Genomic DNA, 57,006 nt, shown 5'->3' on the forward strand with positions numbered 1-57,006 from the left:
CAGCCGGTCGCAATACATCTGTCACGCGGCTGTCCGGCTTTGCATATAGGTCATAAAAAAACACCGGCTGCTTTCGCGCCGGTGTTTTTTATGATCCTGCCGCCCTTATCGCAACATGGTGCAGCATGGTGCTGCCGGTGCGGAATCAGGACTTATTTTTCTCGTCCGTAATCAGTCCCAGCTCAGGGCCGGACATCAGTTTTTCGATATCCAGCAAAATGATCATGCGCTGGTCAATATCGCCCAGGCCAATCAGATAATCGCTGGAGAAAACCGTGCCCAGCTCTGGCGGCGGCTTGATGGCAGAAGCCGGCAATGTCACCACGTCAGAAACGCTGTCAACAATCATGCCGATCACATGCCCCTTGATATTGAGTACGATAACGACTGTCGATTCGTCAAAATTAGCACTTCCTGTTGCAAAACGCAGGCGCATATCAATCACCGGCACGATCACACCGCGCAGGTTCATCACGCCTTTCAGATATTCCGGTGCATTCGCAATCCGGGTCAGCGTCTCAAAATTCCGGATTTCCTGTGTCTGTAAAATATGGATGCCATATTCTTCCTTTCCCAGACGAAATGCCAGAAACTCCTGCTCAATCTGGCTGACTACATTCTGTTCATGATCAGCGACTGGGCTGGCAAAGTCTGATGTGCTCATTGAATATCCTCTCATATACCGGTGACGACGGTGAAAAAGCATGTGCAATACATGCCTTTTCACTGTACTTCCCGCTTGCCTGAAACTCAAGCCCGCGATGACAGCAAACAGACGGAATGTGTGAATTATTGTTTCAAGGAAACTTTTCTTAAAGGAATTTTTAGCGCTTTGCTATTACTGGCCGACACTCTTCATGCCAGCCAGCTGGCGCAATACCTGTGCCACGGCCATCAGACCAAATGATGCCGTCACCACGACGGATGAACCAAACCCGGCGCAATTGAGCCCGGTCACACCACCATTGCGCGATACATCGACCTGGCTGGCGCCGTCATCCGGCGTGAGTTCTGCTGTATTTACGGCACAGCTCTCAGCTGTTTCCGGCATGGTCAGTACTTCCATTGAAAATACCGCGTCAATCCCGAATTTGGTCTTGGTGCCGCGCGGGAATCCGTGATTCTGGCGCAAGCGTTTGCGCACCAGCGCCAGCAGAGGTTCCTGCTCGGTACGCGACAAATCGCGGATCATGATTTTAGATGGATCGGTCTGCCCTCCCGCAGCACCGATGGTGATCAGGCGAATACCTTTTTCGCGGCAATAAGCAATCAGTGCCGTTTTTGCCTTGACGTGATCGATCGCATCAATTACGTAGTCGAACCGGTCTTCACCCAGCATCTGGGCGACGTTTTCCGGCCCGATAAAATCTTCCACCTGATGCACCCGGCAACCGGGATTAATCAGCGCGATCCGTTCCGCCAGCGCGGTGATCTTGGCTTTACCCAGCGTGTCGCTGGTTGCCTGAATCTGGCGGTTAATATTCGACTCGGCCACATTATCCAGATCAATCATGGTGAGCTGCCCGATGGCGCTGCGTGCCAGCGCCTCGACCACCCAGGAGCCGACGCCGCCGACACCAATGACGCAGACATGCGCATCCTGAAAACGTTGCAGCGCCTGCGCGCCATACAACCGTGCGATGCCGCCAAAACGGCGGTCAAAATCAATATCCGTATCTTGTTGCATAATGAGAGAAAATGGAAAAGCAGGCGCCATTTTACAAGACCCTGATTGATGTGTCGCAAGCATCGCCGTCCTGCGTCATGCATAATATGGAACACTCACTCCAGAAGGAGCCAGTATGAACAGTTTATTTGACAGCGCCCCTGGTTTTGACCAGCCGCTCGCGGTACTGAAGCACTGCCATGACCGTATTCGTAAGCAATTAGCCACGCTGGATAAATTGGTCAGCCACCTCAGTGACGTCGGCATTGATGAAAGCGCTCAGCAGGCCGCCAAAGCCGTACTGCGTTACTTTAACAAGGCCGCTCCCTTGCACCATGAAGATGAGGAAATTGATCTGCTGCCCGAATTGCAGGCAACGGCGCAGGATGAAGATGCCAGTCTGCTGGCGACATTGATGGATAAAATTCTGGCGCAGCACCAGCAGATGGCAACACAGTGGAAAACACTGGAAAAACAGTTGCTCGCGATCGAAGACGGCAGCGGCACCGATCTCTCTGCTTCCGATGTGGAAGATTTTTCTGCGCTTTACGCAGAGCACATGCAGATTGAGGAAGGTCAGATCGCCCCGATGGCGCAACGCCTGTTTAATGCCACACAGATGCAGAAACTCGGCGCTGCCATGCAGGCGCGCCGGGGAATCAACTCCTAGCTATTATTAAAAAGGATATTCATGTCTATCGCCGATCTCCGCAAAGATTATCAGCAAGCCAGTCTGGATGAAACCGACGTCGCCGCCGACCCGGTCGAGCAGTTTGGCAAATGGTTTCAACAGGCATTGCAGGCCGATGTCGCCGAAGCCAATGCCATGAGCCTGTCTACCGTCAATGCTGCCGGGCGGCCGTCTTCCCGAATTGTACTGATCAAGGATTTTGACCAGCGCGGCTTTTGCTGGTTCACCAATTACGACAGCGCCAAAGGTCATGATCTGGCGCAGAACCCGTTTGGTGCCTTACTGTTTTTCTGGACAGCGCTGGAGCGCCAGGTAAGGATTGAAGGACGCATCGAAAAAATCAGCGCCGAAGAAAGCGATCAGTATTTCCACAGCCGTCCGCTGGGCAGTCGTCAGGGCGCACATGCCTCGCATCAGAGCCAGCCAATCGCCAGCCGCGCCATCCTGGAGCAGCAACTGGCGCAGGCGGTGGCACAATTCGGCGATCAGCCGCCACGTCCGGCGCACTGGGGCGGCTACCGGCTGGTTCCTGAACGGCTAGAATTCTGGCAAGGCCGCAGCTCCCGCCTGCATGACCGCATCGTGTATCTGAAGACAGCCGCAGGCTGGCAGATTCAGCGTCTGCAACCCTGATTTTCCTGCTGGCTGCACCCCGGTCAGCACTTCCCATCTCCTGCAGGTGCAGTCACTGCGCCTGATCACTGCTGTACCACCTGTGGTGCGGCGCTCACGCCGGAATACGGCGTCATCAAAGCATCATACTTGCGTGTTAGTCTGGGAAATTCATCTTATTTCCCAGACTCCCTCCGCCATGGTCAGAAAAAAAATCCTGTTGCTGAGCGTCTCAGCCGGTGCCGGACATAAGCGTGCAGCAGAAGCACTGCACGCGGCCGCCCTGCTGCATGATGCCGCACTCGATGTCTGCCATCTGGATGTAATGCAATTCGTGACGGCAGGTTTTCGTAAAATCTATACTGACTGGTATATCCGGCTGGTGAACAAAGCACCGTCTTTGTGGGCTTATCTGTATCAGATCAGCAATGAAGCGCAGGCTGATGGAAAAATGGAACGGCTGCGCCGCAGCATTGAGCATCTGAATGCGCGTCCTTTGCTGAAGGAAATCGCGGCCTTTGCCCCTGATGTGATTATCTGCACACATTTTTTACCGGCAGAAATTCTGTCCAGATTACTGCTGAAGAAAAAACTGCATTGCCCGGTCTGGGTGCAGGTAACCGATTTTGACCTGCACCGCATGTGGGTGCATGAGCGTATGGCCGGTTATTTTGCACCAAACGAAGAAATTGCCGATCGCATGCGGCAGCAAGGTATTCTCCCTTCGAATATCCACCTCACCGGTATTCCGGTCATGCCGGCCTTTGGCGAACCTGCCAATCGCTTTGCCTGCGCCAGAGGATACGGGCTGCGCCCGGAGCAGGCGACAGTACTGCTGATGGGTGGCGGCTCCGGCATTGGCGGGCTGGAACAACTGGCAGAACGCCTGCTGCAGCTTGACGAAGCGTTTCAGCTGATCGTCCTGACCGGCAGCAATACCCGTGCTCTGGATGCCTTGCGCGAACTGGCAGAGCGTATCCCCGGGCGGCTGCTGCCGCTGGGCTATACCGATCAGGTGCAACGTCTGATGGCCTGCGCCGATCTGGTCATTACCAAGCCCGGCGGACTGACCACCGCAGAATGCCTCGCGATGGGGCTGCCGATGATCGTGAATTCCCCCATCCGCGGTCAGGAAGAACGAAATGCCGAATTCCTCATGGAGCAAGGAGTCGCGCTGAAGGCTTATGATGATATGAGTCTGCTGTACCGGGTGCGTTACCTGTTGCAGCATCCGCAGCAACTGCAGCAGATGCGCGCCCGCGCCCGCGCGCTGGGCAAGCCGCATGCAGCGGCGCAAGCAATCCAGCGTGTGCTGCAAACACCGCCGCCTGCACCTGTCCGGGCTTTTCACTGACCGCCATGTCTAATACTGTCAAATCCGTTTATATGACGCTGGCCTGGGTCTGCCTGCTGGCAATTCTGTTTGCACAGGTCGAAATCCAGATTGAAGGCCCTGCGGGCTGGGGCAGTAATCTGCCGACCTGGCGCATTGAAAAACACTGGCTGCTCGATATCTTCTGGGGTGGCCGAGCGATGACCGGTTACCATGCCTGGGTGTTTCCGTTCATTGCCCTGTTTTTTCATTTTCCGCTGGTGCTGCTGCAAACCTGGAATCTGCGCCTGCAAGCCAGGATCATCGCCTGCCTGATCGTGTTCTGGATCGTGGAAGACAGCATGTGGTTTGTGATGAACCCGGCCTATGGCATCAGCCGGCTGCAACCGGCGCTGGTGCCCTGGCATCACCACTGGCTGGCGGGCGTGCCTGTCGATTACTGGCTGGGCAGCATCGCCGCCTTGTGGCTGCTGCGTTACTCCCTGCCACCGGCTGACAGCAGGATCAACGACTGATCCCGCAATCTCGGCCTGGGCAGCTTATTGGGTACTGAGCGGTGCCGCAGCGTATCCGGCTTTCGGATCATCGGCCGCCAGCGCGCCCGGCGTTGCCTGGGTCGTCGTCATGGTTTGTTTTTCCGGAATCTTGAATCCGGCATACGTCCCTGCGCTCATGCCGAGCAAGGTCAGAATATTGCTGTCGAGTTCCGGCATGCGGACATGCTGCACCACGTAAATCACAAACAGCAGTCCGAATAAGATGTTCAGGACCAGCATCTGAAAACGGTACAGCGCCAGTCCCTGCGTATCACTCAGAATATCGCGCCAAAAGCCTGCGCTTTCCGTTTCCAGCAGAGGTTTGCTGGCATCCACACCGGCTGCCGTCAGATAAGTCGCGCTGCCTATCCCCATCAAACCCAGCGCCTGGGCAGACAATGCCGGAATGCCTTCCCCGACAATCCACAGCCACAGATAAGCAGCAAACACGATGAAAAACCACCATGCCATCTGCACCCGGGACAGGCTGAAACTGCGCCGCTGTATGCTCAGGTGCGTGAGGTCACGCAACAGTCCGGAATCGCGCCCCAGCCGCAGCAGCGCAAAGCCGACCAGACAAATACAGCCGCAGCCCAACAGCATTTGCACCGGATGCAACACCTGCAGGCGGAACATGCCGCTCCCCAGCTCCTGCGGACTGCCATTCAGATTCAGGCTGAGGTGATAGCTGACGGTGCGCTGAAAACCGGCTTTCGCATCGCGCCACGGAGAACCAAGCCATACTTCGCGCAAATCCGCCTGGCTATCGCTGTCCAGTGCCGGCAGCCGGTATCCGAGCACATCCTGCGGCGTCCCCGGACGGCAATCAAACGGCTTATACGGGGTCAGCACACCCTGTATCCGCAGCTCCACCGCACCCGGCTGCGCTGCCGCAATCCGCTGGCACAATCCCGGTGCAGAAATAGTGAAAGGCTGATTGAATTGCAGCTCCGTCAGCGGCAGCTGCAAACGCTCTGGCTCCGCTGCGTGAACCGGCGACGCACCAGCCACCCCGCACAACAGCACGCCAAGGCCCAGGCCACGCAGACGGCTCCATACCCTGCTCAACATCATAGTGAACATCGACATCTCCTCAAACCGGTAATAAAAACAGGGCGCGTTCAGCGGCGCGGCGTTTGATCAGGCCGGGAAAAGGCTGGCCACCCGCCATAATCCAGCGGCCAAATTCATCGGCCGCTCCCTGACGGTCATTCATATTCAGTTTTTTGAGCAAAGTGGAATTGCGCAGATTGCCGATGCCGAGATTAAAGACAAAGCTGGTCAGTGCGCCAAATTCATTGTCATTCAGCGAGACCGCGACGACCGACAGCACATCGCGTCCTGCATTCATCAGGTCGGCGTGCAGCAGCGTCAATGCCTGATCCAGCGAAATCCCGCCCGGGTACAAGGCTCTAACCTGCTGCTGGCTGGCATCGCCACGCAGAAAGCGTCCCTGATACGTAATCGCATGTCCCCAGCCAATCGTCCAGATGCCAACCGGGTCCAGATACGGATCGATCGCACTGGTTGCCGGATCGCCGTCCGGGATACCCTCATATTGTCTGACCAGATCAATGGTCGCCGCATTCACATCGCGCAATGCCATCTGCCGTTCTCCCGTCGTGATAGTCCTGAACGCTCAGACCAACGGAGCCTCAGGCAAACCGGGAGATCATAACAAATAAATAATTGCAAAACAGATCAGGAAATCATTTTATTTGCAAATACCTGACGCGCCTTGGCGACTTTGGGCGCCACGACAAACGTGCAGTAACCCTGTTGCGGATGCTGCCGGTAGTAATTCTGATGATAAGCCTCTGCCCGGTAAAACACCGGCACCGGACTCAGTTCCGTGACCAGCGGCGCATCCCACACCGCCGCCATTGCAGCAATCACCTGCTGCGCCATCTGTCGCTGCGTCTCGTCGTGGAAGTAAATAACCGAACGATACTGCGTCCCGACATCATTACCCTGCCGGTTCAGCGTGGTCGGATCGTGAATTGTGAAGAAAATTTCCAGCAACTCGCGGTAACTGATGAGCGCCGGATCAAAGCTCAGACGCACCACTTCCGCATGCCCGGTCGTGCCGCTGCAAACCTGCTCGTAAGTCGGCTGTAATACCGACCCACCGGCATAACCCGACTCCACCGCCAGCACACCACGTATCTGCTGATAAACCGCTTCCAGGCACCAGAAACAACCGCCACCTAAAGTCGCGGTTTCGAGACTTTTCGAAGGTTCTTTATTTTGTATCATCTGTTGATTTTTCATATAAAAATACCTTTTGGCTGTTTCTACTTCTGGAAGTCTTCTGCTGAATTCTGATATAAATTTAGCAGGAAGGAAGCGTAAAAATGACTACGAAATTGCCTCGTGGTGTCCGTTTAGCTACCTGGAAGAACAGGACGGTAGCCGCATCACCGGATATCGGCTGACTATTCTTTGCCATCATGGGAAGGTCAAGTCCAAACCGAGCATCCTGGCAAAGACGAAGGTGACGAACACCAGGCTCAGGAGCGATAGCACGAAGACTGCGGCCACCTTACCGCCCGCTCGCAGCACCACGCGCTTCTCTATCTCCTTCTCTTTCTGCCCTTGATCGTAATGCCACTTGATGGCGAAGAACATGCCCGTGCCCAGCACGAGAACCTTGAACGTAACGAAAACTATAGGGAACCAATCCATGATTTTGAATATTTCCAGGCAATTACTTGACACTATCTATCGTGAGGAGCACTACCAAAACGCTGCATGACATCTCAATCGAAGTCAGTTTATTATAGGTTAAGCAAACAGCGATTTACATTGGACATAAAGCCCTACTCTCAGGTGGCAACTTTGCTTTGCGAACCGGTGACAACATTAGTCCGAATATTCATCTGCGCTGGTGAACGTAGATTTTCCATAGGGATAGCCACTCATTGCGTGACTTATTTTTTATTGTTTTACTTCAATGAACCACTGAGGTTTCATTTCATTGAAATCGGTTCTTATGTTTGAGGGCAGGTAGCTGGCAGAGTCTAAAACAAAATGTTTGTCGTGCTCTCGTTTGAATACAACCCAATGCCAAAAGTCTTTGCCTTTTTCTTGGTGATACTTGATAGCAAGTAATGCCAGGTCAGGTAATGCCTCCCAGGATACGAAGGGGACTTCTTCACTGGAAGTCTCCACCCCGGAAGCTGAGAGCATGCGACGAACATACTGCGTGTCAGACCATAGCGACTGATCTGTGGCATAAATTCCCATTTCATTGGCGATCGTTTTCATCTGGGAATAAGTTTTCCCGAGAATGTTAGCGACTGAGGCGATTCCGCAGCCTGTTGGTTCTTCTTGTATCACTGGAGTTGTCATGTCGAATGCTTTTCTTTCATGTGTCAGAGCGATATGCATCCCACCAAGTATAAGGTTGAATTCAATGTATGAACGAGAAAGGTAAAGCCCGTTTTTCAGGAATCCTAAAAATATCAACTTCCAGTCTTTATACGCTGTATAAGTAATAAGCGCCAACTAGATAAGTTATGCCGTAATGCGATAACTGTTAGTCACGGCGCCGGCTGGTCAGCGTAGCGGCGGGTGTTTACCATCCGGGGCTGATCGAAAGGATTTCTCATGCAAACACGTCGTATCGCGCAACAGCAAGTCTCTGCCCTGGGTCTCGGATGTATGAATCTGAGCCATGCCTATGGTGTGCCGCCGACCGCTGAGCAGGCTGAGCGGGTCTTGCTGGGCGCGCTCGATCTCGGCATCACGCTACTTGATACGGCTGCGCTGTACGGCTACGGCGCCAACGAAGAATTACTGGGACGGGTATTGAGCGGGCACCGCCATCGTTACATGCTGGCCAGTAAATGCGGGATTTTTCAGGAAGATGGTAAACGTGTCATCGATGGTCGTCCGGCCACGATCAGGCAAACCTGTGAAGCCAGCCTGCAACGTCTGCGTACCGATGTGATCGATTTATATTATCTGCACCGCTGGGATAAGCAGGTGCCAATCGAAGACAGCGTGGGCGCGCTGGCCGATCTGGTTGCAGCCGGAAAAATCCGGCACATCGGCTTGTCCGAAGTTTCCGCTGCGACCCTGCGCCGCGCCCATGCCATCCACCCGATCGCGGCCCTGCAAACAGAGTATTCGCTATGGACCCGCAATCCGGAAATCGCCGTGCTCGACGCCTGCCGCGAACTCGGTATTGCCTTTGTTGCGTTCAGCCCATTAGGACGCGGGTTTCTGAGCGATAGCCCGCCCGATGTGAACGCCTTCGAAGACAATGACATACGGCGCAGTATGCCGCGTTTCAGCGCCGGTAACATGGTCGCCAACCGTGGTTTACACCAGAAACTGACGCAGCTGGCGACGCAGGCCGGATGCAGCATCGCCCAGCTGGCGCTGGCCTGGTTGCTCGGAAAAGGCCCGCATGTGATCGCCCTGCCCGGCACCACCAGCCTCGCGCATCTCGCTGAAAATGCCGGTGCCGCTGAATGCATGCTGAGTGCAGAGTTACGGGCCGCTCTGGATGCGCTGATGCAGACCAGCCCCGTGTCCGGTGCGCGCTACAATCCGCTCACGCAACGCGAAATCGATACCGAAGAATTTGCCTGATTCAGTGTGCATAAACCTGACCGGCGATCTCTTTTATCAGGGATATCATGGCGTTTTGGGTCAGCGTGGTGATGCGTCCGGCGGCAGTCGCCATGGTCAGCCGCGTCAGCAATTGCGGCGCGACGATAGGACGCATCAGATAGGCATCCGGATGTGCACTGGTGGTCACAGCATACTTGGTCAGAATCGCAAAACCTGCGCCATCGGCAACCAGATCCAGAATCGCTGCCACACTATCGATTTCCAGATGTATCAGGGGCTTGCAGCCGAGACTGGCCATTTCTGTCTCTAACAGCATGCGGATCGCATTCGGGCGATTCGGTATGACCAGTGCATGCCCGGCGATTTCACTAAGCGTAATCGGCAACGCTACTGCATCGTCGCTGCGCGGCCCGACAAAATACAGCGCTTCTTCCGCCAGCGGCGTTATTTCCAGCTCCGTCGTGAGCGCCGGATTGTAGAGCAATGCAATATCCAGCTGGCCGGTCAGCAACCATTCATGCATCGAGGTGGACAAACCTTCGCTGATGGACAAAGTCGCATTCGGCAAACGCTGGCGAAAAGCGCGTGTCAGTGGCACGGTCAACATTTTCGAGGCGCTAGGCGGCAGTCCGACATTCACGCGTCCGGCCAGAGCACCGCGTATCCGGCCCAGGTCTTCTTTGGCGCGCGCCACCTGATGCAGGATGCCGCGCCCATGCTCCAGCAGCAGCAACCCGGCTTCTGTCGCAGTCACCCCGCGACCATTGCGGCACAACAGATTCTGACGCAACTCCACCTCCAGCTGACGCACCTGGCGGCTGAGTGCGGGCTGGGCGATATTGAGCACGTTTGACGCGCGCGTAAAACTGCCCAGTTCAACGACGTGCACAAAATACTCCAATTGCTTGAGATCCATCTCTTACCCCGGTTTCAGGTGATAAATGCATATGATGAACTTAATTATGCCAGTTTGTTATATCTGCTAGTGAATGTTTGCACTTATTTGCTGGCGGCGGGCGACGCATAATGTTTTCCATGCAAACCTCTATTCCATCCCTATTCATGCGCGGCGGCACTTCCCGCGGACCTTTTTTCCTCGCTTCCGATCTGCCTGCGGATACGGCCACACGCGACCGGGTTTTACTGGCCGTGATGGGCTCACCTGATCCGCGTCAGATCGACGGTATGGGCGGCGCTCATCCGCTGACCAGCAAAGTCGGTATCGTCAGCCCCAGCAACACTCCTGGCGTGGCGCTCGATTTCCTGTTCGTGCAATTGCAACCGGCGCTCAGTACCGTCGATACCACGCCGAATTGCGGCAATATGCTGGCTGCCGTGGTTCCGTTCGCCATCGAACGCGGCCTGATCACACCACAGAGCGACAGCACCACCGTACGGGTGCTGACCGTCAATACCCAGATGCAGTGTGATATCACGGTACAGACGCCGCTGGGGCCCAACGGCCGCAGCATCAGCTATGAGGGCACGGCGCGCATCGATGGCGTACCGGGCAGCGCCGCGCCGATCACGATTAATTTTCTGGATACCGCCGGCTCGGTATGCAGCGGCTTATTGCCGACCGGCCAGATACGCGACCGGGTCACCGTCAGCAGCCCGGATTTGGAAACTTTTTCGCTTGATGTCACCTGTATCGATAATGGCATGCCGCTTGTTCTGTTGCGCGCCGGCGATCTGGGATGCAGCGGTTATGAAAGCGTGGCTGAACTGAATGCGGACAGCGCGCTGAAGGCCAGACTGGAAGCATTGCGCATTCATTGCGGCCATCTGATGGGACTGGAGGACGTCAGCACCAAAAATTATCCCAAGATGACCCTGATCGCAGAACCGCGTGCAGGTGGCAGTATCTGTACGCGCAGCTTTATTCCCCATGTCTGCCACGACGCCATCGGCGTGCTGGCCGCCGTCACGGTCGCCACCGCCTGCGTGCTGCAAGGCTCGGTCTGTGAAGGACTGGTGCAACTGACCGGCAGCAATGTTTCGGTCGAACACCCCACCGGAGAATTCAGCGTCGAACTCGGACTGGACCCGGACAATCCGCAAAACGTATTGCGCGCTGCCCTGTTACGCACCGCGCGCCTGATCATGCGCGGCGAGGTCATGGTACCCGCTGCGCTGTGGTCGCCCTCACGCTAAACCTTTTTTTCTGCTTTCACGGAGACATGCATCGTGCAAAAAAAACCCATGATTATCGACTGCCACGGTCACTATACGACCGCCCCCAAATCTCTCGAACAATGGCGTACACGCCAGATTGCCGGGATTCAGGACAGTGCCCAGATGCCGCGTGTCTCGGAATTGAAAATAAGCGATGATGAATTGCGTGAGTCGATAGAAAGCAATCAGCTGCGCCTGATGCGTGAACGCGGCTCCGACCTGACCATCTTCTCGCCACGCGCCAGTTTCATGGCCCATCACATCGGCGATTTTCAGGTTTCGAGCACCTGGGCTGCGATCTGCAATGAACTTTGCTACCGCGTCTCGCAATTATTTCCCGATAACTTTGTCCCGGCTGCGATGCTGCCGCAATCACCGGGCGTCGATCCCGCTACCTGCATCCCTGAACTGGAAAAGTGCGTCAAAGAATATGGCAATGTCGGCATCAACCTGAATCCTGATCCGAGTGGCGGTCACTGGACCTCGCCGCCATTGAGCGATAAATCCTGGTATCCGATTTACGAAAAAATGGTCGAGCTGGATATCCCTGCCATGATCCACGTTTCGACCAGTTGCAATAACTGCTTCCACACCACCGGCGCACATTATCTGAATGCGGACACGACCGCATTCATGCAATGTCTGACCTCTGATCTGTTCACCGATTTCCCGACGCTGAAATTCCTGATACCGCACGGCGGCGGCGCGGTGCCTTATCACTGGGGACGTTTCCGCGGTCTGGCACAGGAACTGAAAAAACCGTTATTGCAGGATCATTTGCTGAACAATATTTTCTTCGATACCTGCGTCTATCATCAGCCCGGCATCGACTTGCTCAATACCGTCATTCCGGTCAAAAACGTCTTATTTGCGTCCGAGATGATCGGCGCAGTACGCGGCATCGATCCGGAAACCGGTCACTACTATGACGACACCAAACGCTACATCGAAGCGTCCAGCATACTCAGCGAACAGGATAAGTTCCAGATTTACGAAGGCAACGCGCGCCGCGTGTTCCCGCGTCTTGATGCAGCACTCAGTGCCAAAGGGCGTTAAGCCAGACATTCCGCCGGATTTTTAAAAAGGATATCCCATGACACAACGTCTCAATCAATTAGGCATCGTCAAACGCAACATCGTTCGCGCCGATCCTGCAGCCGTCGCACAATTATCCGCCTTCGGCGTGGCGACGATCCACGAAGCCATGGGCCGCACCGGGCTCATGAAACCTTATATGCGCCCGATCTACACCGGTGCACGCATGTGCGGCACCGCGGTCACGGTCTTATTACAACCTGGCGATAACTGGATGATGCATGTTGCCGCCGAGCAGATACAGCCGGGCGATGTCGTGGTCGCGGCCTGCACCACCGATAACGAAGACGGCTTTTTCGGTGACTTACTGGCGACCTCGTTCCAGGCACGTGGTGCGCGCGGCCTGATCATCGACGGTGGTGTGCGCGACGTGCAGGATCTGAGCGAAATGGGTTTTCCGGTATTCAGCCGCGCCATTCACGCCAAAGGCACGATCAAGGCCACGCTGGGCTCAGTCAATGTCCCGGTGGTCTGCGCCGGTGCCCAGGTGAATCCGGGTGATGTTGTGATTGCCGATGTGGATGGCGTGGTCGTGGTGCCAGCCGCACTGGCGAAAGAAGTAGCCGCAGCCGCAGCCGCACGCGAAGCCAACGAAGGCAATAAGCGCGCCATCTTTGCCTCCGGCGTGCTCGGGCTGGACTATTACAACATGCGTGAAGGTCTGGCCAAAGCCGGCCTGACTTACATCGATTAATTGAATCTTTTGAATCAGGAAACAAGACACCCCATGCTTACCAACCACGAACCCCCTGTTACCAAAACTCCGGGCTGGCTCGATTTTTATCCTGCGCCTTCACGGCCCCGTTTTGTTTTGCCGCCCGGCGCAGTCGATGCCCACTGCCATGTGTTTGGGCCGGCAGCGCAATTCCCCTACGCGCCGGAACGCAAATACACCCCCTGCGATGCGTCCAAAGAACAACTATTTGCGTTGCGCGATCATCTGGGCTTTGCCAAAAATGTCATCGTTCAGGCCACCTGTCATGGCAGCGACAACCGGGCGCTGGCCGATGCCTTGCAAGCTGCCGGTGAGCAGGCGCGCGGCGTGGCAACCGTGCGGCGCGACATCAGCGATGCCGAACTGCAGGCGCTGCATGCCGCCGGCGTACGCGGTACGCGTTTTAATTTCGTCAAACGTCTGGCCGACTTCACGCCGCGTGAAGTGCTGTCTGAAATCGCACATCGCATCGCGCCGCTGGGATGGCATGTCGTCGTGTATTTCGAGGCTCAGGATTTGCCCGAGCTGTACGATTTCTTCACCAGCTTACCCACTACCGTGGTGGTCGATCATATGGGGCGTCCTGACGTCAGCCAGCCGGTCGACGGCCCCGGTTTTGCGTTATTCCTCAAAATGATGCGTGAACATCCGCATATCTGGAGCAAAGTCAGTTGCCCTGAACGCCTGAGTCTGAGCGGCCCGCCGGCATTACATGGAGAAACGCACGCCTACCGCGACGTGATTCCGTTTGCACGCACACTGGTTGAACAATTTCCGGATCGTGTGCTGTGGGGGACAGACTGGCCGCACCCGAATCTGAAAGATCACATGCCGGATGACGGGCTGCTGGTAGACTATATTCCACACATTGCCCCAAGCGCAGAGCTGCAGCAGAAGCTGCTGGTGGACAATCCACTGCGCTTATACTGGAGTTGACTCATATGGCACTTGATAAACCGTATCGCGACATCCCCGGCACCACGATTTTTGACGCGGAGCAATCGCGCCTGGGCTACCATCTGAACCAGTTCTGCATGTCGCTGATGAAAGCCGAAAACCGCGCCCGTTTCAAAGCCGATGAACGCGCGTATCTCGACCAGTGGCCAATGACGGAAGAGCAGAAACAGGCTGTGCTGGCACGCGATCTGAACCGCTGCCTGGCCGCTGGCGGCAACATCTATTTTCTGGCCAAAATCGGGGCTACCGATGGCCGCTCATTTCAATACATGGCCGCCAGCATGACCGGCATGAGCCAGGAAGAATATGCCGCCATGATGCTGGCCGGTGGCCGCTCCATCGCCGGCAACCGCGTAACCGGAGAAAAAAATAAATGAGCACGCAACACGCTAAAATTTCGGCCAGTGTGTACACCTCACACGTCCCTGCCATTGGTGCTGCTCTCGATCTGGGCAAGAGCCAGGAACCATACTGGCAGCCTGTGTTTGCCGGCTATGAAGCATCTAAAACCTGGATGAAGGAAAACACGCCCGATGTGATTTTCCTGGTCTATAACGATCATGCCACCGCATTCAGCCTCGAGATGATACCGACGTTTGCGATCGGCTGCGCCGAACGGTTTCAGCCGGCGGATGAAGGCTGGGGGCCGCGTCCGGTACCGGTGGTGCAAGGTCATCCTGAGCTGGCGGCGCATATCGCGCAATCCGTGATACAACAGGATTTTGACCTGACCATCGTCAACAAAATGGACGTCGATCACGGCCTGACAGTGCCGCTGTCGCTGATGTGCGGACAGCCGCAAGCATGGCCTTGTCCGGTGATTCCGTTTGCTGTCAATGTCGTGCAATACCCTGCGCCATCCGGCCATCGCTGCTTTGAACTCGGCAAGGCCATACGGCGCGCCATCGAATCGTACGATACGCCGCTCAACGTACAGATCTGGGGCACCGGCGGCATGAGTCACCAGCTGCAGGGCGCCCGCGCTGGACTGATCAATCCGGAGTTCGATAACGCCTTCCTCGATCAGCTCATCAGCGACCCGCAAAACCTGGCCAAAATGCCGCATATCGACTATGTGCGCGAAGCCGGTTCCGAAGGGATAGAGCTGGTCATGTGGCTGATCGCCCGTGGCGCGATGGACGATGTCGCCGGCGGCAAAGCGCCCCGGGTGGCAGAACGTTTTTATCACGTACCGGCTTCCAATACGGCGGTCGGCCATCTGATACTGGAAAATCAACCATGACAAAAACCATCAAAGTCGCGCTGGCTGGCGCGGGCGCATTTGGCATCAAACATCTGGATGGCATACGCCAGATTCCCGGAGTCGAAGTCGTTTCGCTGATCAGCCGTGAAATCGAAAAAACCCGCGAAATCGCGGCACGCTACGGCATTCCGCACGTCACCACTGAGCTGGCCGACAGCCTCGCGTTGCCGGAAGTCGATGCCGTCATCTTATGCACCCCGACCCAATTGCATGCAGAACAGGCGCTGGCCTGCCTGCGTGCCGGCAAACACGTGCAGGTGGAAATTCCTCTGGCCGACAGCCTCGAAGGCGCCGAGGCTGTCGTCGATCTGGCACGCCAGAGGGGGCTGGTGGCAATGTGCGGACACACGCGCCGTTTCAATCCCAGCCACCAGTATGTGCAGCGGCAAGTGCAGGACGGCCGCTTCCGGCTGCAACAGATGGATGTGCAGACCTATTTTTTCCGCCGCAGCAATATCAACGCGCTTGGAGAAGCCCGCAGCTGGACCGATCATTTGCTGTGGCACCATGCTGCCCACACGGTGGATCTGTTCGCCTATCAAAGCGGCGCCGAGATCATCCAGGCACATGCCCTGCAAGGTCCGGCTCATCCTGAACTCGGCATTGCGATGGATATGTCGATTCAATTAAAAAGCAGCAGCGGTGCGATCTGCACGCTCTCGCTAAGTTTCAACAACGACGGCCCTTTAGGAACCTATTTCCGCTATATCGGCGACAGCGCAACGTATATCGCACGTTACGACGACCTGTATACCGGCAAGGAAGAAAAAATCGACGTCAGCCAGATTGACGTGTCCATGAATGGCATCGAATTACAGGACCGTGAATTTTTTGCTGCCATCAGAGAAGGCCGGGAACCGAATTCCAGCGTCGCCAAAGTTCTTCCCTGTTATCGCGTTCTGCACCAGCTGGAACAGCAATTAAACGCGTCATAAATCACGGAAAAATCCGTTCTGCCGCAATTGCCGCACCAACGGCAAAATCCGGCCCCGGCTCAGGCATGACGCCGGGGCCGGATTAAACCCACTGCATCATACTGTTGGCAGCCGCCTGCAAAGCCGGAAGGCATTTGCTGGTGGCTTCCGCTTTGGAGCAGCTGCTGATCATCATCGAAATACTCAGTGCGCCGACCAGGTTGCCGCGCCGGTTTTTGAGCGGAACGGAAATCCCGCGCAAGCCGATTTCAAACTGGTTTTCGGTCACGCCATAACCTTGTTCCCGGATCGCGCACAGCTCGGCAAACAAGGCATCTTTATCCGTAATCGTCAGATGGGTGTAGGCGATCAGCTCAACCCGTTCCAGATAGCGGTGCAACTCATCTTCCGGCAACGCCGCCAGCAATACCCGTCCCGCAGTTGAGGTATAAGCCGGCAGGCGCGTGCCCGGCTCAAAACCGGTCGTCAGGAGACGCGGCGCATTCACACGGCTCACATACACCACGTCATCCCCTTCCATCACCGAGTAATTGCTGGACTCATGCAGCTGCATGGTCAGGCGCTGCAGGAAAGGCACGATGGCGCGTGGCAGGCGGGCAGAATTGATATACGAACGCCCCAGATTCAGTACCTTCGGCGTCAGCCAGAAACACTTGCCATCCGTCGCCGCCAGCCCGATATGCACCAGCGTGAGCAGATAACGGCGTGCTGCACTGCGGCTGATATGAATTTTTTCGGACAGCTCGCTTGCGGTCAGACGCGCACTATCGTCATTGAACGCAGTGATGGCATCGATGCCGGTGATGAAGCCTTCAATCAAATCGCGTTTAGCGACTTCGACGTCGCTTAATTCCTGCCGTTTCATCGTCAAATTTTCTCCGATTTGCGCGCTAATCGCGCAATTTGAGCGATTGTCGCAGTAATCGCGATTTTTGCGTCTGTTTTTTGCAGATCGTCTTTTCTACACTACATGCATAGAAACACCATCGAAAGTGTGCAATGAGTATACAAGAAGATCTGCCGGAGCCAAGTAATCCGCTCGGTATCGACGGTATAGAATTTATCGAATATGCGACCGCCAGACCACTGGAACTCGGTGCGCTGCTGGAACAAATGGGGTTTGTCGCAACGGCCCGCCATCGCTCACGTGAAGTCACCTTATATCGCCAGGGCAGCATGAATATTATCGTCAATGCCGATCCGGTTGCATTGCCGCTGACCACCAGCGATACCCAGTCAACCAGTATCAGTGCCATTGCGCTGCGCGTGCGCGATGCCGACCTGGCCTACCGCCATGCCATCGACATGGGTGCCTGGGGCATACAAACCCGTGCCGGTGTCATGGAACTCAACATCCCGGGCGTGCACGGCGCCGGCGATTCGATTTTGTATTTCGTCGACCGGGTTGGCGACTTCTCGATTTACGACGTCGATTTCAAACCCATACCCGGCGTTGCGCAAAATCCTCCGGCCATCGCCGGCATGCATTTCTTTGGCGTGGTGCAGGCCATAGGGCGCGACCGCTCACCGGAGTGGATTGATTTTTATCAGCAACTGATGGATTTCCGGCCTTTACCGGACGGGCATTTTTTCGGCGTGCTGCCGAAAGGCTTGCTGCTCGAAAGCCCTTGCCACTCTTTCTATCTGCAACTGATTGAGCCGCCGGAAGGCGCTGCCGGTTTGCAATGGGAAGAACAATTAATCCGCATCGGCATCGGCGCCCCGGACGTGCTGCAAGCCGTCAGTGAATTGAAAAAAAGAGGCATCGTATTTATCGACAAGGCAAGCGCTCCGTCGAGTGAAAAAGGTGCATTGACTCAACTTTATAAAGGCGGCATCAGTTTCGAGCTGGTTGTCAGCCATTCGGAGCAAACAGCATGATCGAAATTTCCGGAACCACGCGCATCTTCTTTGTCATCGGCTGGCCGGTAGAACAAGTCAAAGCACCCGCCTTGTTCAATGCCTATTTCCAGCGTCACGATATGGATGCACGCGTGATCCCGCTCAAAGTCCCGCCTGAAGCCTATACCGCAACCGTGCGCACGCTGATGGCGATAGAAAACGTCGGCGGTATTTTCGTGTCGATTCCGCATAAGCCGATGACCGTGCACAGCGTTGATCAGGTCACGCCGCGTGCCGCGCTGGCAGCCGCCTGCAATGCCGTGTACAAGGGTGCGGACGGCCAGCTGATGGGAGATCTGATCGACGGCGAAGGCTTTGTGCGCGCCCTTGACCGCACCTGTGCCGACGCGCCATTCGACTGGGCGCATGCGCGCGCCCTGGTGGTCGGCAGCGGCGGAGTGGGATGCGCCATCGCGACCTCGCTGGCAACGCGCGGCATCCGCGAAGTCGCCTTGTACGACACCAGAACCGGGCAGGCTGAATCATTGCAGCAGCGTCTGCAACAGGCTTATCCGGACATCACCATCAGCATCGCTGCGCCGCGTGCGCAAGGCTATGACCTGATCGTCAATTCCACCCCGCTGGGCATGCATGCAGACGATCCTTTGCCGATTGATCTGGAAGGCTTGTCTGCCAGTTGCATCGTGGCAGATTGCGGTATGAAAATCGAAATGACCCGCTTGCTGACGCTGGCGCAGGAACGCGGCTGCCGCATTCAAAAAGGACGTGAAATGCTGATCGAGCAAGCGCCGCTGTATCTGGAATTATTTGGCTGGCCCGGCGTCTCCTCAGAACAATTCAGGGCCCTGGGGGCATTATGAATCTGAGTAATTTCGGCATGGACAGCATCACGCTGGCCGGTCCCCTCGAATCGAAATTAGCCGCCTCGAAAGCAGTCGGTTTTTCGCAGATTATGTTATGGGCGAAAGATCTCGCCGCGCATCCGGGCGGCATCAGTGAAGCGGTGCGCGTGGTGCGCGCCAGCGGTGTGCGGGTTACCGGCATCCAGGTCATGCGTGATTACGAAGGTCTGAGCGGCCCGTTGCACGAATATAAGCTCGATATCGCCAAGAATATGCTGCAGGTATGCCAGGCGGTCGGTGCGCCCTTGCTGATGGTGTGCTCCAGTACTTCCAGCCATGCCAGCGGCGATCTGCCCCTGATCGCGCGCCAGCTCGCCAAACTGGCAACGCTGGCCGTGCCGCTCGGCGTGAAGGTCGGATTTGAGGCGCTGTCCTGGGGCCGTCATATCAACCAGTATGAGCAATCCTGGGCAGCGGTGGAGATGGCGGATCACTCCAATCTGGGTGTGGTCATCGACAGTTTTCACATGCTCGCCAATCAGGCTGATCTGGAGTATCTGGAAGACATTCCGAGTGAAAAAATCGCGATGGTGCAGCTGTCCGATTTTATGTGGCGCGATATACGCAGCGCCGAAGAGCGGCTGGAAACGGCACGCCATCTGCGCGTGTTCCCCGGTGAGGGAATCCACTCACGCGAACTCAGCGAGCTGCTGCGCCGTCTGGATAAAAACGGTTATCGCGGCGATTACAGTTTCGAGGTTTTCAATGACGACTATTTGCAATTGTCGCCTGAAATCGTGGCCAAACGCGCGCATGGCGCAGCCAAGTGGGTCACGGATCAGGTATTACGCCGCAGCCTGAACATGCGTCAGCCCGTTCCCGGTCATCCGATGATGGCTTAATTTTTTCAGATACTCACAGACAGAAAATGAAAACAGTTTTGATCCTGAATGGCCCCAACCTGAATTTGCTCGGTCAGCGCGAACCGGCCACTTACGGCCATCAAACGCTGGACGATGTGCGCCAGTTATGCGAAGCCGCCTGCCAGCAGCATCAGTTGCGCGCTGATTTTCGTCAATCTAACCATGAAGGTGTACTGCTGGACTGGATTCATGAAGCCGGTGCTGCGCAAGCTGCCGGCCAGCTTGCCGGCGTCATCCTGAACGCCGGGGCATATACCCATACCTCGATCGCGCTGGCAGATGCGATCAAGGGCGTCGGTTTGCGAGTGATCGAGCTGCATATTTCGAATGTCCATGCACGCGAGAGTTTCCGCCATCATTCCTATTTGTCGGCGGTGGCGGCCGGCGTCATGTTTGGTTTTGGCACGCATGGCTATGCGCTGGCGATTGCCGCCATGGCGCAGCTGAGCCACAGTGGCGGCCATCCATGAAAAACACGATGCCACCGGCGAATCTGATCAGCATCTTGCTGATGTTGCTGCTGGCGGCACAAGTCGTGGCCACCGATATGTATTTGCCGGCGTTGCCGCAAATTGCCAGTGACTTGTCGAGCTCCACCGGGCAGGTGCAATGGACGCTGACCGCCTACATCTTATCGTTCGGTTTTATGCAGTTAGTCGCCGGTACGATTGCCGATCGCTATGGCCGGCGCCGCACCCTGTTATGGGGTCTGGCCTTTTATGTCGTCGCTGGCGTGATCGGCGCCTGTTCCGAAAATCTGCCGCTGCTGTTACTGAGCCGCATTGTGCAAGGTGCCGCGACCGCCGGTGCCGTCATCAGCGCACGCGCGATCATCCGCGATCAGTACAGTGCAGTGGCCGGGCTGGGCATCATGGCGCGCAGCATGACCGGCATGAGTCTGATCGGTGTGTTGTGCCCTGTGTTCGGCGGGCTGGTCACGGAATATTGGGGCTGGCATACCACGCTGGCCATGATCGCCGTATTCGGGACACTGATCTGGTGCATCGTGTTTTTTTACTTCACAGAAAACCATGCTGTCAGCGAACAGGATTTATCCGTCACAGCCATCGATTTCCTGCAACACAAAAAATTTCTGTTTTCCTCGTTACTGGCAGGTCTCAGCTTCAGCGGCGCCATTGCTTTTTTAATGCTGTCGCCGTTCGTATTTATCGGTGAATTCGGCATGTCGCGCATTGCCTATGGCGTATTGCCGGCACTCTGCTCACTGGCCTTTTTAAGCGGCACCATTGCCTGCCGCACTGCGTTGCGGCGCTGGCCGGTACCGCAGGTCGTGAAATTCGGGGCGGGTCTGTCTTTGCTGGGCGGCGTCGGTGAATTTCTGCTCTGGCATTTTGGATACCGCACGGTACTGACGCTGGCTGTTCCGCAATGCGTGTACATGCTGGGCCACGGTTTTCATCAGCCCTGCGGACAAGGCGGCGCGGTCGCTCCGTTTCCGCGTTGCGCAGGACGGGCGGCGGCCTTGTCCGGTTTCCTGATTACCGCCACCGCTTTCGTTGTTGGACAACTGATTTCTCATAGTGCAGTAAAAGCGTCCCAGACCTTGGTGTTGACCATGCTAAGTCTGGCCATCCTGCTCGCTACCTTATCCTGGTTTGCGATCCCGCGCGCGTATTCCGAGCACGCCGGTTAAGTTCGGTCTGAAGTACGAAGACCCCTCACTTCTGCAGCACGCTGAGGGGGAAATGACGGAGACAGATGTCATCCGTCAATCAATATAAGATAAATTTAATGGAGATTTTCATGAACAAAAAAATGCTCACTGCAGCCGTCATCGCTACCTGCTCCTCTTTGGCTCAGGCGCAAAGCAATGTCACTATCTATGGCGATATTGATCAGTACGTCGGTTACATCAGCAGCAGCAGCGGCAATCACGTGATTGGTCTGAATGACGGCAGCATCCTGCGCAGCCGTCTGGGTTTCCGCGAGACCGAAGAGCTGGGCAATGGCTATCAGGCCAAATTCAATCTGGAGCAAGGCCTGAATGCCAATACCGGCGCATCGGCCGATAGCAATCACTTGTTTGACCGCCAGGCATGGGTCGGCATCAACACACCGGCCGGTGAATTCCGTTTTGGCCGTCAGAACACCGAGATACTTTATGTCGGCGGAGCGATTGACTACACCGAGCGCACCACATTTGGCTCCGTCGTCAACACCTTTGGCGTACCGTCGCGCTATGACAATGACATCTCGTATAAGAGCCCGCGCATTGCCGGCTTTCAGGGTTCGGTACATTATGCGCTGGGAGAGCAGGCAGGTGGCGGTCTGAGCCAGAGCGCCGTGATGCAGCTGGCACTCGATTACACCAATGGCCCCTACCGCGCCGGTTATGCCGGGATCTCCGCCAAACCCGCGCCGACCGGCGCTGTACAGACCAATATTGTCTATCACAACCTGTATGCCGACTACGATTATGGTCCGGGTAAAATTTACCTTGCCTACGTACGTAGCAACAATATCACTGCCAATGCAAACGGTCTGACGGCTGGCACGATTCTCAGCAATATTGCCAATCCGAACAATCTGGTGGCCGGCACCGATAAAAATGCGAATCGCTATTTTAATATTTACCAGATCTCGGCTGACTATCGCCTTAATCCGCAAGTACGCATCGGCGCCTTATATGGTGTGATTAAAGATACCAGCGACAACAATGCCGGTGCCAAAGGCGGTAACGTCGGCGTGTTTTACGACCTGTCAAAACGGACTACCCTGTACACATTTGCCAGCGTGATGACGAATCAGGCCAATGCAGGTTTCCGCTTCAGCGGCTCGGCTGGACCCAGCGCCAATCTGGCCGGTGCTGATGTCAATGGTCAGCGCCTGAGCGGTCTGCAAGCGGGATTTTTACATAAATTCTAAGCATTTATCTGTCAGTTGAGTGGCGCAGACTGTTGTGCCGCTTACCGTCACCTCACCTATTTTATTGAGAATCCGACATGTCACTATCTACGACACATAGCCGTTCATCCACCAGTGCTTCGCGCAAAGCTGCGCTCGCCAGCTGGATAGGAAGCGCCGTTGAATATTATGATTTCTTTATTTACGGCACCGCTGCAGCCTTAGTCTTTGGCAAAATATTTTTTCCTTCTTTCGATCCCGTCACTGCCACCATCGCCGCCTTCGCGACCTTCGGCGTCGGTTATGTGACCCGCCCTATCGGAGCCATCGTGCTGGGTCACGTTGGCGACATTTACGGACGCAAACGGGTACTCACTTTCACCTTGCTGCTCATGGGAGCATCGACCTTCATGGTGGGATTATTACCGACTTACAATCAGATCGGCATTGCCGCCCCCGTCCTGTTAGTCATCCTGCGTATGCTGCAAGGTTTGTCGGCAGCGGGCGAGCAGGCCGGCGCCAATTCGATGACGCTGGAACACGCCCCGGCTCACCGCCGCGCATTTTTCACCAGCTTCACGCTGAGCGGCACCCAGGCCGGACTGATTCTGGCAACTCTGGTATTTTTACCGATCTCTGCCCTGCCCGAAGACCAGATGCTGTCCTGGGGCTGGCGCATTCCCTTCTTCCTGAGCGCGCTGGTGGTAGCGGTCGGCATGTGGGTACGCCGCACCTTGCCGGAAACGCCGGCGTTTCAGGAAAACGAGGGGAAATCGCAAAAAGCGCCGGTCACCATGTTGTTTACCAGTAATAAGGCCAATGTCCTGCGGGTGATCTTCGCTGCGCTGGTGTCGGTCGTCAGCACCATCTTCAGCGTGTTCACCTTGTCTTATGCTGTCAATACCATGCATATTCCACGCGCCACCATGCTGACTGTGCTGGTGCTCGCCAACGTGATCGCCCTGGGCGCCATTCCGGCTTTCGCCTCCTTGTCCGACCGCATCGGCCGCAAGCCGGTATTCATCTTTGGCGCACTCGGCTCGGCAGCGCTGATCTGGCCGTATATGTGGGCCATCAGCGTCGTGAATATTCCGCTGATCTTTTTCTTCGGCCTGGTGTTGTCAGGCGTGGTGTACAGCGCGGCGAACGGTGTCTGGCCTTCTTTATACGGTGAGATGTTCGGCACCCGCGTCCGCCTGTCCGGCATGGCAATCGGCACCCAGATCGGGTTTGCGCTGGGCGGTTTTGCGCCAACCATCAGCGCATCAATTCTGGAAACCGGCCCTACCGGCTGGATGCCGGTTGCCGCGTTTGTCACCCTGACCGCAGTGATTTCCGCCACTTCGGTTGCCACCTGCCGTGAAACCTACAAAATGGCGATGGAACAACTGGGCTGACTGAATCAAGCGCAATAGCATAATTCCCTTGCTATCCGCTCATCATTCCTGCCCTCGTCCGGCGCTGTCACCTGAATTCGGGTGACAGCGTACAGCGTACTTCAAACACGCGATTCCCCATCAGGATTCAGGTCGTTTTCATCTCCGGCAACTGCTACAGCTGCAGCTGCGCCAGCCATTGTTGCGGCCGGCCGTAAGCGGACTGATGATCCAGCGTCTGCCATCGTCCGTCCTGTTCCAGCACCAGCCCCGGAAATCCATGAATACCGGCTTCCCGCATCAGCCGGTGCGTGTCTGCCGCCGTGACGGGCAAAGCGGCATATTGCGCCTGATAGCGCTGCAAAAATGCCTGCTCCGCCATTCCCTGCGCCAACGCCAGCCGGGTCAGCACGGCCAGATCGCTGACATCCTGCGCATGCACATAATGGGCATCCTGCACCGCAGCCAGCATCGTCATTCCGGCATAGACATTGTCGGCTGCCATCGCCATCACCGCGGCAGACGGCGCTCTGGAATCAAACTGCAAGGTCGCGGCATGCCGGATTTTGTCCTGATACGCCGCACCGAAACGAACCCCGCTCAGTTCGGCAATACGCTGATCGGCCGCCAGAATATGCTGCCGGTAACCGTGTGCGATTGTCGTCGGCGCCTGAAACAGCAGACCCGGATGCAACACAATCTCCCGCGCGGCATCCGTCTCCAGCCCGGCCAGCAGGTGCAGCGCGGGGTGAAGGGCGTAACACCAGCCGCACAGCGGATCAAATATTACATGAATACGGCTTGTCATCATCTCTGTTTTCTTTCACATTGTCGGGACAAGGATTGTATAAGCACCCGCCGGAAGGAAAAACCCGCATTCCGGAAAATCATTGTTATGCCAATCAAAACAATCCCCCTGCCCTCTGCCCGTTGCCTGAAATTTCAGGAAAATAGGGGAGTATCCTTTCATTTAACCTCATTCTCCATATGAATAAAGGTCTTTTAAAAATACTCCCCCCAGTATATTTAACATACCAAGCGGCAGACAAACGCCCGTGCAGGCTTGAAAACCGGCAGGCAAGAGGATCGGCGCCCGCAGTCTGCCGGAGAAGTTACGACGATAAACCGCGAGCCACACATTAAATAAACGACAATATTCAAGCCCGGTACAAGCAGGTAAAATGCCGTATGCAAAATTTTAGTGACGACGTTCACGTCCAGAGCGGCGAAGACCTGGCTCTGCAGACGTATTTCAAAACTGGCATTTCCCCCGATGACGTTGCCGCCGTTTCCCCCTTAAAACGCGCCCAGCCTGTCCTGCAGGCATTCACTGCGCTGTTTCATGGCGGATTTAACGGCGTGTTGCTGCGTCTCCTGGTGCTGCGCGAACTGGCGTCCGATGTCGAATCGCCGGCGGTCAGCCGTGCTGATATCAATGCCAAGCTGGGTTATCTGGAGCCGGATGCGCTGGAAACCGTGCTGTCGCGCCTGCGTTCCACCGGCCTGCTGGTGTGGGATGCAAGCCAGTCGGTGTACCGCATCACGCCAACCGCCCGCAATGTGCTGGCGGCACTCGAATCGCTGATTCATACCGAACAGAATCAGGATCAGGCCGAAATGAGCTATATGCTGACGCAGGTCGCCGGTGCGCAGGCGGTCGGCGGTGTCTCGGTCGAACAGCTGCATCACCTGCTGGGCCGCCTGATTGAACTGACCGAAGAATTTTCCGATGCGATCGCCTCCGGCTCCGAATTCCAGCTGCGCACGGCCCAGAAAAAATGGCATACCGCCTGCGACTGGGTGGAAAAAGGTTCCGAGATTATCCACGCCATCACCCACGACGAACGCGCCGATGCCGCCACGCACCGCGCCGCGCAAGCGATTGGCCGCGCCCAGAGCGCCCTGCTGAATATGCAGGGCATGTTCTCGCGCGCGCTGAACCAGATCGAGCGGCAACGCGTGCATCTGGGGCAATCCGGTCTCTCCACCACCGACATCAAAACCTGGCTGCTGCAAAAAGATGATCTGGCGGCACTGGCCGACGGTGCGCTGGCGCAGCCGGTGACTCCGCTGTTCATCACCCCGTCCGAAATGATCGATGTCGCAGAAAGCGAATTACTGAGCCATCGCATCTCCGCCGTGGCAGGCGCGCTGCCGGCGGGTGAAAATGCGGTCGCCGTCGCCAATGACGACAGCGACGCCCTGCATGAACTCGATCACTGGCTGGGATTGCTGAGCCGCTCCGACGCCCGTACCAAACCGCTGGCCCTGCAGGATATCCTGCTGCCAGCCAGCTTTGCGATTGCCTCTTATCGTGCATCGATGCTGCCGCTGCTGGGAGACGCCAATGAATCTGCCTTGCAAGGCGCCACCGCAACGCTGGCGCGGCTGCCGCTGGAATTTCATTCCAAAGACAAAATGCAAAAACTCAATGATCCGCATGTCGCGGCAATTTCCGTTGCCAGCCTGATCGCGGCGGCCGTTGCCCCCGGCACCGAAAATCATCCTGCCACCGACGTAACGGCACACCAGGAATCCATCAGAGACACACCATGACTGAAGATGCACAAATCCTGATTGCGCGCCTGCTCGCGCATCAAACCCTGCGCCGTGACGACAAACTGGTCAAGCGTGCTTTGTCGGATGAATTGTTCCGCGCCGATCTCGATGGTCGCCTGAAAGCCTGCGGCATGAAATTCATCGACAATGTGTATGCGGATTATGTGACGCTGGCACTCACCCGCGACAGCGAAGCCAAAGTATTCGGCACCCGTGAAACCTGGCAGAACAACAATGTCGGTCTCGCGCGCGATGGCGTGGCGCTGCTGGTGGTGCTGTGGTCGCTGATCATCCTGCCCAAACGCGAACGCCAGGAAGCGCATCAGCTGGCTGAAGAAGACCAGAACGATATGTTCGGCAAGGAAAAACCCCTGCCGCGCGCGGAAGACACCTCGATCGGCATTTCCTACCGTGCGCTGCTGGCCGATTTCGGCGACAAGCTCGGCAAAAAAACCCGCATGGACATGAATCTCGGCCAGCTCGCCCGCATCGGCTTTATCGAACGCAAGGGCGACCTGATCTGTGAAGGTCCGCTGCTCGATCTGCTGATGGACACCGACACCCTGAAAGACCGCATCATCAACGGCGCACTGTCCGATATTTTCCAGATTCCGGCAACCCGCACGCCGGCGGTACTCGGCATGCCAGCCGCGGATGAACCGATAACGCCGGACACGACAGACTATACGGAAGACCAATAAGCCCCATGTTTCATATCAAATCTCTCGAACTCGTCCATTGGGATTACTGGCAGCGGATTAAAAATATTCCGCTTGACGCCAAGATCATCACCATCGCCGGACAAAACGGTTCCGGCAAAACCACGCTGCTCGATGCGCTGCGCACCCTGTTCGGACTGGAATGCTCGATGGGGCGTTCCTACAAACACTATGCCCGCCATTCCGGACAGCAAACCGCGTGGATCAGGGCAGTGGTCGATAACAGTGCGGTCGGCCCGCAGATTTCCAATCGTCCGTTCCGCATGTCCGGCCTGTACGAAGATGAAGTCACACTGTTCTGCAAAATTGAAAAAAACGGTGGTGACTGGAAACGTCAATACCTGATGCGCGGCGGTAAAACCGAGATTGAAGAAGTGCTGGAAGCCAGCGACTGGCTGGGTGTGGAAAGCTACCGGAAACGCCTGTCCCATGCGGGTCTGTCGAATGCCATGGGCAAAGTGCTGGCGCTGGAACAGGGTGAAACCGACAAGCTGTGCGAATACGCGCCGCGTCAGCTGCTCGATCTGGTGTTTCAGGTATTCGGCGACAAGGAAGTGCTGGACGCATATGACGATGCCAAACGCCACCAGCACGATACCGAAGTAGAACTGCAGCGTTTTGAAACCGAACTCGAGGCAGCCAAAACCAATCTCGAAGGCCTGCGCCTGAAGGTGGCGAACTACCACCAGTACGAAAGTCTGGGCAAGGAAAAACGCGACCTGCAGGAAGAAATCCTGCCCACGCTGCAATACCATGAAGCGCTGGAAAAAGCCGCAGCCACCAGTCAGGCGCTGCGCGCCTCGCGCCGCTTCCTGAAAACCCAGGACGAGGCCTTGTCGGAACGCAGGCAGCAACTTGCACAGCAGGCGCAACTGGTGACGGAAGCCCGGGAAGCCGAAGCTGCACTGGAAGCGGAAGAATCCGCCCTGCGCGAAAAACTGCAGCAGATCAATGCCAAATTAAAGCCGCAGGAAAGCCTGCTCGAACAAAAAGCGCGACTGCAAAAGCTGGCCGCGGAAGCCGATGCTGATGTCGCCAACATTGCCGACGATCTGGAGAAAAAAGAAGCCGAACTGTCACGGCTGAAACTTGACCGCGACAGCCTCAGCCAGCGTATTGCCGCAGAGATGGATACCATCGCCGCACTGCAGGGCAAATCCTCGCTGCCCGACCCGGAAAATGTGCGCCAGATGCGGCGTGCGCTGAACGATGCCGGCATTGCACACTGCATGCTGACCGATATCGTCGAAGTCACCGATCCGCAATGGCAGGGTGCAGTTGAAGGTGTCCTGCGCGGCTATACCTCGGTGATCCTGCTCGATAAAGCCAGCGACGCCAGCGCCGCCTACCGCATCGGCGAAAAGCAGAAATACAGTCACTTCATCGTACCGGACCGCATCAGCGCACCGTCCGTCCGGGACCAGAGCCTGTTGTCGGTGGTGAATTTCACGGCACAGGCACCGGGCTGGCTGATTGAACAGTTGCAGCGCATCGACACCGTATCCTCCGTCGAAGCCGGCATGAAACTGCCCAAATCGCAGGAATGGATCACCCCCGATGCCTATCATTTTGAACGTCGCGGCGGTCGCTCTTTATTCGTCGAAGTATCGCGCTACCGCTTTGGTAACGCCGGCCGCACCCAGCGTCTGGAAGCATTACTGAAATCGCTACCGCGCCTGCAATCGCAGGAAGACGTGCTGACCATGAACATCAGCAAGCTGGCTGGTGAAATCAGCAGCTACAAAGCGCGTCTGGCCGGTGTTGATGCGGCCAAGGAACTGAGTGCGCGTCATGCCGAATTTGAAGAAGCCAGCCGCAATACCCAGCCACTGAAACAGCAGCGCATCGAAACCGGCAGCCGACTCGGAGAACTGGCGCCATTGCTGAAAGCTGCGACCGAACAGCGCTCTGTCACGCACCTCAAATGGGAACAGGCAAAGGCCGCGATTGCCGATGCAGAATCACAATCGCGGAGTCTGGAAAAACGCCATGCAGAAGAACGCAAGGCGCAGTTTGAAACCCTGCGCACCATGCGCGATACCTGGCACAATCTGCCGTCGCAATGGAAACGGACTTCGCATCGTCAGGAACTGGTGGCTGAGCATGAAAACGTGCATCAGGTCGAATTACGCATCCGCAGCCTCGTCAACAATCTGGCGCGCGACGACTGGGAAACCGATTCCACCGTGGTCGATCAGTACACGCGGCTGAATGCATTGCTGCAGGGCCGGCAGGCAGAAACCGATGAGCGCCGCTACCAGAATAACCGTGCCATCGAAGCCACCATCAATGCCCGTGCCGCCTACATGGACAGGCTGCGCTACACCATCAAGGCTTACAGCAAAAATATTAAACAGCTCGGCGAACTGGCCGGCATCGAAGTGCACACCGATCCGGTCAAACTGGAAAACGATGACATCCAGCTGGCGCAGGCCGGACTGCATGTGCGTTTCAAATTCGACGGCAAAGGCCCGATCGGTATGAACGACGGCGAAGCCTCCGGCGGGCAGCAGGTGATGAAATCGCTGATCCTGCTGATCGGTTTATTGAAATCGGAAGATGGCTCCGGCGGCTTTGTGTTCATCGACGAACCGTTCGCCCATCTGGATATCCGCAATATCCAGCTGGTCGGCGAATTCCTGAAAAACACCGATGCCCAGTACCTAATGACCACGCCGCTGACGCACAATACCGATGTCTACGACCCATCGGAACTGACGCTGATCACCAGCAAAAAGAAAAAAGACACCGAATGGGCGCAACCGATTTTTGTATTGCAGAGGAAATCAACGAAAGAGGCCCGCTGATATTCCGCACCTCTCTGCTGCGCTTATCCTGTCGTGATTGAATCAGGGTCAGCGCAGCAAAATCTGACAAGCGCTGTCAGTCGCGCGACGGAATCAGTAAGCCGCGCTGTACTGCCGGCCTTTGCAGGAATTGCTCCAGTACGCGCTGCACTTCGGGAAAATCCGAAAACCCGACCAGATCACCGGCCTCGTAAAAACCCGTCAGGTTTCTGACCCACGGAAAAGTCGCGATATCGGCAATGCTGTATTCCCTGCCGCACAACCACTGACGATCGCGCAGATGCTGATTGAGCACATTCAGCAGACGCTTTGACTCGCTCGCATAACGCTCCAGCGGACGTTTGTCTTCATACATCCTGCCGGCGAATTTGTGAAAGAAACCAACCTGACCAAACATGGGGCCGATGCCGCCCATCTGGAACATCAGCCACTGCAAAGCCTGATAACGCAATGCCGGATCTGCCGGTAATAACTGACCGGATTTTTCCGCCAGATAAATCAGGATCGCCCCCGATTCAAACAAAGGCAGCGGCTGTCGCCCCGGCCCGTTCGGATCGATGATGGCAGGGATTTTATTATTCGGGTTCAGCGATAAAAACTCGGCAGACAACTGGTCATCCGTATTGAAATCAACCAGATGCGCTTCATAGGGCAGACCGGTTTCCTCCAGCATGACCGACACTTTCACGCCATTTGGCGTAGGCAGGGAATACAGCTGAATGCGGTCCGGATGGCTCGCTGGCCATTTGCCCGTAATGGGAAAAACAGACAAAGAATTCATACAATATCTCATCAAAAACAGTGCAGTAACGATAACATAATTCCTGATGCGCTGACGGCAGGGCATTTTCCGGCTCCGGCAACAGACAGAAGCCTTAACGTAGCATCGCAGCATTGCAGCAGCGCAGCGGACTCGGTGTTATGATTTTCGCTTTCGGCCGCAACGGTATTCCGCATGACTGCCAGCACATCCATTGAAGCATCCCGTGTGAAACAATATCTGCCATGGGTGGTCGCCACGGCGCTATTCATGGAGCAGCTCGACTCCACCATTATCAACACCGCGGTGCCCTCAATGGCAGCCAGTCTCGCTGTCAATCCGCTGAGTCTGAAAGCGGTGGTCACCAGTTACATCCTGAGCCTGGCGGTCGGTATACCAGTCAGCGGCTGGATTGCCGATCGCTTCGGCACCCGGCGCGTGTTCAGCATCGCGGTGGCCGTTTTTACCCTGTCATCCGTCATGTGCGGGTTGTCCGTCAACTTGTCGATGCTGGTGGTCGCGCGCATCCTGCAAGGACTGGGAGCTGCGATGATGATGCCGGTAGGACGCCTGACCATTGTCAGGACATTTCAGAAATCTGAATTGCTGGCTGCGATGAATTTCGTGATTATTCCTGCGCTGATCGGCCCCTTGCTGGGACCGACGGTGGGCGGGCTGATCGTCCATTGGGTGTCATGGCGAGCGATTTTTTTCATCAATGTGCCGGTTGGCCTGATTGCGCAATACCTGATTCACCGGCATATGCCGGACTACCATGGCGACCAGCCGCGGCCACTCGATCTGCGCGGTCTGGTGCTGTTCGGCAGCGGTGCCGCGCTGCTGTCCTGGCTGCTGGAAATTTTTGACGAACACACCATTTCGCCGGAACTGACCATAGCACTGCTCCTGCTGGCCTTCCTGCTGCTCGGCGGATACGCCCTGCATTCTCAGCGGGCTCGCTTTCCTCTGCTGAATCTGAATCTGTTTCGCGTGCGCACTTTCCGCGTCAGCGTGGTCGGCGGCTTCGTCACCCGGCTCGGCATGGGCGGCATGCCCTTCCTGCTGCCACTGCTGTATCAGCTGGGACTAGGTCTGCCCGCATGGCAGTCCGGCATGCTGATGATGCCCTCGGCAGCTGCAGCCATGGGTATGAAGCTGATTGCGGCCAGGGTGTTGAAGCGCTTCGGCTACAAGCAGGTGCTGATTATCAATACCATGATGATCGGCCTGACGATATTTACATTTTCCCTGATTACCCCTGCCACGCCGCTGTATCTGATCGTGGCGCTCGGACTGGCCCAGGGTTTATTCAATTCCCTGCAGTTCACCAGCATGAATTCAATGGCCTATGCAGATATCCCGCCAGCGGATTCCAGCATGGCCAGCACCATCGCCAGCACCCTGCAACAGATGTCGATGAGCTTTGGTCTGGCCTGCGGTTCACTGGTCACCGCCTGGTTTTTGAGCGGTCTGCCGCAATCTGATCAGCTGGCAGTGACCTCGGCACTGCATCATGCATTTCTGACGCTCGGCGTCATGACGCTGATGTCTTCGCTCAGTTTCTGGAGCCTGAAGCCGGAAGATGGAGAAAGTGTTTCCAAAGGTGCGTCCTAAACACGTCTAATAAACATGCCGTTGCATAATTACTACGCTATTGGCTCGTAAAGGATTTGAGTAGCGCTGCCGGATCAGGCACAATCCGCTGTCTGTGATGATGGGGGATGCTGATGAATATCGATACCGGAACAGGAGCCGAAGAGCTCGGCGAAGCGCTGATCGTCAGCGAGCTGGGATATGGCGCTGCGCATGAAAAGCAGGAAACCCATCAGACCACATGCAGCAATTGCGGAGCCGTGCTGTCGGGAGCATATTGCCATCAGTGCGGCCAGTCTGCCCATATCCACCGTTCGCTGCTGCATCTGATTGAAGAATTCCTGCACGGTCTGCTGCATTTCGATACCAAATCCTGGCGCACGCTGCCCGCCCTGATTTTCCGTCCCGGTCAGCTGACCCGCAACTATATTAACGGCCAGCGCACCCGTTATGTGTCACCGCTGGCTTTGTTTCTGTTTCTGATTTTTCTGATGTTCTTTGTCTTTTCACTGACAACTTCATCGCAGGGCGACAAGGCCAGTCTGATCAATCCTGATATGACTCGCCAGACATTACAGCAATCCGTGACTGAGCTCGACAAACAGATCAGTATCGTGCGCCAGAAACTGGCCGGACTAGAAAGCCAGAATAATGCTTCCCCGCAGACAACGGACGCGGCAAATGATTTAAAAGAAGAAAAAAGCACATTACAGAAAGAACTGGTGATCCTGGAAAAAATCCGGAACCAACAGCAAGCGGCGACTGATCCGGCCAAAAATCAGGACTCCGGAAAATCCGGACAGCTCAGCCTCATACTGCGCGACATCGCAGAAGAAACGCCAACGCCTGTCGGTCAGTCAGGGTGGCTGAATCATCGTCTGATCCATGCCGCGGAGAATCCTGATCTGACGCTCTACAAAATGAAAAGCGCGGTTTCTAAATTCGCCTTCCTTCTGTTGCCGATTTCGTTGCCATTCATGTGGCTGTTGTTTGCCTTCAGGCGGCAATTCAGGATGTTTGACCATGCCGTTTTTTCGCTGTACTCCTTATCTTTCATGGCTTTGCTGATGATGCTGATAACCACGCTCAGCTACGCCGGACTGAAGAGTCTTGCCGCCTTGCTGTTTGTGCTGCTTCCTCCTCGGCACATGTTTATTCAATTGCGTGATGCTTATGGACTGACAACAGGCGAAGCCCTGTGGCGTACCTGCGCACTGCTGTTGGTAGCTTTCAGTTCGCTGCTGATTTATATGCTGCTGATTGCCGGTATCAGCATGTAAAAAACTCGGACGGGTAATGACCGGAAACCGGGCAGTCAAACTAACATGGGGCCTTACGGCCCCTTGTATTGTGCTCCGGCTGCAATCCCGGCCCTACCTCACATACTGGTATGCGTATGGATATGCAGGCGCTGCTGCTCTGCCTCCACTTTTTCCTGACAAGCGATGCAGCGTTCAGCGGTCGGTTCAGCTTCCAGACGGGCAAAGGGAATCAGCACACCGCATTCCTGACAAATATCGGCAATGTTTTCCGCCAGACGCGCCTGCGCTCTCTGCAGCGCCTGCCACTCCTCATGCTGATGCAGATATTGCGCCATCGTGTCATGGCTGATGACATCATTGGTCACGGAGTCACCCTCGCCTGCACCGGCGTCCAGCTTGCCCGGATTATGGCGGCGCAGGTCTTCCTCAATCTGCTGCCTCATCTGTTCCAGCCGTTTTTTCAGATTTTCCTGTTGTGCATTGCTGAGACTCATAGTGGTTCCTTAAAATGAAGATCACAGATTCAGATTACTCCGCCAACCCGGATGAACTTTGATTCACCGCAATGTCGCTGCTCGGTGGATGATTCACGAAAAAGGCTGCGCCGGACTGTTGCATGCTGATTGCACATCAGTATATCCCGGTGCCATTTTTAAATTCAAATCCGTTTTTTTTTACGGATCAGTCATCGTGAAAAAAAACAGTAAACACGGATCACCATGACAGATTCTGGCAGCAACTTGGAATCAACCTGAATGAGAAAAAACCGCATGACAACAGCATGCGGTTTTTTGTTTTTACGGATCATGCCGGCGATACCGGCAAAACCGGTCAGGATGTGCGGTAGTTATTCTGCATCTTGTAACTTCTGGCATACAGCGCAAACAGCAAGGCTGCCAGCAACGCAAATCCGGCAAAAAAGAACATCTGGAATGCCGTCACACTGATGCCGGTGGTTTTAATCTGTGCCGTGACGGCTTCGCTCTTGACGCTGGAATTCGCCAGCAACACCCACAGATTGCCGATCGTCACCGACAGATTCCAGAAGCTCATGATCACGCCCTTCATCGCCAGCGGCGCCTGGCTGTACGCAAATTCCAGCCCGGTTGCCGAAACCAGCACCTCGCCAAAAGTGAGCAGGGCATAAGGCAGAATCTGCCAGGTAATCGCCAACGCATCACCATGATCAATCGCCAGTTGCATGAAGCCGACGACAATCCAGGCCAGTCCGGAAAAGGCAATCCCCAGTCCCATCCGGCGCAACGCGGTCAGCTCGATCCCGATTCGTTTCAGCAAAGGAAACAACACCAGATTATTGAACGGAATCAGCAACATCACCAGCATCGGATTCAGCGCCTGCATCTGGGCCGACTGAAACCAGGAAGGTTTCGTCATCAGATCCGCCTGCAATACCCAGGTCGATGCTTTCTGATCAAACAGCGACCAGAAAGGTGTCACCAGCGCAAACACCACCAGCACCCGCAACACGGCGCGTACGCCGTCCACTGCCTCATCCGGATGTGCGCCGCGGGCGCGCTCCAGCTGCATCCACGATCCCATGCCGCCGCACCCCAGCACCATCACCAGCGCCAGACACAGTGCCGCCACGATACCGATTTGCGGAATCAGGAACAGACTGCCGCCGGCCAGAACCAGACCCAGCACAGCCACATAAAAGCCGTTTCTGCCCTGCCCTGGCGCCGCGCTGCTGAGCGCCGTACGGACGACATTCAGGAAAGAATGCGGGTCTTTCGGTGCCAGCGGCACATAGACATATTTAGAGCGGCCAGACCAGAACACAATCGTTGCGATCAGCATCAGCAGGCCCGGAATACCGAAAGCGACACTGGCGCCAAACTGCTTCAGGAAAATCGGCATCAGCAAGGACGCGAAAAAGGAACCGAAATTGATGATCCAGTAAAAACCGTCAAACACTTTCTGCGCCAGACTGCGGTTGCTCTGGTCAAACTGGTCACCGACAAAAGATGCCACCAGCGGCTTGATACCGCCGGAACCCAGTGCAATCAAAAATAAACCGGTGAAAAAACCATTGCGGTTATTCTCAAAAATCGCAAGACAGGCATGACCCGCGCAGTACACCAGACTCAGCCAGAACACGGTGTTGTATTTACCGAAAAAACGGTCGGCAATCCAGCCGCCCAGCAAAGGAAAGAAATACACGCCAATCACAAAAGTATGGAAAATCTCTTTCGCCATCCCTGCCCGCAGCTGCTCAGGCATGGACAGCAACAGGCTGGTAATCAGGAACGGTGTCAGGATATTGCGCATCCCGTAAAAGCTGAAACGTTCGCAGCCTTCGTTGGCAATGATGTACGGAATCTGCCGCGGCATCTTCGCCTGCGCTGGCTGTCCGGCTTCTTGAGTCATGAGTCTCTCCAGTTCAATTGTTGTTGTGATTAAAATGAATAAACGGCCCGGATAAAGGCCGTTATGAATGGAAATCATCGTTTGTAACGGTTTGTCACAGAACGGTCACCGCAGTATCCTGATTTGAAACCGGCAAGTCAAGCATGCCCCGTCCACCGGTTGTTGCAGCGTTCTCAGACCGGTTTATAGCATCTGCCGGAGAACGCTGCCGCAGGCATCAGCGGCGTTTTGAGCGCAGCCAGCCTGCAAAACGGAAGGGAAGGCGGAACAGGAAACGGATTAACAAGAAAGTGAGTATGGCCTCTGCGAACGTCAGCACAAAAGCAATCACCGTATTCCAGCGGGCGTCACGCCGGAGGAATTTGGCCTTCATCCTGTCATAGTTGATTTCTATGCTGTCGTAGAAAGTCGGTACCACCAGCAGCGTCAGCAAAGTTGACGTCACCGTTCCGCCAATAATGGCAATGGCCAGCGGACGATAAAACTCACCACCCTCACCCAAACCGATCGCCACCGGCAACATACCGGCGATTAGCGCAAACGTGGTCATCAGGATAGGACGCAGGCGCTTGCGACCGGCATACATGAGTGCATCTTCCCGGTCAAAGCCTTCGCGTTCGCGCTCGCGGGCGCAGTCAAGCAGCAGGATTGCATTCTTGGCGACCAGCCCCATCAGCATAATGATGCCGATAAAACTCATCAGGTTCAGCGTGCCATGTGTCAGCAACAGCGCCAGCACCACACCGATCAGACTCAGCGGCAACGACAGCATGACGGCCACCGGTGCGGTGAATGAGCCAAACTGCATGACCAGAATCAGATACATCAGCCCGATTCCCATGACCAGCGCAATCGCCATTTCCGAAAACAGTTCTTTCTGCGAGCGCGCCGCACCACCAAGCTCGAGTGCATAACCGGTCGGGAAGTTGATCGACTTGGCCAGCGCCAGCGCATCTGAGGTGACTTCGCCGGAAGAGCGTCCCTGCGCGTTGGCAGACACCGCAATCATGCGCTTGCCGTCAAAATGCTGAATCTGTGACGGTCCCTTGCCCATCGTGATTCTGGCAATCTGCTCCAGCGGCACCATTTTGTCACTGCCGGTCACCGAAATCGGCAGACGCTCGATGTTTTCCAGATTGACCCGGTCTTCCGGCTGCAAGCGAACCGCCACATCACGCGCCTCGCCGGTCGGATCGACCCAGTCGCCCACTTCGACACCGGCAAATGCCACCCGCAATGCCTGCGCCGCATCATTGACCGAGATACCGAGCGAATTCGCCAGGCCGCGATCCATCTCTATCTGGAGTTCATCTTTCGGTTCCTGTTCCGACAAACCGACATCCACCGCCCCCGGGACTTTCCTGAGTTTCTCCATGAAATCATTGGCGATCTCCAGCAGCTTGCGGGCATCCGGTCCGGAGAACTGAATCTGAACCGGCTTGCCGCCGCCGTTATTCAGGTCGTCCTGCACCACATATTCGGCACCGATGATTTGCGCCACCAGCTGCCGCAGCTCGACCGCAATTTCTGCCGCAGAACGCTTGCGCTCGGTACTCTTGCCGATATCCACGTACACCCGGCCGCCGCTGAGGTTGACGGTGCTGTTGGTCGCCTTGGTTTCGGATATGGTGCGCGCCAGTTCTGCCGCTTTCTCGACTTTCAGCCGCGAATATTCGAGGCTGGAACTCGATGGCGTGCGGACATTCACCAGCAGGGAGCCGTTATCCGCAGCCGGTAAAAAGCTCGAACCGCCCAGCGTCGCGTGTAAAACAAGCGCACCGACAAAAGACGCACCGGCGATCACTGCCATCCAGACCCGGTGATGCAGCGCCCACGCAATCACGTGACCATAGCGGTCGGACTGATGATCAAACCAGGCGTTGAATTTTGCCAGCCAGCGGCTGATGCCTTTTTTCGGCTGTTCGTGATGACCCGGAGGATCACCCCAATAAGCCGACAGCATCGGGTCCAGTGTGAAGGAGATGAACAAGCTCACCAGTACCGAGCTGGCGACTGTCAATGCAAACGGACGGAACCATTCGCCCGAAATGCCGGGCATGAACGCCACCGGAATAAACACGGCAATAATCGAAAACGTGGTCGCCGCCACCGCCAGACCGATTTCCCTGGTGCCGTTGCTGGCGGCCGTTTTACGGTCCACACCCATTTCCATGTGACGGACAATATTTTCACGCACCACGATCGCATCATCAATCAGCACACCGATAGCCAGCGACAGGCCGAGCAGCGTCATGAAATTCAGCGTGAAGCCGGACAACCAGATTGCGATAAATGCAGCCACCACCGAAGTCGGCAGACTCAGCGCGGTAATCAGGGTCGAGCGCCACGAGTTCAGGAACACGTACACCACAAAAATCGTCAGCACTGCACCGAAAATCAGGGATTCAATCACGTTATCCAGGCTGCTCTCCGCATCCTTGCCGCCATCCTGTGTGATTTCCATGGTCGTGCCGGCCGGCAGCGTTTTATTGATTTCCGCCACCATCGTGCGCACCCGGTTTGCCACCGAAACCGTGCTGGCATCGCGTGAACGGGTAATGGATATCCCGACGTTCGGATGACCGTTACGCATGCTGAAACCGCTGATTTCAGCAAAACCGTCTGCCGTATCCGCGACCTGCGCCAGACGGATCACTTCATTGCCGCGCCGCTTGATGACGATGGCCTTGAATTCTTCCGGCGACTCAATCCGTCCGATCAGGCGAATACTCTGTTCATTCAGCGGGCCTTTGACCTTGCCAACCGGTGCCGTGGTATTCTGGTTTTTCAGCGCAGTCACCACCTCTGCCACAGAAACATTGTATTCACGCAGCTTCTGCGCATTCAGCAGTACACTGAGTTCCCGTTTCAGCGAACCGTTTACACTCACGGTCGCCACGCCATCGATGCTACGGAATTTGTCCGAAAACTCATCTTCGGCTTTGCGTGAAATCTCGGCATGTGTCAGTGTGCTGGAGGACAGCGCAATCTGCATGATAGGCTGTGCCGACGGGTCTATCCGCTGCAGCACCGGTTCGCGCATTTCCACCGGCAATTTATAGCGGACGGCAGCAATCGCATTCCTGACCTCATCCGAGGCCTCGACCATATTTTTATTGAAATTAAAAAAGATGACGATGCTGGCACTACCCTCATAAGCAGTGGAACTGAGTTTATCCACACCGGAAATGCTTTGCAGGGATTTTTCAATACGGTTGATAATTTCCCGTTCCACGGTCTCCGGCGACGCGCCCGGATAAGGCACGCTGACGACCAGCAAAGGCTGATCGACATCGGGAATCTGATTCACCTTGAGTTTTTTAAGCGCCAGCAAACCCAGAGCCATGAGCGCGATGATGATCACGATCATCGCAATCGGGCGCTTGATACTGAAGTCGGAAAGGAACATGGCTTATTTTCCTGCTGGTGCCGGTATGGCAGAGGTGGAAGCGGCGCTGGCCGCGGCTGACGCCGCAGCAGTCGCTCCGGCCGATGCCACCATCTGCACTTTCTGGCCGTCTTTTAATGTGGACAACGGATTACTGATCACCTGATCACCATTGTTCAAGCCGCTGCGCACCGCATAGTCGCCGCGACGGGCATCGCGCTGACCGATGACGACAGAAACCTTGTGCAGCACGCCGTCCCTGATCCGCCAGGCATAGGCTTTATCGCCATCACGGATCAGCGCAGAACCGGGAATCATCAGGGTTTCGGCAGAGGCGGCCTCAATCATTCCTTCTGCAAACAAACCGGAAACCCGTGGCTGGACGCTGCCTTCCGCAAAGTTCACCAGTACCTCCACCTGCCGGGTAGTGGCATTCGCTGCCAGATCAACCCGCTTCACTTTTCCGTTGAACTCCTGATTGCCGTAACCGTTGATCCGGAACCGTACTGTCTGCCCGATTTTGACGCTGGTCACTTTATCGGCAGAGACCAGCCCCTCGAAACGCATGCTGGCAGGATCAATGACTTTCACCAGTTCTTTTCCGATCTGGGCCGTGTCTCCGGCAGAAACCTTGCGTTCACTGACGACGCCATCAAATGGCGCCCGCACTTCGGTACGCTGCAATTGCTGGCGCGCCTGAACGGTGCGGGCCTTTGCTGCGACCAGGTCGCTTTGCGTATTATTCCGGCGGATTTCCGCATCTTCCAGCTGCTGTGTCGAAGCCATGCCGGAAGCGCGCAGGGTTTTCAGGCGCTGCATCTGGCGTTCCGCCTGATCGTAGGTCTGCAACGCGGCACGTTCTGCTTCCAGTGCAGAATTCAGACTGTCCTTGATCGAAGTGTCATCCAGCCGGACCAGCAGATCACCGCGCCTGACGGATTCTCCGTTTTCCTTCAATACCTGCAGTACCACCGATGAAATTTCGGAACGCAGGTCGGCCTTGCGCTCAGGCTGAATCGAGCCGTTGATGACCGGACCGGAAGCCAGTGCATTGCTGCTGACCGTGGACAAATCTTCCTTGGTGATCATGAGCGGTTTTTCAGCTGCCGCCGAAGTTTTGGCCTGATCAGCCGGCTTTTTACTGCAGCCACTCATGACAAGTGCAATGCATACTACGATTAAACTAAGTCGCAACATAGACAATCTCCGGATAGCTCGATTCTGGGAAGGCCGCTTCGACATTAAAAACTGACAAAAGTTGCAGATGGCTCTCATCTGTCCGCTTTCAGGTCAGTCTGTTAATGGGAACAGACCATAGTCGGTCAGTATCCATGACGTCGAAAGCACTTGTCAATCAGACATTTTATTTTGTCGTGTGCGGCATCACCCTTGCAATTCCGGTGCAAGTCCGTTAGTCTCCGCCCTCCTTTGCTTTTCCGTATTCTGTTGTGTCAGCATCCAGCCAAATCAGCTCCCGCGCAAGCGAGCACTCTCCTTCACGTCCAGCCGCATTGATCGTGACCGACGTCTTCGGCCATACCCCCGCAATCGACAGCCTGGCCAGACAGCTGGCTGTGGATGCCACGATTATTTCGCCATTTGCCGATCCTGCCCGGCAATTCCGTTCCGAGCAGGAGGCGTATCAGGCGTTTATCGCTGGCGGAGGGATCGCCCGCTATACGGAAAAAATCACCCATGTCCTGGAGCATGCGGCGATACCGTTTCAGTTAGCGCTGGGTTTCAGCGCGGGCGCCAGTGCATTGTGGCTGTCCGTCGCAGAAAGCCCGGAAAACAACGTCAATGCAAACATTCCCGGCATACGTAATGCCGTGTTGTTTTATGGCTCCCGCATCCGCGAATACCGCATGTTGCGTCCGACCTGTCCGGTGCGCCTGATTTTTGCCGAACAGGAGGCCGCATTTGAACCGGCGGGACTGGTACAGGATTTACGTCAACGCGGACACACCGCAGAGATCCGCCCCGGCAGCAAGCACGGCTTTATGAATGCGTATTCCCGCGGATATTGTGTTCAGTCCTATACCCGTTATCTGGATGAATTGTCCGCCATGCTGCATCCGTCCATGCACCGTGCAGCCTGATCCTCGGCGTTGCATGGCGCCATCACAATAAAGGCGCCGGATTTGAGTAAACAGACCTCCCTCACTTATACTCTGCTCCGCGTGACACAATCACCGCCCCATGCCTGCGGCGGCCAAACCGGCCAGCGTGGAAAGTTTGTAATCGCACGACCCCGTTTTAACTTTTCTTATTAACATTTTTTGCAGACCGATGATTCAGCCTTATCCGGCGTTGTGAATCACTGTTGCTGCGCGGAGCCATAAGCATGACCGCTTTCGTATTCAATGAAATCAATTTTGACAACCATGAACAGGTTGTCTTCGCTTCAGAGGCCAAATCCGGCTTAAAAGCCATCATCGCCGTACACAATACCCAACTCGGCCCGGCCATGGGCGGCTGCCGCATGTGGAATTACGCCAGCGAAGCCGAAGCCGTGCGCGACGTATTGCGCCTGTCGCGTGGCATGACATATAAAAACGCAGTTGCCGGACTGCCCATCGGCGGCGGCAAGAGCGTGATTATCGGCAACCCGAAAACCGATAAAACACCTGCGCTGTTTGAAGCACTGGGCGAAGCGCTGGAGCGTCTGGGCGGCCGCTACGTCACCGCCGAAGATGTCGGCACCAGCCCCGCCGATATGGCGAACGTTGCGCTGAAAACAAACTATGTGGCAGGACTGGGAGACCGCGGCGACCCGTCACCATTCACCGCACTGGGCTGCTTTGTCGGCGCACAGGCAGCTGTCCGGCATCAGTTCGGACGTGACAGCTTCGACGGCCTGACTGTCGCGCTGCAAGGTCTGGGACATGTCGGCTACGATTATGCGCGCCGCCTGAAAGAAGCTGGCGCCAGACTGATTGTGTCAGACATCGATCAGGCTGCACTGGCTCGCGCACAAGCAGAACTGGGTGCCGAAGTCGTCGCCACCGACGCCATTTACGATGTGCAGGCAGACATCTATGCACCTTGCGCGCTGGGTGCCACCGTGAACCCAGAAACACTGTCGCGGCTGAAAGTGAAAATCATTGCCGGCGCTGCCAATAATCAGCTCGCCACACCGGAAATGGGTATCGCCTGCCGTGAACAAGGTATCCTCTATGCGCCGGATTTTGTGATTAACGCCGGCGGCATCATCAAGGTATGTTACGAATACCTGAACACGCCGGAAACAGGTCTGGACGCCCATGTACGCCGCATCGGCGAGACCCTGGCTGAAGTATTCGCGCAGGCGGATGCAGACCGCTTGCCAACCAGCGTCGTGGCCGACCGCATTGCCGAAGCGCGGTTCAAAAAATAATCCCCGCCTTTTGTTGTCCTGCTCAGGCCGTCCGGCATCCGGGCGGCTTTTTTCATTTCACCATCAGCAGTTTCATAGTCAGACGGTTGCCGGAGGATATTCAGCATCCAGAATGCAGTAGTATTTTTTATTTAACTTGTTATGATATTCACTTCAGCCGGCATCAGCAGGCAATCTGCAAAGGATCAGTGATGGATATGGTATTTTGTCGTGGTTGTGGAAAAGAAATTCACGAAACAGCATTGAGTTGCCCGCATTGCGGCGCACAGCAAACTGGCCCTAAGCAGCAGTCAAGCAGTAGTAAACGCATCCTGCCTGCCGCATTGCTCTGTTTCTTCGTGGGCTTTCTCGGTATTCACCGCTTTTACGTCGGTAAAATCGGCACCGGCATCGTGCAATTATTGACTTTCGGCGGACTCGGCATCTGGGCGCTGATTGATTTCATCATGATCGTCGCCGGCAGCTTTACGGATAGCGAAGGTCATACCATCAATCTCTGGACCTGATCACGGCAGCTGCTTGCCGATGCGGCTTTTCTGAGCCGCCTCCGGCTTACTCCGTTTTTTTCCGGATTTTCTCTGCAAATCCCTCACACGCCTTTCCGGATGCCGCGATGACTTCCAGCATTGGCAAACGCTGGCTTTTCATCTGAAACATCCGGCAGCCATGCATAAAACCGGCATCATGCGTGATGTAGTAATGTCTGCACTGCAGGCAGTTCTGCTGAGAGGATGGAGGCTGAGAAGGGGCGTTCATCTCAATCCTCTGCCTGATCCGGTATCGGCCATACATCTCTGAACGCCATCAGCAAGCCTTCGCCCAACAATAGCGGTGTCTGGGGGAGTCCGTGGTCGTCCAGTGCCAGCCGGGTCCCGGTCATCAGTGCTTCGGAGCGCAGCAGCCGTTCCAGATTCTGAGGCAAGGTCTCGCTTGCTGTCGCACATGCGCTGGCATCATACGAATGCGCTTTCCGGCATACTGCCGGACGCCAGGCATAAATGCTGCACTTTTCTTCATGCAGCAACGGACATGCAGCCCCCTTCTTCGCCTCAGCAGCGGCCTGCTGCAACCGTGCATAGGTCTGGCGTGCCAGATCCGGTTCATGCAACTTCATCTGTGCGGCAATAAAATCCGCTTCTGCCCGGGTGATTTCCACCCGCTGCCGGCGGCAGCAATGACTGCATCCGGCAGCGCACGCCACTTGTCTGCCGTCGAATTCCTGCTGGCTGATCTGGTCAATACTCTGATGCAGCTGTTGCATCAGCTGCTGCGGCGTCACCGACGCAGCCGCCAGCCTGCGTCCCTGAGTGTCACGCACCAGCGTAATTGCCTGCAAAAAACTCTGTTGTTCCTGCCCGCTCAGTGCGTCGACCGTCATGGGATATCCACTTTCTCTGGTATTCCGGATTGCATCCTGCCGTGGGCATGTTTGCCGGCGTTAACCACATGCGACAATTCCAGCCGCTGCTGCCAGTGCTGATAGACCAGCAGCGCCACATGGGCATCATTGGCCGCATACAGAATCTGCTTTTCAGTCAGCGGATGCTGCGCCCAGTTCGATGTGGAGATTTTTTTGGATTTGGACAACTGCATCCCGAAAAATTTGGCCACTGCCGTTTTAGCGCCCATATCGGCATGCTTGTTTTCGCGCAATGCTTTTGCCAGGTCCAGTACCGGCGCAGTGAGAATACCCAGTTTGTCTTTCAGGCTTTTCAGATCATCACTCAATCCGAATCCCGCTTTCAAAACGTGGCTGGCTTCCAGAATCCGCTTCAGCACAGCATGCTGCCGCTCACTGAGTGCATGACCTTGCACCGGAAATAAAAAAACCTGCTGTTCGGTCGCCAGCTGGATCAGGTGCGGCCCGTTGTGGCGCTGCCCTTTCTGAAACACAGGCCGGGTCTCGGTATCAAAGCCCAGCACCGGCACGGACATCAACTGCTCACACACCTGTTCCGCCAGTGCGTCGTGCAGCACCAGCGTCACATTCTGAATGGCGATTCCGGGATATGCCGGCAACGAAGGAGCCGGCTCGTGATTAATTTCCTGATTCATTCTTTCTGGTCTGATGTCCGGCCTGCCGGATCGCTCATTTTACCTTTCCGTCATCGGTGGCAACCGGTTCCGGCGGTGCAGTTTCCCCGTGCAGATCCTGACGCCGCCGGCGCTGCGCCTGCGGAACATCCGGCGAGATCATCACGACCTGACCGTCTTTCAGCGAAATAGCCAGTTTATCCAGCCCGTCGTGCCGGAAATGATAAACGGTCGCGTCGCTGACGGCGCAGGACTGCTGCAGGCTGGCATCCACCAACTGCTGCGATAATTCCTGGACACTGGCAATCTGCCACAGCAGCCTGGTCATAACATTTTCACCTGATATCTGATGAGATAATTCTCAAAGGCCGCCGCATCCATCGGTTTGGCAAAATAATAGCCTTGTACCTGATGGCAATGCATCTCTTTCAATAACTGCATCTGTTCAGCTTTTTCCACCCCTTCTGCCACGACATTCAGTCCCAGACTCAGCCCCATCGCTACGATGGCACTCGCAATCGCGGCATCGTCCGGATTCACGTGGATATCATTGATGAATGACTTATCGATTTTCAATTCATCAATCGGGAAGCGGCGTAAATAAGACAAGCTGGAATAACCTGTTCCAAAATCATCCAGCGAAATCGATAAGCCCAGTTTTTTGAGAGAACGTAACGCCGCCAGCGTGCTGCTGACATCCTGCATCACCATGCTTTCGGTCAGTTCCAGCGTCAGCTGGTGCGGATCAGCACCGGAATCCTGAATGATTCTGGCGATACGTTCCGATAAATCGTCCTGCCTGAACTGACGCGAAGACATATTCACGGCAATTTTTAACGGCGGCAGGCCGTGATTGCGCCAGATCACCTGCTGGCGGCAAGCTTCGCTCAATACCCACTCCCCCAGCGGCAGGATCAGGCCGGTCTCTTCTGCCAGCGGAATAAACTCAATCGGCTGTATCAGGCCGATCTGCGGATGATGCCAGCGAACCAGCGCCTCAGCACCGATCACGGCATGCGTCACCAGATCAATCTTTGGCTGGTAGTGCAGACTGAATTCCCCCCGCTCCAGCCCGCGCCGCATTGCACCTTCCATGTTCAGGCGGCTGATGGCTGTCACGCCCATCTCCGGCACAAACTGACGTGCGCTGTTACGCCCGTGCTCCTTGACCCGGTACATCGCAATGTCAGCATAACGCAGCAGAATTTCGCCATGATCGCCATCGCGCGGATAGACCGAGATGCCGATACTGGCAGTCACAAACACTTCAGCGCCATTGATCAGCATTGGGCGCGCCAGGGAATCCCGCACTTTTTCAGCGATGGCATCCACATCTTCGCTCTCAGGCAGATCCGTCAGCACAATCACAAACTCGTCACCGCCCAGGCGTGCCACGGTGTCTGTGTCACGCACACACAGATTCAGGCGTTGCGCGACCTGTTTCAACATCTCGTCACCGGCACCGTGACCGGAAGCATCATTGATCAGTTTAAAGTGATCCAGATCAAGCAGCATCAGGCCAACGTGCAGTTCCTGCCGCTTGGCCCATGCGATGGCTTGCGTGATGCGGTCGTTCAGCAGGCTGCGGTTGGCCAGACCGGTCAGACTGTCATGAGTGGCGTGATATTCCAGTTCTTTCTGGTAATTGACCCGTTCACTGACATCGTTGATGACGCTGACAAAATGCGTGGTGATGGCACCGGCGGCATCCTTGACCGGCGAAATGTGCAGTTCATTCCAGAATTGCGAACCATCTTTGCGATAATTGCGCAACAGGGCACGCCCCTCGCGCTTTTCCCGCAATGCAGAACGAATTTCTTCCAGATCCGGCTGCGCCATATCTTCGCGCACCAGAAAGCGGCCTTCGCGCCCGATCACTTCTTCGGCATCGTAGCCCGTGATGCGTTCAAACGCAGGATTGACGTAGACGATAGAATGATCATGATGATCGCTGCGCGTGATCATGATGCCGTTGCTGCTCGACACCAGCGCCTGCTCCCGCAGGAGCAAGGCCTGTTCCACTTCCCTGATCTGAAACTGGTCGTCGCTGAGACTCTGGCGCACTGCGATCAGATGCGTGACCCGTCCATGCTCATCGCACAGCGGACTGACTACCTGTCGCTCCCAGTAACAATGTCCCGCTTTATGGCGGGTCTGGATATCGCCATGCCAGTGTTCGCCCGATTGCAGAGCGGTAAATGCCGCCCGGTGCCGCAGATCATCCGGAAAGCCGTTATCCCACAACACGCATTTGCTTTCCAGTTCAGCCAGTGTGAATCCGGACTGGCGGGTATATGCCTGATTGCAATACTCCAGCTCGCCCAGCGCGTTGGTAATCAGGATAGAAAACGGGCTTTGCTGCACCGACAGCGCCAGCAGTTCCAGGTCATTCTGCAAATCCCGTTGGCCCGGCATTCCCAGCTGCGCCAGGATAGCGTCAGCAAGCTCCCGGAAAAACCGGCTCAGCACCTGATGCAACGGATGAACATCGGTAAAGTGCTCCGGCGCACGCGCATGCAATGTCAGGCGTCTCTGCGGCGCAATCAGTTCACTGACCATCAGATCGTGAATGCCATCGGCAGCACCGGTGTACGGTTCAGCCTGTTCCGGCGTTCCGGCGGTGAAAGTATAAGTCTCGGTCTGCCCCTGCTGCTCAAGCAGAATATCCGCCTGCAAATACCCCGCCCGCTGCACCAGAATTCGGCAAAAATCCTGCAGCATGGCGGGCAGCGCCTGAGGCGACCACAGACAATGTGTCAGCTCCCCCAGTAATAAATACCAATGTTCCAGCCGTTGCGACTCTGCATCCAGGGAATCCGCCTGCCCGATTGTGCCCATCTGTGGTGCCACTCCTCGTCTGGTCGTGAAATTGGTCAAAGGATTTTTATACCTTGTATAAAAAATTGGCGCAATAGAAACATTGCCAATCCGTATCTAAACAGCAAGCAAACTTGTTTCGCATTGCAGCAAAGTCCTGGTTTATGTCAGATTTACCAGCATTTCTAGGTTAAAATCGAAGGTTTGGCAAACATTTTTCTCCCGCTCCTTCCGGGGCGCACAAGGCAGACAGCACGATGCTCACATTTCAACAAATCATCCTGACATTACAAGATTACTGGGACAAACAGGGTTGCGCCCTGTTACAGCCTTACGATATGGAAGTGGGCGCCGGGACATCGCATACAGGTACGTTTCTGCGCGCCATTGGCCCGGAACCCTGGCGTGCCGCTTATGTACAACCTTCCCGCCGCCCGAAAGACGGCCGCTACGGTGAAAACCCTAACCGTCTGCAACATTACTACCAATATCAGGTGGTGCTGAAGCCGGCACCGGAAAATATCCTCGACCTCTACCTCGGATCGCTGAAGGCGCTGGGACTGGATTTGCAGCAGAACGATATCCGTTTTGTCGAGGATGACTGGGAAAACCCGACACTGGGCGCATGGGGCCTGGGCTGGGAAGTCTGGCTCAATGGTATGGAAGTCACGCAGTTTACGTATTTCCAGCAAGTCGGTGGCCTCGACTGCAAACCGATTCTGGGTGAAATCACCTACGGTATCGAACGTCTGGCGATGTATCTGCAAGGCGTTGAAAATGTGTACGACCTGCTCTGGACCGAACGCGAAGAAAACGGAAAAACCGTACGTCTTTCCTACGGCGATGTGTTTCACCAAAACGAAGTCGAACAATCGACTTTCAATTTTGAATATTCCAATACCGACTTTCTGTTTTCCCTGTTCAACAATTACGAAGCAGAAGCCAAGCGTCTGCTGGAAGTGACGGAAAAATCACTCGCCCTGCCTGCTTACGAAATGATCCTGAAAGCCGCACACACCTTCAATCTGCTGGATGCGCGCGGTGCTATTTCCGTCACCGAACGCGCAGCCTACATTGGCCGCATCCGCAATCTGTCACGCGCAGTTGCAGCAGCGTACTACGCAGCACGTGAAGCACTGGGCTTCCCGATGTGCCCGGCTGACGACATGCACAAGCCAGCCCCAGCGATCAAGATAACAGACGCCGCCTGATCGGCATCCGGACAGAATGGACAGGAATTCCAATATGAATCAAACATTATTAGTCGAATTATTTACTGAAGAACTGCCGCCGAAAGCGCTGGCAAAACTGGGCGAGGCATTTGCCGCCGGTATCGTTGCCGGGCTGAAATCCCGTGATTTTTTAGAAGCAGACGCAGTTGCCACATCCTACGCTTCGCCGCGCCGTCTGGCAGTCAGCATCACCCATGTCCGCGCGACATCGCCAGACAAGCAGATGCGCGAAAAAGTGCTGCCTGTTTCCGTAGCACTGGACGCCAATGGTAACCCAGCCGCACCACTGACCAAAAAACTGGCTGCGATGGGTTTTCCCGATGTGCAGATCAGTCAGCTCGAACGTGCCTCCGATGGCAAGGCTGAGAGTTTTTTCTACAGCTATACCAGTGCCGGTTCCGCTTTGGCGCCCGCACTGCAGAGCGCGCTGGAAGAAGCCGTCAGTAAATTACCGATTCCGAAAGTCATGAGCTATCAGCGGCCGGATGGCAATACCGTGCATTTTGTGCGTCCGGTGCACAAGCTGATCGCTTTGCATGGCGACGCCGTAATTCCGCTCAGCCTGCTCGGCCTGCAAAGCGATCGCCTGACGGGCGGCCACCGCTTCCTGTCGCAAGGTCTGGTCACTGTCGCTCATGCTGATGACTATGCAAAGACTTTACAGCAGGATGGCAAAGTCATTGCCAGCTTTAGCGAACGCAAAGAACAGATCCGTCAGGTTCTGCTGGCGAAAGCCGGCGCCGATCAGGTGCTGATGCCGGAAGCGCTGCTGGACGAGGTGACCGCGCTGGTCGAATGGCCGGTGGTATACGAATGCCATTTCGAAGCAGAATTCCTTGCTGTGCCACAGGAATGCCTGATCCTGACAATGCAGACCAACCAGAAATATTTTGCGCTGACAGACAGCCACGGCAAGCTGCGTTCACGTTTCCTGATTGTCTCCAATCTGGAAACCAGCGATCCGCAGCATATCATCCAGGGTAATGAGCGCGTGGTACGTCCGCGTTTATCCGATGCGAAATTCTTCTTTGAGCAGGACAAGAAAAAAACACTGGCATCCCGTCTGCCGCTGCTGGCCAACGTGGTATATCACAACAAGCTCGGCACCCAGGCAGAACGCACTCAGCGCGTCAAAACACTGGCTGGCCAGATCGCAGCCATGCTGAAGACGGATGTAGCGCTGGCAGAACGCGCCGCGTTGCTGGCGAAGACCGATTTGCTGACCGACATGGTCGGCGAATTCCCTGAACTGCAGGGCATCATGGGCACTTACTATGCCCGTCACGATGGCGAGCACGAGGAAGTGGCAGCTGCAGCATCCGAACACTATCAGCCGCGCTTTGCCGGAGATACCTTGCCCGCGACCGATACCGGAACTGCCGTAGCACTGGCCGACAAACTGGAAACGCTGGTCGGCATCTGGGGTATCGGCCTGCAGCCGACGGGTGACCGCGATCCGTTTGCACTGCGCCGCCATGCACTTGGTATCTTGCGCATGCTGGTGGAAAAGCGCTTACCTTTATCCATCAACACCCTGCTGAATAACGCAGTCAGTTTATTTGCGGCCAACAGTCACTTTAAAGATCCGACCGCTGACGTCCTGAACTTCCTGTCCGACCGCCTGCGTGGTCAGTTACGTGAACGCGGATTCTCGCAAAACGAAGTGGAAGCCGTGGTAGCGCAGCAACCGGACACGCTCGATACCATCGTCGAGCGCTTGCAGGCAGTCCAGGCATTTGCTGCCTTGCCGGAATCAGTTTCGCTGGCTGCGGCCAATAAGCGGATTACAAATATTCTCAAAAAAGCAGAAGGCGCACCGGGTGAAATCAGTCCGGCGCTCTTGCAGGAAGCGGCCGAGCAGGCACTGGCGCAAGCCATGAGCAATGTCCGTCCGCAAGTAGATGCGGCATTCGCCAGCGGCGATTACACGGGGGCATTGAAAACGCTGGCAGCATTGCGTGCCGGGGTGGACAGTTTCTTCAATGACGTGATGGTGAATGCCGAAGACCCGGCATTGCGCAATAACCGTCTGGCATTGCTCGCCAGCCTGCACCGCATGCTAAATCAGGTTGCCGATATTTCCAAGCTCGCGGCCTGAGACCGTTTATGACTTTAGTTACAAGGACGCCGGAATGAAACTCATCATTCTCGACCGCGATGGTGTCATTAATCAGGACTCGGACGCCTTCATCAAATCACCGGATGAATGGATTCCGATTACCGGTTCGCTGCAGGCCATTGCACGTCTGAACCAGGCCGGTTACCGGGTGGTGGTCGCCACTAATCAGTCCGGCATCGGTCGTAAATTATTTGATATGGCCACCCTGAATGCGATCCATCAGAAAATGCATCATATGGCGCAACAGGTCGGAGCGACGATTGATGCTATTTTCTTTTGCCCGCATATGGCGGATGACAATTGCGACTGCCGCAAACCCAAGCCCGGCATGCTGCACGAAATTGCCCGCCGCTATGACCAGCCGCTCAAAGGCGTGCACACGGTTGGCGACTCTCTGCGCGACCTGCAGGCTGGCTTTGTCATGGGCTGCATCCCGCATCTGGTCTTGACCGGAAAAGGTAAACAGACTTTGGAAAAAGGTGGCTTGCCACCGGGAACCGAACTTTATCTGGACCTGGCCACGATGGTTGATAAATTACTGGCATCACCGCCTTCTGACACGCAGACAGCGGCCTGACCGCACATTCTGGAGTATTCATGCTTCGTATTATTCAGTTTATCCGTTCCCTGATTTTCTTGCTGGTCATGGTCGCCGCTACCGTGATCTGGGCGCCAATCAGTATGCTGTTTGCATTCCTGCCTTACAACCAGCGTTACTACATCACCTCGCGCTGGAATGTGTTTATCATCTGGGCCGCCAAAGTCATCTGCGGCATTCATTACCAGACCAAAGGGTTTGAGAATTTTCCGGATGCGCCGGTGATCCTGTTGTCCAAGCATCAGTCTGCCTGGGAAACCATTTTTTTACTGATGGCCACACCGCGTCCGCTGGTATTTGTGTTTAAAAAAGAAATTACGTACATCCCGTTCTTTGGCTGGGCGATTTCATTGCTGCGCATGATTCCGATTGACCGCAGCAAAGGCAAGGATGCGTTTGCGCAGGTGGTCGTGCATGGTAAAAAGCGGCTGGCAGATGGCCAGTGGATCATCATGTTCCCGGAAGGCACACGGATTGCGGTCGGTAAAAAAGGAAACTACAAAGGCGGCGGCGCACGGCTGGCAGTGGAAACTAATACGCCGGTTGTGCCGATTGCGCTGAATTCCGGCGAATGCTGGCCCAAAAATTCCTTTATCAAAAAACCAGGAATAGTGACCGTCTCGGTAGGAAAACCGATTTCACCTGAAGGATACAATCCGGTCGAACTGATGCAGCAGGTGGAAAACTGGATCGAAGCGGAAATGCGGGTAATCTCCCCGGACGTTTATCCACAAGAACATTCCTGAACATCCCCATACAGCCTGCCTTTCGCTAAGAACGCAGGCTTTTTTGATCCGGTGCCTGCACAAAATCCCGACTTGGTATACATTGACCGGCGTATTTGATTTTTTCCTCCGGCACATTGATATGGCGTCACGCATTCAGACTTTGGGCAAAGCAATTCACTCCGCATTGCAACTGGATTTATTCAGTGACCTGCTGATTCCCGAAAAACTGCGAACCAGGTCTCAGCATCCTTCCGGTATTGTCCCCCGCAGCAATCCCGGACCGGAATTGACGCTCACGCCAACCACGCCACAATCCGCGCGCCAGCGTCAGATTATGCTGAAAGATGTGGTCGTGGAATATGAGTTGCAACGCTCCAAACGGCGCAGCATCGGCTTTCTGATCAATGATCACGGCTTACGGGTGACTGCGCCGCGCTGGGTCAGCATCGCAGATATTGAACAGGCGATTCACGACAAGCAGACATGGATTTCACGCAAGCTGAACGAACGCCGGCAACGGGTTGAGCGCCGCATCGAGCCACCCATGCAATGGCGCGATGGCGCCAGGCTGCCGTATCTGGGACAAGACATTATCCTGAAAATTGCTCCGGCATCGACGGCAGGAACCCATTTCAGTCAGGCTACCGGTGAACTCATCATTAACATACCGAACGAGGCCACCGAACAGCAGCTGAAAGACCGGGTGCAGGCATGGCTGCAGCAACAGGCGCGGCATGAGTTCATGCAACGGTTACCGGTGTTTGCCGAAAAACTGAATGTCCGCTATCACAGCATGGCGCTGTCTGCCGCAACGACCCGCTGGGGCTCGTGCACCGCGCAAGGAAAAATCCGGCTGAACTGGCGCCTGATTCATTTTTCGCCGCTGATTATCGACTACGTTGTCGCCCATGAACTGGCACACTTGCGGGAAATGAATCACAGCCCGCGTTTCTGGGCAACGGTACAATCCGTTTTCCCTGATTTCGAGATCGCCCGCCATCAGTTGCGTCAGCATGCAACGGCCGATCTTCCTGTCTTTTAAGTATCAGAAACATCCCCGAAGCGTATTCTGCTGAGGGGCAGCTAATGCAAGCAGTTTGATGCAATATTCATGAATCATCCGCAACGAAAGGACATCCAATGAGAATTTTACACACCATGCTACGCGTCGGCGATCTGCAGCGTTCGATTGATTTTTATACCAAGGTGTTAGGCATGCATTTACTGCGTCAGTCCGATAATCCCGAATACCAGTACACGCTGGCCTTTCTGGGTTATGGCAGCAATCCGGAACATGCCGAACTGGAACTGACGTATAACTACGGCGTGGAAAAATACGAGCTGGGCACTGCGTACGGTCACATCGCCATTGCCGTGCCGGATGTGCATGCCGCATGCGAAAGCGTGAAAACACGGGGTGGTCTGGTGACCCGTGAAGCTGGTCCCGTGAAAGGCGGAAAAACGATCATCGCTTTCGTACAGGACCCGGACGGCTATAAGATCGAACTGATCCAGCGCACATCGGAAGTCCGGCTATAAGCGGCTGACCTCAGTGCACCGGGAAACGCAGATCAGGTCTTTGTTTTCCGGTGATCACGCAGACGAACGACTTTAAGTTCTTTGCCTTCTTCTGCTTGTTTCGCCTCATGGTTCATGGCTTTCATAACAACAATCAGACTCAGGATAAACAGCAAAGCTAACCCGGTGAAAATACTGGCCCACATGATGCAGACTCCGGTGAGTTGAGATATCTGTTTTATATAACCACCGGTGCTCACCGGTCAATCAGACACTCTCCTGCCAAAGGTGTTTGGGAGTCATTTTTTGCATTCTTTAACGATTCACCGGGTAATCGCCCTGCTTTCAGACGTGACCATGTCTTCTGAAGTAAGAAATCAGGCCGCAGGTGGATGTATCGAGCTGCGCATCGTAAGCCTGATCGCCCATGATCGCCGGTAACAGGCGGTTTGCCAGTTGCTTCCCCAGTTCCACACCCCACTGATCAAAGGAGTTGATGCTCCAGATCACGCCCTGCACAAACACTTTATGCTCGTACAAAGCCAGCAGCATGCCAAGCTGAAACGGATCAAGACTAGGCATCAGGATCGTGGTGGAAGGCTGATTCCCAGCGAATACCTTGTGCGGCAACAAACGGGCAATCTGGGCTGCCGTCAGTCCTGCCTGCGTCAGCTCTTCACGTGCCTGCGCTTCGGTTTTGCCAAAAGCAAGCGCCGCGCTTTGCGCCAGGCAATTTGCCAGCAGAGGCGCCTGATGGCCTGGTAATGGATGATCGCTGGATGCCGCCACCACGAAGTCACAAGGAATCAGCCAGCCGCCCTGATGCAGCAGCTGAAAGAAAGCATGCTGCCCGTTGACGCCGATCTGTCCCCAGACAATCGGGTTCGCACGGCAGGTCAGCGCTTCGCCGTCGCGGCTGACGGTCTTGCCATTCGACTCCATTTCCAGCTGCTGCAAAAATGCCGGCAAATGGCGGATCGATTCATTGTACGGCAGGATGGCACTGGTTTCCGCACCGAGAAAATTGGTGTTCCAGATGGAAATCAGCGCCAGCAGCACCGGCAGATTTTGCTCCAGCGGCGTTTTCCGGAAATGCAAATCCATGGTTTCTGCGCCGGACAGCAGGCGCTCAAATCCATTCATCCCGATCGCCAGCGCAACCGATAAGCCGACCGCTGACCAAAGGGAATAACGGCCACCGACCCAGTCCCAAATTTGCAGGATATTGTCATCAGGAATACCGAATTCATGCGCCTTGCCGGGACTTGAGGTGACGGCAATAAAGTGTTTGCCAATCGCCCATTCCTCCATGGCGGCCGCCATCAGCCAGGTGCGTGCAGTCTGTGCATTGATACTGGTTTCCTGGGTGGTGAATGTCTTGGATGCGACGATAAACAGTGTGGTGCGCGGATCGAGTTTTTCAAGCAGAGGGGCCAGATGTGCGCTGTCCAGATTCGAGACGTAATAAAAGTGCAGATTCGGGTGCTGATACGCCGACAGCGCGCGGGTTGCCAGTTTAGGTCCCAGATCAGAGCCGCCGATGCCGATGTTGACCACATTCTGTATCGCATCGCCTTTGAAACCGCGCCATAAGCCGCTGCGAACCCGCTCAACAATGTCCCGCATCTGTTTGCGTACCGCCCTCACCTGCGGCATCACATCGTTTTCAGCATCGGGAAAGGGTTTGAAATCCGAGTGACGCAACGCGGTATGCAAAACAGCACGGTCTTCGCTGATATTGATTTTCTCGCCAGAAAACATCCGGTCACGCCAGTTTTCCACATCGGACAAGCGGGCCAGCGCCAGCAGGCTCTGCAAGGCTGGCTGATCAATGCGCTGCTTGGAATAATCCACCAGCAGGCCATCCAGTTCTGCAGAAAAATGTTCGAACCGTTGCGCATCTTCTGCAAACAAATCCCGCAAATGCTTGTGTTCAAGGCGTTTCTGATGCTGCAATAAAGATTGCCATTCAGGAGTCAGCGTAATATTCATGGGTGCAATCCGTCTCGGGTGAGCAAAGAAAAATTACTGTGCAACGCTTCCGGCAAAAGTGGTCACGACGCTGAGTGCGTCAGCATGCGCGCCAGATTCACATACTGTTCCAATGCAACCGTTTCCGGCCGTGCCTGCGGATCTATTCCTGCATCGGTCAGTTGCTGTTCGGTAAACATCCCCGCGACACAGTTACGGATCACCTTACGCCGCTGCGAAAAAGCCTTGGTCACGACAGCTTCCAGATCCGCCTGCGCACAGTCCAGCACTTCCGCCTTGGGGATCATACGGACAATCGCAGAATCTACTTTCGGCGGCGGGTCAAATGCGTCAGGAGGAACGATAAACAGCAGCTCCATGTGGTAACGCCATTGCAGCATCACGGAAAGGCGTCCGTAAGCCCTGCTGCCCGGCTCGGCCACCATGCGCTCCACCACTTCTTTCTGCAGCATGAAATGCTGATCTTCGACGATGCCGGCGATATCGGCCAGATGAAACAGCAAAGGACTGGAAATGTTATAGGGCAAGTTACCGACTACCCGCAATTTCCTCCCCGGCGTTAACGGTATAGAACTGAAATCAAATTTCAGCGCATCTCCCTCGTGAATAATCAACTTCTCAGGAGGGAAATTTTTTTTCAGGCGGGTGACCAAGTCGCGGTCCAGCTCAACCACATGCATCTGTGGC

Annotated in this window: 55 protein-coding genes (1 of these 55 running past the window's edge); 33 read left to right on the top strand and 22 right to left on the bottom strand. The window is 55.6% G+C overall.

Annotated features, from left to right (window positions below; all coding sequences use genetic code 11):
* Positions 1-145: 145 nt before the first annotated feature.
* Complete coding sequence (locus H8K27_RS09050) at positions 146-664, bottom strand: chemotaxis protein CheW (RefSeq protein WP_186862857.1); 519 nt, start codon at positions 662-664, stop codon at positions 146-148.
* Between the two features lie 174 nt (positions 665-838).
* A complete protein-coding gene (locus H8K27_RS09055; protein WP_186862858.1) occupies positions 839-1,687 on the bottom strand; it encodes a tRNA threonylcarbamoyladenosine dehydratase in 849 nt (282 codons plus the stop codon).
* Positions 1,688-1,802: 115 nt separating this feature from the next.
* Between H8K27_RS09055 and H8K27_RS09060 the strand changes: the two genes are divergently transcribed.
* The 4 genes from H8K27_RS09060 (at position 1,803) to H8K27_RS09075 (ending at position 4,817) form a co-directional block, all read left to right on the top strand.
* Positions 1,803-2,336, top strand: a complete 534-nt coding sequence (locus H8K27_RS09060) for a hemerythrin domain-containing protein (RefSeq protein WP_186862859.1) — start codon at positions 1,803-1,805, stop codon at positions 2,334-2,336.
* A 21-nt stretch (positions 2,337-2,357) separates the two neighbouring features.
* Positions 2,358-2,990 carry a pyridoxamine 5'-phosphate oxidase gene (gene pdxH / locus H8K27_RS09065; RefSeq protein ID WP_186862860.1) on the top strand — a complete coding sequence of 211 codons (633 nt, stop codon included), beginning with the start codon at positions 2,358-2,360 and terminating at the stop codon, positions 2,988-2,990.
* A gap of 178 nt (positions 2,991-3,168) precedes the next feature.
* Positions 3,169-4,323, top strand: a complete 1,155-nt coding sequence (locus H8K27_RS09070; protein WP_186863110.1) for an MGDG synthase family glycosyltransferase — start codon at positions 3,169-3,171, stop codon at positions 4,321-4,323.
* 5 nt (positions 4,324-4,328) lie between these two features.
* The gene (locus H8K27_RS09075; protein WP_186862861.1) at positions 4,329-4,817 is read left to right on the top strand and encodes a hypothetical protein; all 489 of its coding nucleotides are present in this window, start codon (positions 4,329-4,331) and stop codon (positions 4,815-4,817) included.
* Positions 4,818-4,841: 24 nt separating this feature from the next.
* Here H8K27_RS09075 and H8K27_RS09080 read toward each other — a convergent pair whose 3' ends face one another.
* The 5 genes from H8K27_RS09080 to H8K27_RS09100 all read right to left on the bottom strand — a co-directional run bounded on the left by H8K27_RS09080 (position 4,842) and on the right by H8K27_RS09100 (position 8,345).
* The gene (locus H8K27_RS09080) at positions 4,842-5,921 is read right to left on the bottom strand and encodes a hypothetical protein (RefSeq protein ID WP_186862862.1); all 1,080 of its coding nucleotides are present in this window, start codon (positions 5,919-5,921) and stop codon (positions 4,842-4,844) included.
* A gap of 10 nt (positions 5,922-5,931) precedes the next feature.
* The gene (locus tag H8K27_RS09085; protein ID WP_186862863.1) at positions 5,932-6,444 is read right to left on the bottom strand and encodes a lysozyme; all 513 of its coding nucleotides are present in this window, start codon (positions 6,442-6,444) and stop codon (positions 5,932-5,934) included.
* Between the two features lie 95 nt (positions 6,445-6,539).
* On the bottom strand, positions 6,540-7,109 hold the full coding sequence (msrA, locus tag H8K27_RS09090; protein ID WP_230419117.1) for a peptide-methionine (S)-S-oxide reductase MsrA: 570 nt from the start codon (positions 7,107-7,109) through the stop codon (positions 6,540-6,542).
* Between the two features lie 177 nt (positions 7,110-7,286).
* A complete protein-coding gene (locus H8K27_RS09095) occupies positions 7,287-7,523 on the bottom strand; it encodes a hypothetical protein (protein WP_186862864.1) in 237 nt (78 codons plus the stop codon).
* A 252-nt stretch (positions 7,524-7,775) separates the two neighbouring features.
* Positions 7,776-8,345, bottom strand: a complete 570-nt coding sequence (locus tag H8K27_RS09100) for a C39 family peptidase (protein ID WP_222610640.1) — start codon at positions 8,343-8,345, stop codon at positions 7,776-7,778.
* A 102-nt stretch (positions 8,346-8,447) separates the two neighbouring features.
* Between H8K27_RS09100 and H8K27_RS09105 the strand changes: the two genes are divergently transcribed.
* The gene (locus tag H8K27_RS09105; protein ID WP_186862865.1) at positions 8,448-9,437 is read left to right on the top strand and encodes an aldo/keto reductase; all 990 of its coding nucleotides are present in this window, start codon (positions 8,448-8,450) and stop codon (positions 9,435-9,437) included.
* Between the two features lies 1 nt (position 9,438).
* On the opposite strand, the gene H8K27_RS09110 is transcribed toward H8K27_RS09105, so the two are convergent.
* Complete coding sequence (locus H8K27_RS09110; RefSeq protein WP_186862866.1) at positions 9,439-10,335, bottom strand: LysR substrate-binding domain-containing protein; 897 nt, start codon at positions 10,333-10,335, stop codon at positions 9,439-9,441.
* 119 nt (positions 10,336-10,454) lie between these two features.
* On the opposite strand from H8K27_RS09110, the gene H8K27_RS09115 reads away from it, so the two are divergent.
* From H8K27_RS09115 to H8K27_RS09145, 7 genes are read left to right on the top strand one after another with little or no spacing between them, the layout of a single operon-like run.
* Positions 10,455-11,573 (top strand): 4-oxalomesaconate tautomerase, encoded by a 1,119-nt coding sequence (locus H8K27_RS09115; RefSeq protein ID WP_186862867.1) that lies wholly within the window; start codon positions 10,455-10,457, stop codon positions 11,571-11,573.
* A gap of 48 nt (positions 11,574-11,621) precedes the next feature.
* Positions 11,622-12,650, top strand: a complete 1,029-nt coding sequence (locus tag H8K27_RS09120; protein ID WP_186863113.1) for an amidohydrolase family protein — start codon at positions 11,622-11,624, stop codon at positions 12,648-12,650.
* A 37-nt stretch (positions 12,651-12,687) separates the two neighbouring features.
* Positions 12,688-13,383, top strand: coding sequence for a 4-carboxy-4-hydroxy-2-oxoadipate aldolase/oxaloacetate decarboxylase (gene ligK, locus H8K27_RS09125; protein WP_186862868.1), 696 nt, complete (start codon positions 12,688-12,690; stop codon positions 13,381-13,383).
* Between the two features lie 33 nt (positions 13,384-13,416).
* Positions 13,417-14,340 (top strand): amidohydrolase family protein, encoded by a 924-nt coding sequence (locus H8K27_RS09130; protein WP_186862869.1) that lies wholly within the window; start codon positions 13,417-13,419, stop codon positions 14,338-14,340.
* A gap of 5 nt (positions 14,341-14,345) precedes the next feature.
* Complete coding sequence (gene ligA, locus H8K27_RS09135) at positions 14,346-14,738, top strand: protocatechuate 4,5-dioxygenase subunit alpha (protein WP_186862870.1); 393 nt, start codon at positions 14,346-14,348, stop codon at positions 14,736-14,738.
* Positions 14,735-15,604 carry a class III extradiol dioxygenase subunit beta gene (locus H8K27_RS09140; RefSeq protein WP_186862871.1) on the top strand — a complete coding sequence of 290 codons (870 nt, stop codon included), beginning with the start codon at positions 14,735-14,737 and terminating at the stop codon, positions 15,602-15,604. Before ligA ends, H8K27_RS09140 begins: the two co-directional genes overlap by 4 nt.
* Complete coding sequence (locus tag H8K27_RS09145; protein ID WP_186862872.1) at positions 15,601-16,560, top strand: Gfo/Idh/MocA family oxidoreductase; 960 nt, start codon at positions 15,601-15,603, stop codon at positions 16,558-16,560. Before H8K27_RS09140 ends, H8K27_RS09145 begins: the two co-directional genes overlap by 4 nt.
* Before the next feature lie 82 nt (positions 16,561-16,642).
* Here H8K27_RS09145 and H8K27_RS09150 read toward each other — a convergent pair whose 3' ends face one another.
* Complete coding sequence (locus H8K27_RS09150) at positions 16,643-17,425, bottom strand: IclR family transcriptional regulator domain-containing protein (protein ID WP_186862873.1); 783 nt, start codon at positions 17,423-17,425, stop codon at positions 16,643-16,645.
* Between the two features lie 134 nt (positions 17,426-17,559).
* On the opposite strand from H8K27_RS09150, the gene H8K27_RS09155 reads away from it, so the two are divergent.
* The 7 genes from H8K27_RS09155 (at position 17,560) to H8K27_RS09185 (ending at position 24,450) form a co-directional block, all read left to right on the top strand.
* Positions 17,560-18,441, top strand: coding sequence for a 4-hydroxyphenylpyruvate dioxygenase (locus tag H8K27_RS09155; protein WP_186862874.1), 882 nt, complete (start codon positions 17,560-17,562; stop codon positions 18,439-18,441).
* Positions 18,438-19,283, top strand: a complete 846-nt coding sequence (locus H8K27_RS09160) for a shikimate dehydrogenase family protein (protein WP_186862875.1) — start codon at positions 18,438-18,440, stop codon at positions 19,281-19,283. The genes H8K27_RS09155 and H8K27_RS09160 overlap by 4 nt, the downstream gene beginning before the upstream one ends.
* Positions 19,280-20,167 (top strand): sugar phosphate isomerase/epimerase family protein, encoded by an 888-nt coding sequence (locus H8K27_RS09165; RefSeq protein ID WP_186862876.1) that lies wholly within the window; start codon positions 19,280-19,282, stop codon positions 20,165-20,167. The genes H8K27_RS09160 and H8K27_RS09165 overlap by 4 nt, the downstream gene beginning before the upstream one ends.
* 26 nt (positions 20,168-20,193) lie before the next feature.
* A complete protein-coding gene (aroQ, locus tag H8K27_RS09170) occupies positions 20,194-20,658 on the top strand; it encodes a type II 3-dehydroquinate dehydratase (protein ID WP_186862877.1) in 465 nt (154 codons plus the stop codon).
* Positions 20,655-21,842 (top strand): multidrug effflux MFS transporter, encoded by a 1,188-nt coding sequence (locus tag H8K27_RS09175; protein ID WP_186862878.1) that lies wholly within the window; start codon positions 20,655-20,657, stop codon positions 21,840-21,842. Before aroQ ends, H8K27_RS09175 begins: the two co-directional genes overlap by 4 nt.
* 110 nt (positions 21,843-21,952) lie before the next feature.
* Complete coding sequence (locus H8K27_RS09180; RefSeq protein WP_186862879.1) at positions 21,953-23,074, top strand: porin; 1,122 nt, start codon at positions 21,953-21,955, stop codon at positions 23,072-23,074.
* Positions 23,075-23,151: 77 nt separating this feature from the next.
* Positions 23,152-24,450, top strand: coding sequence for an MFS transporter (locus H8K27_RS09185; RefSeq protein ID WP_186862880.1), 1,299 nt, complete (start codon positions 23,152-23,154; stop codon positions 24,448-24,450).
* A 154-nt stretch (positions 24,451-24,604) separates the two neighbouring features.
* On the opposite strand, the gene H8K27_RS09190 is transcribed toward H8K27_RS09185, so the two are convergent.
* On the bottom strand, positions 24,605-25,240 hold the full coding sequence (locus tag H8K27_RS09190) for a DsbA family protein (RefSeq protein ID WP_186862881.1): 636 nt from the start codon (positions 25,238-25,240) through the stop codon (positions 24,605-24,607).
* 377 nt (positions 25,241-25,617) lie between these two features.
* On the opposite strand from H8K27_RS09190, the gene H8K27_RS09195 reads away from it, so the two are divergent.
* From H8K27_RS09195 to H8K27_RS09205, 3 genes are read left to right on the top strand one after another with little or no spacing between them, the layout of a single operon-like run.
* Entirely contained in the window at positions 25,618-26,985 is a 1,368-nt protein-coding gene (locus tag H8K27_RS09195) for a hypothetical protein (protein WP_230419118.1), read from the top strand.
* Positions 26,982-27,689, top strand: coding sequence for a hypothetical protein (locus H8K27_RS09200; protein WP_230419119.1), 708 nt, complete (start codon positions 26,982-26,984; stop codon positions 27,687-27,689). The genes H8K27_RS09195 and H8K27_RS09200 overlap by 4 nt, the downstream gene beginning before the upstream one ends.
* 5 nt (positions 27,690-27,694) lie before the next feature.
* On the top strand, positions 27,695-30,514 hold the full coding sequence (locus tag H8K27_RS09205; protein WP_186862882.1) for an ATP-binding protein: 2,820 nt from the start codon (positions 27,695-27,697) through the stop codon (positions 30,512-30,514).
* Positions 30,515-30,590: 76 nt separating this feature from the next.
* On the opposite strand, the gene H8K27_RS09210 is transcribed toward H8K27_RS09205, so the two are convergent.
* Complete coding sequence (locus H8K27_RS09210) at positions 30,591-31,295, bottom strand: glutathione S-transferase N-terminal domain-containing protein (RefSeq protein WP_186862883.1); 705 nt, start codon at positions 31,293-31,295, stop codon at positions 30,591-30,593.
* A 174-nt stretch (positions 31,296-31,469) separates the two neighbouring features.
* Here H8K27_RS09210 and H8K27_RS09215 point away from each other — a divergent pair, with 174 nt between their 5' ends.
* Positions 31,470-32,888 carry a DHA2 family efflux MFS transporter permease subunit gene (locus tag H8K27_RS09215; RefSeq protein WP_186862884.1) on the top strand — a complete coding sequence of 473 codons (1,419 nt, stop codon included), beginning with the start codon at positions 31,470-31,472 and terminating at the stop codon, positions 32,886-32,888.
* A gap of 113 nt (positions 32,889-33,001) precedes the next feature.
* On the top strand, positions 33,002-34,147 hold the full coding sequence (locus H8K27_RS09220; RefSeq protein ID WP_186862885.1) for a DUF3667 domain-containing protein: 1,146 nt from the start codon (positions 33,002-33,004) through the stop codon (positions 34,145-34,147).
* Between the two features lie 98 nt (positions 34,148-34,245).
* On the opposite strand, the gene H8K27_RS09225 is transcribed toward H8K27_RS09220, so the two are convergent.
* The 4 genes from H8K27_RS09225 to H8K27_RS09240 all read right to left on the bottom strand — a co-directional run bounded on the left by H8K27_RS09225 (position 34,246) and on the right by H8K27_RS09240 (position 41,060).
* Positions 34,246-34,623: a TraR/DksA family transcriptional regulator gene (locus H8K27_RS09225; RefSeq protein WP_186862886.1), complete on the bottom strand. Its 378-nt coding sequence runs from the start codon at positions 34,621-34,623 to the stop codon at positions 34,246-34,248.
* A gap of 337 nt (positions 34,624-34,960) precedes the next feature.
* Positions 34,961-36,517: a POT-type proton-dependent oligopeptide transporter gene (locus H8K27_RS09230; protein ID WP_186862887.1), complete on the bottom strand. Its 1,557-nt coding sequence runs from the start codon at positions 36,515-36,517 to the stop codon at positions 34,961-34,963.
* A 217-nt stretch (positions 36,518-36,734) separates the two neighbouring features.
* Positions 36,735-39,926 carry an efflux RND transporter permease subunit gene (locus H8K27_RS09235; protein WP_186862888.1) on the bottom strand — a complete coding sequence of 1,064 codons (3,192 nt, stop codon included), beginning with the start codon at positions 39,924-39,926 and terminating at the stop codon, positions 36,735-36,737.
* Between the two features lie 3 nt (positions 39,927-39,929).
* Positions 39,930-41,060 carry an efflux RND transporter periplasmic adaptor subunit gene (locus H8K27_RS09240; protein ID WP_329604380.1) on the bottom strand — a complete coding sequence of 377 codons (1,131 nt, stop codon included), beginning with the start codon at positions 41,058-41,060 and terminating at the stop codon, positions 39,930-39,932.
* Positions 41,061-41,422: 362 nt separating this feature from the next.
* On the opposite strand from H8K27_RS09240, the gene H8K27_RS09245 reads away from it, so the two are divergent.
* The 3 genes from H8K27_RS09245 to H8K27_RS09255 all read left to right on the top strand — a co-directional run bounded on the left by H8K27_RS09245 (position 41,423) and on the right by H8K27_RS09255 (position 43,787).
* Entirely contained in the window at positions 41,423-42,004 is a 582-nt protein-coding gene (locus H8K27_RS09245) for a dienelactone hydrolase family protein (RefSeq protein ID WP_186862890.1), read from the top strand.
* A gap of 245 nt (positions 42,005-42,249) precedes the next feature.
* A complete protein-coding gene (locus H8K27_RS09250) occupies positions 42,250-43,281 on the top strand; it encodes a Leu/Phe/Val dehydrogenase (protein WP_186862891.1) in 1,032 nt (343 codons plus the stop codon).
* A 191-nt stretch (positions 43,282-43,472) separates the two neighbouring features.
* Complete coding sequence (locus H8K27_RS09255) at positions 43,473-43,787, top strand: zinc-ribbon domain and TM2 domain-containing protein (RefSeq protein WP_186862892.1); 315 nt, start codon at positions 43,473-43,475, stop codon at positions 43,785-43,787.
* 251 nt (positions 43,788-44,038) lie between these two features.
* Here H8K27_RS09255 and H8K27_RS09260 read toward each other — a convergent pair whose 3' ends face one another.
* From H8K27_RS09260 to H8K27_RS09275, 4 genes are read right to left on the bottom strand one after another with little or no spacing between them, the layout of a single operon-like run.
* Positions 44,039-44,659 carry a YkgJ family cysteine cluster protein gene (locus H8K27_RS09260; RefSeq protein ID WP_186862893.1) on the bottom strand — a complete coding sequence of 207 codons (621 nt, stop codon included), beginning with the start codon at positions 44,657-44,659 and terminating at the stop codon, positions 44,039-44,041.
* Positions 44,656-45,336 (bottom strand): 3'-5' exonuclease, encoded by a 681-nt coding sequence (locus H8K27_RS09265; RefSeq protein WP_186862894.1) that lies wholly within the window; start codon positions 45,334-45,336, stop codon positions 44,656-44,658. The genes H8K27_RS09260 and H8K27_RS09265 overlap by 4 nt, the downstream gene beginning before the upstream one ends.
* Before the next feature lie 34 nt (positions 45,337-45,370).
* On the bottom strand, positions 45,371-45,643 hold the full coding sequence (locus H8K27_RS09270; RefSeq protein WP_186862895.1) for a hypothetical protein: 273 nt from the start codon (positions 45,641-45,643) through the stop codon (positions 45,371-45,373).
* The gene (locus H8K27_RS09275; protein ID WP_186862896.1) at positions 45,640-48,153 is read right to left on the bottom strand and encodes a putative bifunctional diguanylate cyclase/phosphodiesterase; all 2,514 of its coding nucleotides are present in this window, start codon (positions 48,151-48,153) and stop codon (positions 45,640-45,642) included. The genes H8K27_RS09270 and H8K27_RS09275 overlap by 4 nt, the downstream gene beginning before the upstream one ends.
* 236 nt (positions 48,154-48,389) lie before the next feature.
* On the opposite strand from H8K27_RS09275, the gene glyQ reads away from it, so the two are divergent.
* From glyQ to gloA, 6 genes are all read left to right on the top strand, one after another.
* A complete protein-coding gene (gene glyQ, locus H8K27_RS09280; RefSeq protein ID WP_186862897.1) occupies positions 48,390-49,343 on the top strand; it encodes a glycine--tRNA ligase subunit alpha in 954 nt (317 codons plus the stop codon).
* A 34-nt stretch (positions 49,344-49,377) separates the two neighbouring features.
* A complete protein-coding gene (gene glyS, locus H8K27_RS09285; RefSeq protein WP_186862898.1) occupies positions 49,378-51,462 on the top strand; it encodes a glycine--tRNA ligase subunit beta in 2,085 nt (694 codons plus the stop codon).
* A gap of 34 nt (positions 51,463-51,496) precedes the next feature.
* A complete protein-coding gene (gene gmhB / locus H8K27_RS09290) occupies positions 51,497-52,060 on the top strand; it encodes a D-glycero-beta-D-manno-heptose 1,7-bisphosphate 7-phosphatase (RefSeq protein WP_186862899.1) in 564 nt (187 codons plus the stop codon).
* 20 nt (positions 52,061-52,080) lie between these two features.
* On the top strand, positions 52,081-52,827 hold the full coding sequence (locus tag H8K27_RS09295; protein WP_186862900.1) for a lysophospholipid acyltransferase family protein: 747 nt from the start codon (positions 52,081-52,083) through the stop codon (positions 52,825-52,827).
* Positions 52,828-52,948: 121 nt separating this feature from the next.
* Positions 52,949-53,851 carry a M48 family metallopeptidase gene (locus tag H8K27_RS09300; RefSeq protein ID WP_186862901.1) on the top strand — a complete coding sequence of 301 codons (903 nt, stop codon included), beginning with the start codon at positions 52,949-52,951 and terminating at the stop codon, positions 53,849-53,851.
* Positions 53,852-53,949: 98 nt separating this feature from the next.
* Positions 53,950-54,348: a lactoylglutathione lyase gene (gene gloA, locus H8K27_RS09305; RefSeq protein ID WP_186862902.1), complete on the top strand. Its 399-nt coding sequence runs from the start codon at positions 53,950-53,952 to the stop codon at positions 54,346-54,348.
* Between the two features lie 32 nt (positions 54,349-54,380).
* On the opposite strand, the gene H8K27_RS09310 is transcribed toward gloA, so the two are convergent.
* From H8K27_RS09310 to rsmA, 3 genes are all read right to left on the bottom strand, one after another.
* Positions 54,381-54,533, bottom strand: a complete 153-nt coding sequence (locus H8K27_RS09310) for a hypothetical protein (RefSeq protein ID WP_186862903.1) — start codon at positions 54,531-54,533, stop codon at positions 54,381-54,383.
* Positions 54,534-54,672: 139 nt separating this feature from the next.
* A complete protein-coding gene (gene pgi / locus H8K27_RS09315; RefSeq protein WP_186862904.1) occupies positions 54,673-56,319 on the bottom strand; it encodes a glucose-6-phosphate isomerase in 1,647 nt (548 codons plus the stop codon).
* Positions 56,320-56,381: 62 nt separating this feature from the next.
* Positions 56,382-57,006, bottom strand: the 3' portion of a protein-coding gene (gene rsmA, locus H8K27_RS09320) for a 16S rRNA (adenine(1518)-N(6)/adenine(1519)-N(6))-dimethyltransferase RsmA (protein WP_186862905.1). The gene runs 158 nt beyond the window's last position; 625 of the gene's 783 nt are visible here — the last part of the coding sequence; the start codon falls outside the window, past its right edge; it ends in the stop codon at positions 56,382-56,384.

The organism is Cognatundibacterium griseum (genome assembly GCF_014284195.1).
In the GTDB taxonomy this organism is placed as follows: Bacteria; Pseudomonadota; Gammaproteobacteria; order Burkholderiales; family Burkholderiaceae_D; genus Undibacterium; species Undibacterium griseum.

Bases quoted from the DNA above. Each gene is read 5' to 3' on its own strand.
- glyS (WP_186862898.1), top strand. From the start codon at position 49,378: ATGAATCAAACATTATTAGTCGAATTATTTACTGAAGAACTGCCGCCG.
- H8K27_RS09255 (WP_186862892.1), top strand. From the start codon at position 43,473: ATGGATATGGTATTTTGTCGTGGTTGTGGAAAAGAAATTCACGAAACA.
- H8K27_RS09070 (WP_186863110.1), top strand. From the start codon at position 3,169: ATGGTCAGAAAAAAAATCCTGTTGCTGAGCGTCTCAGCCGGTGCCGGA.
- H8K27_RS09150 (WP_186862873.1), bottom strand. From the start codon at position 17,425: ATGAAACGGCAGGAATTAAGCGACGTCGAAGTCGCTAAACGCGATTTG.
- H8K27_RS09265 (WP_186862894.1), bottom strand. From the start codon at position 45,336: ATGAATCAGGAAATTAATCACGAGCCGGCTCCTTCGTTGCCGGCATAT.
- H8K27_RS09235 (WP_186862888.1), bottom strand. From the start codon at position 39,926: ATGTTCCTTTCCGACTTCAGTATCAAGCGCCCGATTGCGATGATCGTG.
- H8K27_RS09225 (WP_186862886.1), bottom strand. From the start codon at position 34,623: ATGAGTCTCAGCAATGCACAACAGGAAAATCTGAAAAAACGGCTGGAA.
- H8K27_RS09160 (WP_186862875.1), top strand. From the start codon at position 18,438: ATGATCGAAATTTCCGGAACCACGCGCATCTTCTTTGTCATCGGCTGG.
- H8K27_RS09110 (WP_186862866.1), bottom strand. From the start codon at position 10,335: ATGGATCTCAAGCAATTGGAGTATTTTGTGCACGTCGTTGAACTGGGC.
- H8K27_RS09060 (WP_186862859.1), top strand. From the start codon at position 1,803: ATGAACAGTTTATTTGACAGCGCCCCTGGTTTTGACCAGCCGCTCGCG.
- H8K27_RS09175 (WP_186862878.1), top strand. From the start codon at position 20,655: ATGAAAAACACGATGCCACCGGCGAATCTGATCAGCATCTTGCTGATG.
- pgi (WP_186862904.1), bottom strand. From the start codon at position 56,319: ATGAATATTACGCTGACTCCTGAATGGCAATCTTTATTGCAGCATCAG.
- H8K27_RS09295 (WP_186862900.1), top strand. From the start codon at position 52,081: ATGCTTCGTATTATTCAGTTTATCCGTTCCCTGATTTTCTTGCTGGTC.
- H8K27_RS09080 (WP_186862862.1), bottom strand. From the start codon at position 5,921: ATGTTCACTATGATGTTGAGCAGGGTATGGAGCCGTCTGCGTGGCCTG.
- H8K27_RS09300 (WP_186862901.1), top strand. From the start codon at position 52,949: ATGGCGTCACGCATTCAGACTTTGGGCAAAGCAATTCACTCCGCATTG.
- H8K27_RS09180 (WP_186862879.1), top strand. From the start codon at position 21,953: ATGAACAAAAAAATGCTCACTGCAGCCGTCATCGCTACCTGCTCCTCT.
- H8K27_RS09075 (WP_186862861.1), top strand. From the start codon at position 4,329: ATGTCTAATACTGTCAAATCCGTTTATATGACGCTGGCCTGGGTCTGC.
- H8K27_RS09240 (WP_329604380.1), bottom strand. From the start codon at position 41,060: ATGAGTGGCTGCAGTAAAAAGCCGGCTGATCAGGCCAAAACTTCGGCG.
- H8K27_RS09220 (WP_186862885.1), top strand. From the start codon at position 33,002: ATGAATATCGATACCGGAACAGGAGCCGAAGAGCTCGGCGAAGCGCTG.
- H8K27_RS09155 (WP_186862874.1), top strand. From the start codon at position 17,560: ATGAGTATACAAGAAGATCTGCCGGAGCCAAGTAATCCGCTCGGTATC.
- H8K27_RS09095 (WP_186862864.1), bottom strand. From the start codon at position 7,523: ATGGATTGGTTCCCTATAGTTTTCGTTACGTTCAAGGTTCTCGTGCTG.
- H8K27_RS09200 (WP_230419119.1), top strand. From the start codon at position 26,982: ATGACTGAAGATGCACAAATCCTGATTGCGCGCCTGCTCGCGCATCAA.
- ligK (WP_186862868.1), top strand. From the start codon at position 12,688: ATGACACAACGTCTCAATCAATTAGGCATCGTCAAACGCAACATCGTT.
- H8K27_RS09085 (WP_186862863.1), bottom strand. From the start codon at position 6,444: ATGGCATTGCGCGATGTGAATGCGGCGACCATTGATCTGGTCAGACAA.
- aroQ (WP_186862877.1), top strand. From the start codon at position 20,194: ATGAAAACAGTTTTGATCCTGAATGGCCCCAACCTGAATTTGCTCGGT.
- msrA (WP_230419117.1), bottom strand. From the start codon at position 7,109: ATGAAAAATCAACAGATGATACAAAATAAAGAACCTTCGAAAAGTCTC.
- ligA (WP_186862870.1), top strand. From the start codon at position 14,346: ATGGCACTTGATAAACCGTATCGCGACATCCCCGGCACCACGATTTTT.
- H8K27_RS09260 (WP_186862893.1), bottom strand. From the start codon at position 44,659: ATGACGGTCGACGCACTGAGCGGGCAGGAACAACAGAGTTTTTTGCAG.
- H8K27_RS09190 (WP_186862881.1), bottom strand. From the start codon at position 25,240: ATGATGACAAGCCGTATTCATGTAATATTTGATCCGCTGTGCGGCTGG.
- H8K27_RS09270 (WP_186862895.1), bottom strand. From the start codon at position 45,643: ATGACCAGGCTGCTGTGGCAGATTGCCAGTGTCCAGGAATTATCGCAG.
- glyQ (WP_186862897.1), top strand. From the start codon at position 48,390: ATGCTCACATTTCAACAAATCATCCTGACATTACAAGATTACTGGGAC.
- H8K27_RS09140 (WP_186862871.1), top strand. From the start codon at position 14,735: ATGAGCACGCAACACGCTAAAATTTCGGCCAGTGTGTACACCTCACAC.
- gloA (WP_186862902.1), top strand. From the start codon at position 53,950: ATGAGAATTTTACACACCATGCTACGCGTCGGCGATCTGCAGCGTTCG.
- H8K27_RS09130 (WP_186862869.1), top strand. From the start codon at position 13,417: ATGCTTACCAACCACGAACCCCCTGTTACCAAAACTCCGGGCTGGCTC.
- H8K27_RS09310 (WP_186862903.1), bottom strand. From the start codon at position 54,533: ATGTGGGCCAGTATTTTCACCGGGTTAGCTTTGCTGTTTATCCTGAGT.
- H8K27_RS09210 (WP_186862883.1), bottom strand. From the start codon at position 31,295: ATGAATTCTTTGTCTGTTTTTCCCATTACGGGCAAATGGCCAGCGAGC.
- H8K27_RS09275 (WP_186862896.1), bottom strand. From the start codon at position 48,153: ATGGGCACAATCGGGCAGGCGGATTCCCTGGATGCAGAGTCGCAACGG.
- H8K27_RS09250 (WP_186862891.1), top strand. From the start codon at position 42,250: ATGACCGCTTTCGTATTCAATGAAATCAATTTTGACAACCATGAACAG.
- H8K27_RS09105 (WP_186862865.1), top strand. From the start codon at position 8,448: ATGCAAACACGTCGTATCGCGCAACAGCAAGTCTCTGCCCTGGGTCTC.
- H8K27_RS09050 (WP_186862857.1), bottom strand. From the start codon at position 664: ATGAGCACATCAGACTTTGCCAGCCCAGTCGCTGATCATGAACAGAAT.
- H8K27_RS09185 (WP_186862880.1), top strand. From the start codon at position 23,152: ATGTCACTATCTACGACACATAGCCGTTCATCCACCAGTGCTTCGCGC.
- H8K27_RS09230 (WP_186862887.1), bottom strand. From the start codon at position 36,517: ATGACTCAAGAAGCCGGACAGCCAGCGCAGGCGAAGATGCCGCGGCAG.
- H8K27_RS09055 (WP_186862858.1), bottom strand. From the start codon at position 1,687: ATGCAACAAGATACGGATATTGATTTTGACCGCCGTTTTGGCGGCATC.
- H8K27_RS09165 (WP_186862876.1), top strand. From the start codon at position 19,280: ATGAATCTGAGTAATTTCGGCATGGACAGCATCACGCTGGCCGGTCCC.
- pdxH (WP_186862860.1), top strand. From the start codon at position 2,358: ATGTCTATCGCCGATCTCCGCAAAGATTATCAGCAAGCCAGTCTGGAT.
- H8K27_RS09205 (WP_186862882.1), top strand. From the start codon at position 27,695: ATGTTTCATATCAAATCTCTCGAACTCGTCCATTGGGATTACTGGCAG.
- H8K27_RS09195 (WP_230419118.1), top strand. From the start codon at position 25,618: ATGCAAAATTTTAGTGACGACGTTCACGTCCAGAGCGGCGAAGACCTG.
- H8K27_RS09115 (WP_186862867.1), top strand. From the start codon at position 10,455: ATGCAAACCTCTATTCCATCCCTATTCATGCGCGGCGGCACTTCCCGC.
- gmhB (WP_186862899.1), top strand. From the start codon at position 51,497: ATGAAACTCATCATTCTCGACCGCGATGGTGTCATTAATCAGGACTCG.
- H8K27_RS09215 (WP_186862884.1), top strand. From the start codon at position 31,470: ATGACTGCCAGCACATCCATTGAAGCATCCCGTGTGAAACAATATCTG.
- H8K27_RS09120 (WP_186863113.1), top strand. From the start codon at position 11,622: ATGATTATCGACTGCCACGGTCACTATACGACCGCCCCCAAATCTCTC.
- H8K27_RS09145 (WP_186862872.1), top strand. From the start codon at position 15,601: ATGACAAAAACCATCAAAGTCGCGCTGGCTGGCGCGGGCGCATTTGGC.